Annotated in this window: 63 protein-coding genes, 1 pseudogene and 1 riboswitch (2 of these 65 only partly in view); of the genes and pseudogenes, 39 read left to right on the top strand and 25 right to left on the bottom strand. The window is 65.0% G+C overall.

Annotated features, from left to right (window positions below):
- From HZZ16_RS11470 to HZZ16_RS11460, 3 genes are all read right to left on the bottom strand, one after another.
- Positions 1-1,072 carry the 5' portion of an ABC transporter ATP-binding protein gene (locus HZZ16_RS11470; protein ID WP_197948558.1) on the bottom strand. 728 nt of this gene lie to the left of the window's left edge, so 1,072 of the gene's 1,800 nt are visible here — the first part of the coding sequence; the start codon lies at positions 1,070-1,072; the stop codon falls past the left edge of the window.
- Between the two features lie 347 nt (positions 1,073-1,419).
- On the bottom strand, positions 1,420-3,006 hold the full coding sequence (locus tag HZZ16_RS11465) for a DHA2 family efflux MFS transporter permease subunit (RefSeq protein WP_197948557.1): 1,587 nt from the start codon (positions 3,004-3,006) through the stop codon (positions 1,420-1,422).
- A 207-nt stretch (positions 3,007-3,213) separates the two neighbouring features.
- The gene (locus HZZ16_RS11460; RefSeq protein ID WP_197948556.1) at positions 3,214-4,512 is read right to left on the bottom strand and encodes an HlyD family secretion protein; all 1,299 of its coding nucleotides are present in this window, start codon (positions 4,510-4,512) and stop codon (positions 3,214-3,216) included.
- Between the two features lie 192 nt (positions 4,513-4,704).
- Between HZZ16_RS11460 and HZZ16_RS11455 the strand changes: the two genes are divergently transcribed.
- Both HZZ16_RS11455 and HZZ16_RS11450 read left to right on the top strand, forming a co-directional pair.
- Positions 4,705-5,340: a TetR/AcrR family transcriptional regulator gene (locus HZZ16_RS11455; RefSeq protein WP_197948555.1), complete on the top strand. Its 636-nt coding sequence runs from the start codon at positions 4,705-4,707 to the stop codon at positions 5,338-5,340.
- Between the two features lie 41 nt (positions 5,341-5,381).
- Complete coding sequence (locus HZZ16_RS11450) at positions 5,382-5,711, top strand: DUF6665 family protein (protein ID WP_197948554.1); 330 nt, start codon at positions 5,382-5,384, stop codon at positions 5,709-5,711.
- A gap of 79 nt (positions 5,712-5,790) precedes the next feature.
- Here the strand turns inward: HZZ16_RS11450 and HZZ16_RS11445 are convergent, their stop codons facing one another.
- Entirely contained in the window at positions 5,791-7,008 is a 1,218-nt protein-coding gene (locus HZZ16_RS11445; RefSeq protein ID WP_197948553.1) for an extensin family protein, read from the bottom strand.
- A 95-nt stretch (positions 7,009-7,103) separates the two neighbouring features.
- Between HZZ16_RS11445 and HZZ16_RS11440 the strand changes: the two genes are divergently transcribed.
- Positions 7,104-7,271, top strand: coding sequence for a hypothetical protein (locus HZZ16_RS11440; RefSeq protein WP_197948552.1), 168 nt, complete (start codon positions 7,104-7,106; stop codon positions 7,269-7,271).
- Between the two features lie 198 nt (positions 7,272-7,469).
- Here the strand turns inward: HZZ16_RS11440 and HZZ16_RS11435 are convergent, their stop codons facing one another.
- A complete protein-coding gene (locus tag HZZ16_RS11435) occupies positions 7,470-8,357 on the bottom strand; it encodes a DUF2147 domain-containing protein (protein ID WP_197948551.1) in 888 nt (295 codons plus the stop codon).
- A 196-nt stretch (positions 8,358-8,553) separates the two neighbouring features.
- Between HZZ16_RS11435 and HZZ16_RS11430 the strand changes: the two genes are divergently transcribed.
- Together HZZ16_RS11430 and HZZ16_RS11425 are read left to right on the top strand one after the other, a co-directional pair.
- Positions 8,554-9,327, top strand: coding sequence for a DUF2147 domain-containing protein (locus tag HZZ16_RS11430; RefSeq protein ID WP_197948550.1), 774 nt, complete (start codon positions 8,554-8,556; stop codon positions 9,325-9,327).
- A 205-nt stretch (positions 9,328-9,532) separates the two neighbouring features.
- The gene (locus tag HZZ16_RS11425; RefSeq protein ID WP_197948580.1) at positions 9,533-10,978 is read left to right on the top strand and encodes a FecR domain-containing protein; all 1,446 of its coding nucleotides are present in this window, start codon (positions 9,533-9,535) and stop codon (positions 10,976-10,978) included.
- Between the two features lie 249 nt (positions 10,979-11,227).
- On the opposite strand, the gene HZZ16_RS11420 is transcribed toward HZZ16_RS11425, so the two are convergent.
- A complete protein-coding gene (locus tag HZZ16_RS11420; RefSeq protein WP_197948549.1) occupies positions 11,228-11,815 on the bottom strand; it encodes an NUDIX hydrolase in 588 nt (195 codons plus the stop codon).
- 68 nt (positions 11,816-11,883) lie between these two features.
- On the bottom strand, positions 11,884-12,747 hold the full coding sequence (asd, locus tag HZZ16_RS11415) for an archaetidylserine decarboxylase (RefSeq protein WP_197948548.1): 864 nt from the start codon (positions 12,745-12,747) through the stop codon (positions 11,884-11,886).
- Between the two features lie 35 nt (positions 12,748-12,782).
- Here asd and HZZ16_RS11410 point away from each other — a divergent pair, with 35 nt between their 5' ends.
- Positions 12,783-14,447, top strand: coding sequence for an aminotransferase class III-fold pyridoxal phosphate-dependent enzyme (locus tag HZZ16_RS11410; protein WP_197948547.1), 1,665 nt, complete (start codon positions 12,783-12,785; stop codon positions 14,445-14,447).
- Between the two features lie 303 nt (positions 14,448-14,750).
- On the opposite strand, the gene HZZ16_RS11405 is transcribed toward HZZ16_RS11410, so the two are convergent.
- From HZZ16_RS11405 to HZZ16_RS11395, 3 genes are all read right to left on the bottom strand, one after another.
- Complete coding sequence (locus HZZ16_RS11405) at positions 14,751-15,410, bottom strand: hypothetical protein (protein WP_197948546.1); 660 nt, start codon at positions 15,408-15,410, stop codon at positions 14,751-14,753.
- A 125-nt stretch (positions 15,411-15,535) separates the two neighbouring features.
- Positions 15,536-16,225: a class I SAM-dependent methyltransferase gene (locus tag HZZ16_RS11400; RefSeq protein ID WP_036038402.1), complete on the bottom strand. Its 690-nt coding sequence runs from the start codon at positions 16,223-16,225 to the stop codon at positions 15,536-15,538.
- Between the two features lie 33 nt (positions 16,226-16,258).
- A complete protein-coding gene (locus tag HZZ16_RS11395) occupies positions 16,259-17,311 on the bottom strand; it encodes a glycosyltransferase family 4 protein (RefSeq protein ID WP_197948545.1) in 1,053 nt (350 codons plus the stop codon).
- Positions 17,312-17,584: 273 nt separating this feature from the next.
- Here HZZ16_RS11395 and HZZ16_RS11390 point away from each other — a divergent pair, with 273 nt between their 5' ends.
- From HZZ16_RS11390 to HZZ16_RS11380, 3 genes are all read left to right on the top strand, one after another.
- Positions 17,585-18,292 carry a L,D-transpeptidase gene (locus HZZ16_RS11390; RefSeq protein WP_197948544.1) on the top strand — a complete coding sequence of 236 codons (708 nt, stop codon included), beginning with the start codon at positions 17,585-17,587 and terminating at the stop codon, positions 18,290-18,292.
- Between the two features lie 99 nt (positions 18,293-18,391).
- Positions 18,392-18,826, top strand: a complete 435-nt coding sequence (locus HZZ16_RS11385) for a c-type cytochrome (RefSeq protein WP_197948543.1) — start codon at positions 18,392-18,394, stop codon at positions 18,824-18,826.
- Positions 18,827-18,889: 63 nt separating this feature from the next.
- Positions 18,890-19,618, top strand: a complete 729-nt coding sequence (locus HZZ16_RS11380) for a dienelactone hydrolase family protein (protein WP_197948542.1) — start codon at positions 18,890-18,892, stop codon at positions 19,616-19,618.
- Position 19,619: 1 nt separating this feature from the next.
- Here the strand turns inward: HZZ16_RS11380 and HZZ16_RS11375 are convergent, their stop codons facing one another.
- Positions 19,620-19,895 carry a hypothetical protein gene (locus HZZ16_RS11375; protein ID WP_197948541.1) on the bottom strand — a complete coding sequence of 92 codons (276 nt, stop codon included), beginning with the start codon at positions 19,893-19,895 and terminating at the stop codon, positions 19,620-19,622.
- Positions 19,892-20,686: a DUF899 domain-containing protein gene (locus HZZ16_RS11370; RefSeq protein WP_197948540.1), complete on the bottom strand. Its 795-nt coding sequence runs from the start codon at positions 20,684-20,686 to the stop codon at positions 19,892-19,894. The genes HZZ16_RS11375 and HZZ16_RS11370 overlap by 4 nt, the downstream gene beginning before the upstream one ends.
- A gap of 150 nt (positions 20,687-20,836) precedes the next feature.
- Here HZZ16_RS11370 and HZZ16_RS11365 point away from each other — a divergent pair, with 150 nt between their 5' ends.
- The 7 genes from HZZ16_RS11365 to HZZ16_RS11335 all read left to right on the top strand — a co-directional run bounded on the left by HZZ16_RS11365 (position 20,837) and on the right by HZZ16_RS11335 (position 28,854).
- A complete protein-coding gene (locus HZZ16_RS11365; protein ID WP_197948539.1) occupies positions 20,837-22,057 on the top strand; it encodes a helix-turn-helix domain-containing protein in 1,221 nt (406 codons plus the stop codon).
- Positions 22,058-22,086: 29 nt separating this feature from the next.
- Entirely contained in the window at positions 22,087-22,725 is a 639-nt protein-coding gene (locus HZZ16_RS11360; RefSeq protein ID WP_197948538.1) for a Vgb family protein, read from the top strand.
- A 133-nt stretch (positions 22,726-22,858) separates the two neighbouring features.
- The gene (locus HZZ16_RS11355) at positions 22,859-24,427 is read left to right on the top strand and encodes a DUF4403 family protein (protein WP_197948537.1); all 1,569 of its coding nucleotides are present in this window, start codon (positions 22,859-22,861) and stop codon (positions 24,425-24,427) included.
- Positions 24,428-24,538: 111 nt separating this feature from the next.
- On the top strand, positions 24,539-25,648 hold the full coding sequence (locus HZZ16_RS11350; RefSeq protein ID WP_197948536.1) for an ABC transporter ATP-binding protein: 1,110 nt from the start codon (positions 24,539-24,541) through the stop codon (positions 25,646-25,648).
- 60 nt (positions 25,649-25,708) lie between these two features.
- The gene (locus tag HZZ16_RS11345; RefSeq protein ID WP_197948535.1) at positions 25,709-26,758 is read left to right on the top strand and encodes an ABC transporter substrate-binding protein; all 1,050 of its coding nucleotides are present in this window, start codon (positions 25,709-25,711) and stop codon (positions 26,756-26,758) included.
- 6 nt (positions 26,759-26,764) lie between these two features.
- Positions 26,765-28,027 (top strand): ABC transporter permease, encoded by a 1,263-nt coding sequence (locus tag HZZ16_RS11340; protein ID WP_197948534.1) that lies wholly within the window; start codon positions 26,765-26,767, stop codon positions 28,025-28,027.
- Positions 28,024-28,854, top strand: a complete 831-nt coding sequence (locus tag HZZ16_RS11335; protein ID WP_197948533.1) for an ABC transporter permease — start codon at positions 28,024-28,026, stop codon at positions 28,852-28,854. The genes HZZ16_RS11340 and HZZ16_RS11335 overlap by 4 nt, the downstream gene beginning before the upstream one ends.
- An 80-nt stretch (positions 28,855-28,934) precedes the next feature.
- Here HZZ16_RS11335 and HZZ16_RS11330 read toward each other — a convergent pair whose 3' ends face one another.
- Both HZZ16_RS11330 and HZZ16_RS11325 read right to left on the bottom strand, forming a co-directional pair.
- Entirely contained in the window at positions 28,935-29,462 is a 528-nt protein-coding gene (locus tag HZZ16_RS11330) for a PRC-barrel domain-containing protein (RefSeq protein WP_197948532.1), read from the bottom strand.
- A 153-nt stretch (positions 29,463-29,615) separates the two neighbouring features.
- The gene (locus HZZ16_RS11325; protein ID WP_197948531.1) at positions 29,616-29,816 is read right to left on the bottom strand and encodes a hypothetical protein; all 201 of its coding nucleotides are present in this window, start codon (positions 29,814-29,816) and stop codon (positions 29,616-29,618) included.
- A 231-nt stretch (positions 29,817-30,047) separates the two neighbouring features.
- On the opposite strand from HZZ16_RS11325, the gene HZZ16_RS11320 reads away from it, so the two are divergent.
- The 11 genes and pseudogenes from HZZ16_RS11320 to HZZ16_RS11275 all read left to right on the top strand — a co-directional run bounded on the left by HZZ16_RS11320 (position 30,048) and on the right by HZZ16_RS11275 (position 38,403).
- The gene (locus HZZ16_RS11320; RefSeq protein ID WP_197948530.1) at positions 30,048-30,593 is read left to right on the top strand and encodes a lytic transglycosylase domain-containing protein; all 546 of its coding nucleotides are present in this window, start codon (positions 30,048-30,050) and stop codon (positions 30,591-30,593) included.
- A 193-nt stretch (positions 30,594-30,786) separates the two neighbouring features.
- Positions 30,787-30,928: riboswitch (TPP riboswitch) on the top strand.
- On the top strand, positions 30,916-31,926 hold the full coding sequence (locus HZZ16_RS11315) for an FAD-dependent oxidoreductase (protein ID WP_197948529.1): 1,011 nt from the start codon (positions 30,916-30,918) through the stop codon (positions 31,924-31,926). Its footprint overlaps the riboswitch before it by 13 nt.
- Positions 31,917-32,114, top strand: a complete 198-nt coding sequence (gene thiS / locus HZZ16_RS11310) for a sulfur carrier protein ThiS (RefSeq protein WP_197948528.1) — start codon at positions 31,917-31,919, stop codon at positions 32,112-32,114. Before HZZ16_RS11315 ends, thiS begins: the two co-directional genes overlap by 10 nt.
- A 166-nt stretch (positions 32,115-32,280) precedes the next feature.
- Positions 32,281-33,063: a thiazole synthase gene (locus HZZ16_RS11305; RefSeq protein WP_197948527.1), complete on the top strand. Its 783-nt coding sequence runs from the start codon at positions 32,281-32,283 to the stop codon at positions 33,061-33,063.
- A complete protein-coding gene (locus tag HZZ16_RS11300; RefSeq protein ID WP_197948526.1) occupies positions 33,050-33,658 on the top strand; it encodes a thiamine phosphate synthase in 609 nt (202 codons plus the stop codon). Before HZZ16_RS11305 ends, HZZ16_RS11300 begins: the two co-directional genes overlap by 14 nt.
- Before the next feature lie 263 nt (positions 33,659-33,921).
- Entirely contained in the window at positions 33,922-35,820 is a 1,899-nt protein-coding gene (thiC, locus tag HZZ16_RS11295) for a phosphomethylpyrimidine synthase ThiC (protein ID WP_197948525.1), read from the top strand.
- 253 nt (positions 35,821-36,073) lie between these two features.
- Complete coding sequence (locus HZZ16_RS11290; protein ID WP_197948524.1) at positions 36,074-36,844, top strand: zinc metalloprotease; 771 nt, start codon at positions 36,074-36,076, stop codon at positions 36,842-36,844.
- A gap of 103 nt (positions 36,845-36,947) precedes the next feature.
- Positions 36,948-37,219 (top strand): annotated as a pseudogene (locus HZZ16_RS37145) (uracil-DNA glycosylase family protein); the annotation flags it as partial.
- A 35-nt stretch (positions 37,220-37,254) separates the two neighbouring features.
- Positions 37,255-37,542 (top strand): hypothetical protein, encoded by a 288-nt coding sequence (locus HZZ16_RS11285; RefSeq protein WP_197948523.1) that lies wholly within the window; start codon positions 37,255-37,257, stop codon positions 37,540-37,542.
- On the top strand, positions 37,539-37,856 hold the full coding sequence (locus HZZ16_RS11280; RefSeq protein ID WP_246510073.1) for a type II toxin-antitoxin system RelE/ParE family toxin: 318 nt from the start codon (positions 37,539-37,541) through the stop codon (positions 37,854-37,856). The genes HZZ16_RS11285 and HZZ16_RS11280 overlap by 4 nt, the downstream gene beginning before the upstream one ends.
- Position 37,857: 1 nt before the next feature.
- Positions 37,858-38,403, top strand: coding sequence for a mismatch-specific DNA-glycosylase (locus tag HZZ16_RS11275; protein ID WP_197948522.1), 546 nt, complete (start codon positions 37,858-37,860; stop codon positions 38,401-38,403).
- Between the two features lie 3 nt (positions 38,404-38,406).
- Here HZZ16_RS11275 and HZZ16_RS11270 read toward each other — a convergent pair whose 3' ends face one another.
- Positions 38,407-38,796 (bottom strand): hypothetical protein, encoded by a 390-nt coding sequence (locus HZZ16_RS11270; RefSeq protein ID WP_197948521.1) that lies wholly within the window; start codon positions 38,794-38,796, stop codon positions 38,407-38,409.
- A gap of 172 nt (positions 38,797-38,968) precedes the next feature.
- Positions 38,969-39,403, bottom strand: coding sequence for a hypothetical protein (locus tag HZZ16_RS11265; protein ID WP_197948520.1), 435 nt, complete (start codon positions 39,401-39,403; stop codon positions 38,969-38,971).
- A gap of 481 nt (positions 39,404-39,884) precedes the next feature.
- On the opposite strand from HZZ16_RS11265, the gene HZZ16_RS11260 reads away from it, so the two are divergent.
- From HZZ16_RS11260 to HZZ16_RS11250, 3 genes are all read left to right on the top strand, one after another.
- Positions 39,885-40,268 (top strand): RidA family protein, encoded by a 384-nt coding sequence (locus HZZ16_RS11260; protein ID WP_197948519.1) that lies wholly within the window; start codon positions 39,885-39,887, stop codon positions 40,266-40,268.
- A gap of 179 nt (positions 40,269-40,447) precedes the next feature.
- Positions 40,448-40,708, top strand: a complete 261-nt coding sequence (locus HZZ16_RS11255) for a hypothetical protein (protein ID WP_197948518.1) — start codon at positions 40,448-40,450, stop codon at positions 40,706-40,708.
- A gap of 239 nt (positions 40,709-40,947) precedes the next feature.
- On the top strand, positions 40,948-41,199 hold the full coding sequence (locus HZZ16_RS11250; RefSeq protein WP_197948517.1) for a hypothetical protein: 252 nt from the start codon (positions 40,948-40,950) through the stop codon (positions 41,197-41,199).
- Between the two features lie 89 nt (positions 41,200-41,288).
- Here the strand turns inward: HZZ16_RS11250 and HZZ16_RS11245 are convergent, their stop codons facing one another.
- A complete protein-coding gene (locus tag HZZ16_RS11245) occupies positions 41,289-41,774 on the bottom strand; it encodes a J domain-containing protein (RefSeq protein WP_197948516.1) in 486 nt (161 codons plus the stop codon).
- Between the two features lie 111 nt (positions 41,775-41,885).
- Between HZZ16_RS11245 and HZZ16_RS11240 the strand changes: the two genes are divergently transcribed.
- Both HZZ16_RS11240 and HZZ16_RS11235 read left to right on the top strand, forming a co-directional pair.
- Positions 41,886-42,653, top strand: coding sequence for an SDR family NAD(P)-dependent oxidoreductase (locus HZZ16_RS11240; RefSeq protein ID WP_197948515.1), 768 nt, complete (start codon positions 41,886-41,888; stop codon positions 42,651-42,653).
- A 180-nt stretch (positions 42,654-42,833) separates the two neighbouring features.
- Positions 42,834-43,082 carry a helix-turn-helix domain-containing protein gene (locus HZZ16_RS11235; RefSeq protein WP_197948514.1) on the top strand — a complete coding sequence of 83 codons (249 nt, stop codon included), beginning with the start codon at positions 42,834-42,836 and terminating at the stop codon, positions 43,080-43,082.
- Here the strand turns inward: HZZ16_RS11235 and HZZ16_RS11230 are convergent.
- Positions 43,079-43,321 (bottom strand): hypothetical protein, encoded by a 243-nt coding sequence (locus HZZ16_RS11230; RefSeq protein WP_197948513.1) that lies wholly within the window; start codon positions 43,319-43,321, stop codon positions 43,079-43,081. The genes HZZ16_RS11235 and HZZ16_RS11230 overlap by 4 nt on opposite strands.
- Positions 43,322-43,478: 157 nt before the next feature.
- Between HZZ16_RS11230 and HZZ16_RS11225 the strand changes: the two genes are divergently transcribed.
- A complete protein-coding gene (locus HZZ16_RS11225; protein WP_197948512.1) occupies positions 43,479-43,997 on the top strand; it encodes a collagen-like domain-containing protein in 519 nt (172 codons plus the stop codon).
- 9 nt (positions 43,998-44,006) lie between these two features.
- On the opposite strand, the gene HZZ16_RS11220 is transcribed toward HZZ16_RS11225, so the two are convergent.
- Together HZZ16_RS11220 and HZZ16_RS11215 are read right to left on the bottom strand one after the other, a co-directional pair.
- The gene (locus HZZ16_RS11220; protein ID WP_197948511.1) at positions 44,007-44,222 is read right to left on the bottom strand and encodes a hypothetical protein; all 216 of its coding nucleotides are present in this window, start codon (positions 44,220-44,222) and stop codon (positions 44,007-44,009) included.
- A gap of 93 nt (positions 44,223-44,315) precedes the next feature.
- Positions 44,316-44,585, bottom strand: a complete 270-nt coding sequence (locus HZZ16_RS11215; protein ID WP_197948510.1) for a DUF2277 domain-containing protein — start codon at positions 44,583-44,585, stop codon at positions 44,316-44,318.
- A 323-nt stretch (positions 44,586-44,908) separates the two neighbouring features.
- Here HZZ16_RS11215 and HZZ16_RS11210 point away from each other — a divergent pair, with 323 nt between their 5' ends.
- Positions 44,909-45,262, top strand: coding sequence for a hypothetical protein (locus HZZ16_RS11210; protein WP_197948509.1), 354 nt, complete (start codon positions 44,909-44,911; stop codon positions 45,260-45,262).
- A 76-nt stretch (positions 45,263-45,338) separates the two neighbouring features.
- Positions 45,339-45,941 (top strand): MSMEG_1061 family FMN-dependent PPOX-type flavoprotein, encoded by a 603-nt coding sequence (locus tag HZZ16_RS11205; protein ID WP_197948508.1) that lies wholly within the window; start codon positions 45,339-45,341, stop codon positions 45,939-45,941.
- Between the two features lie 158 nt (positions 45,942-46,099).
- Here the strand turns inward: HZZ16_RS11205 and bfr are convergent, their stop codons facing one another.
- The 3 genes from bfr to HZZ16_RS11190 all read right to left on the bottom strand — a co-directional run bounded on the left by bfr (position 46,100) and on the right by HZZ16_RS11190 (position 47,468).
- On the bottom strand, positions 46,100-46,588 hold the full coding sequence (bfr, locus tag HZZ16_RS11200) for a bacterioferritin (RefSeq protein WP_197948507.1): 489 nt from the start codon (positions 46,586-46,588) through the stop codon (positions 46,100-46,102).
- A gap of 134 nt (positions 46,589-46,722) precedes the next feature.
- Entirely contained in the window at positions 46,723-46,995 is a 273-nt protein-coding gene (locus HZZ16_RS11195) for a (2Fe-2S)-binding protein (protein WP_197948506.1), read from the bottom strand.
- Positions 46,996-47,156: 161 nt separating this feature from the next.
- A complete protein-coding gene (locus HZZ16_RS11190) occupies positions 47,157-47,468 on the bottom strand; it encodes a hypothetical protein (RefSeq protein WP_197948505.1) in 312 nt (103 codons plus the stop codon).
- Between the two features lie 126 nt (positions 47,469-47,594).
- Here HZZ16_RS11190 and HZZ16_RS11185 point away from each other — a divergent pair, with 126 nt between their 5' ends.
- Together HZZ16_RS11185 and HZZ16_RS11180 are read left to right on the top strand one after the other, a co-directional pair.
- Positions 47,595-47,915 (top strand): hypothetical protein, encoded by a 321-nt coding sequence (locus tag HZZ16_RS11185; protein ID WP_197948504.1) that lies wholly within the window; start codon positions 47,595-47,597, stop codon positions 47,913-47,915.
- A gap of 211 nt (positions 47,916-48,126) precedes the next feature.
- Positions 48,127-48,408 (top strand): hypothetical protein, encoded by a 282-nt coding sequence (locus tag HZZ16_RS11180; protein WP_036013199.1) that lies wholly within the window; start codon positions 48,127-48,129, stop codon positions 48,406-48,408.
- Positions 48,409-48,594: 186 nt separating this feature from the next.
- On the opposite strand, the gene HZZ16_RS11175 is transcribed toward HZZ16_RS11180, so the two are convergent.
- The gene (locus HZZ16_RS11175) at positions 48,595-49,821 is read right to left on the bottom strand and encodes a lytic murein transglycosylase (protein ID WP_197948503.1); all 1,227 of its coding nucleotides are present in this window, start codon (positions 49,819-49,821) and stop codon (positions 48,595-48,597) included.
- A gap of 7 nt (positions 49,822-49,828) precedes the next feature.
- On the bottom strand, positions 49,829-51,478 hold the full coding sequence (gene ettA, locus HZZ16_RS11170) for an energy-dependent translational throttle protein EttA (protein ID WP_197948502.1): 1,650 nt from the start codon (positions 51,476-51,478) through the stop codon (positions 49,829-49,831).
- Between the two features lie 235 nt (positions 51,479-51,713).
- Here ettA and HZZ16_RS11165 point away from each other — a divergent pair, with 235 nt between their 5' ends.
- Together HZZ16_RS11165 and HZZ16_RS11160 are read left to right on the top strand one after the other, a co-directional pair.
- Positions 51,714-51,929, top strand: a complete 216-nt coding sequence (locus HZZ16_RS11165; RefSeq protein ID WP_197948501.1) for a hypothetical protein — start codon at positions 51,714-51,716, stop codon at positions 51,927-51,929.
- A gap of 130 nt (positions 51,930-52,059) precedes the next feature.
- Positions 52,060-52,756, top strand: partial view of a D-2-hydroxyacid dehydrogenase family protein gene (locus tag HZZ16_RS11160; protein WP_197948500.1) — the 5' portion only. Its footprint extends 266 nt past the window's final position; only the first 697 of its 963 coding nucleotides appear in the window; the start codon lies at positions 52,060-52,062; the stop codon falls past the right edge of the window.

Genomic DNA, 52,756 nt, shown 5'->3' with positions numbered 1-52,756 from the left:
ACGTGACGTCGTCGAACACGATCTCGCCGCCTGCGATCGCGATCGGCCGCGCGTTGGCCGCATCGGCAATGCCGATCGGCTCGTCGTGGATCGCCACCAGCTCCTCCATGTCGTTGACCGAGCGCTGCAGGTTGTTGATGTGCATGCCGACGTCGCGCAAATAGGCGTGGATCACGTAATAGCTCGTCAGCACATACGTCACGTCGCCGGGCGAGGCGTAGCCGGAGACCCACAGCAACACGGAGCCGCCGATCACCGAGGCGCGCAAGGCCAGCAGCAGCGTGAGCTGCGCCATGGCGGTGTAGTTGTAGCGAAACCAGGTCCGCCGCACCCGCACGCCCCAGCGCTTGATGACGCGGGCGAGCCGCGCATCCTCGCGCAGCTCCGCGCCGAAGGATTTCACCACGGCGTTGCAGGTCAGCGCATCCGCCAGCGTGCCGCCGATCTTGGTGTCCCATGCGTTGGAGACGCGCGCGGCCGGCGCGATGTAGCGGGTCGAGAACAGCACCGTCATCGCGACATAGGCCAGCGCACCGAGCGCGATCACCGCGCCGAGCGAGGCCCAGTGCACGCCGAGCAGGATCATCGAGCCGATCAGAACGACGAAAGACGGCAACAGCGCGAGCAGCAGCGTGTCATTGAGCAGGTCGAGCGCCCACATGCCGCGGGTGATCTTGCGGACCGTGGAGCCGGCAAAGGAGTTCGCGTGCCAGTCGGTCGAGAAGCGCTGCACGCGCGTGAACGCCTCCTGCGCGACCTCGGACATGATCTGCAGCGTGAACGGCACGATCGCCTGCAGCCCTGCGAGCCGCAGCACCATCGAGGCCGCACCCAGCGCCACGATGGCGCCGAACGCGACCAGGGCCGCGTGCCGCGCATCGGGGTCGGACGGACCGCGGGTCAGCGCGTCGATCAGGTGTCCGGAGAAGACCGGCATGAACAAATCCGCGGCGGTTGCGCCCAAAAGGCCGCCGGCCACGACGAGGCCGCGCCCGGGCTGCTTCAGCCAGTGCTTGAACACGAAGGGAAGCACGAGGCGAATCGCCGTGGGCTTCTTGGACAGAGCGGTCATGGCATCATCCGGCCGCTTCGCGCGCCGGCTCCATCGATGGACGCAAGTCGGCCCGAAGGCCGCAACGGCGTCACGTAAGACTGATTTTGACTTGGGAAACGAAGCGACCGGGACGCTTGGCCAAGACCTTGGCCCGATCGAAGCTGGCGGGAGAGGCCTCTAGCAGGCCGCGTACATACCGAGCCAGAACGTGATCGAGGTCATCATCGAGCGCGGGCGTACGATCTGCGATTGCGACGAAATCATGCAAATCTCTCCCCGGTTCGAATGAATGAGGTGCGCTTTATAGATGTGTCGCCAGCCGATTGCAACGGGGCGCGTGCGAGATCACGCACGAGTGTTGCAATTTAGTGCGCGTCGCCGCCGGCGCCGAACGGCGACGGCGGCCGCTTCAGCAACACCACCAGGAAGCTGAGGGCGAGATAGAACAACGTCAGCATGAAGAAGGCATCGCCAAAGCTCATCACCACGGCCTGGCGATGAACGATCTGGCTGAGCTGCTTCATGGCCATCAGCGTGGAATCGCCAAGTCCCTGAAATTTCTGCATGAACATGCTCAGGGTTTCGGTCGCGGTCGCGTTGCCCCAGGTCACGCGCTCCTGCAGACGGGTGATATGCAGATCAGTGCGGTCGTTGAGCACGGTGTTGATGACGGCAAGGCCGAGCGCGCCGCCGAGATTGCGCATCAGGTTGAACACACCGCTCGCGTTCTTCACCTTGTCAGGTGCCAGCGTGCCGAGTGCGACGTTGTTGGTCGGCACCATCGCGAACATCATGCCGATGCCGCGCAGGATCTGCGGCACCAGCAGTTCATAGAAATCATAATCGCGGGTGATCCAGGTCATCTGGTACGAGCCGATCGCGAACACGACGAGGCCGAACGCGATCATGTAGCGCATGTCGAGCTTGGCCATGAGCCGGCCGACCAGGGGCGCCACCAGGAACATGGTGATGCCGGAGACGAACATGGTGTCGCCGATCATCAGCGCGCTGTAACCGCGCACTTCGGCGAGATAGCGCGGATAGATGTAGGTCAGGCCGTAGAGTCCGATGCCGATGCAGAATTGCAGCGTGCATCCCACGGCAAAATTGCGGTCGGAGAAGGTGCGCAGATTGACGATCGGCTCGGCCGCCGTGAACACGCGCCAGAAGAACGCGATGGCCGAGATCGCGCAGATCCAGGCGCAGATCGCGACCGAGGTGTCCTGCATCCATTGATATTGCGGGCCTTCCTCCAGCACATATTCCAGCGTGCCGAGGAAGCTGGCCATGAACAGCAGGCCCCACCAGTCGAAGCGGTCGAGCAGCTCGAAATGCGGCTCGTCGAAATCGACCAGCGCCAGCACGCCCAATGTAATGCCGATGCCGGGCACGACGTTGATGAAGAACAGCCAGTTCCACGACATCGCGTCGGTGATGTAGCCACCGACCGTTGGCCCGATGGTCGGGGCCAGCGTCGCGACGAGGCCGATGATGGGACCGACGATGTGGAATTTCGTGCGCGGGAAGACGGTGTAGGCCGAAGCGAACACGGTCGGGATCATGCCGGCGCCGAGGAAGCCCTGCAGCGCGCGCCAGAGGATCATCTCCTCGATCGTCGTGGCGAAGCCGCAGAGCAGGCTCGAGAAGGTGAAGCCGGCGGCCGAGATCGCGAACAACAGCCGCGTACCGAAGGCGCGCGACAGGAAACCCGACAGCGGGATCGCGATCACCTCGGCGATCAAATAGGCGGTCTGAACCCAGGAGACCTCGCTGGAGCTCGCCGACAGTCCGGCCTGGATTTCGCTCAAGGAGGCCGAGACGATCTGGATGTCCAGGATCGACATGAACATCCCGAACACCATGATGATGAACGCGAACAGCCGCTTCGGCGCAATGCGCTCCGATGCGGGATCCGCCATCATGGCAGGTGAAGCGGTGGTGGCGGTGGCCATGTGTCAGCTCTGACTGGAGCGGCGGGCTCTTACCTCTCCCGCTTGCGGGAGAGGTCGACGCGCTCGAAGAGCGCGGCGGGTGAGGGCTTTCTCCTCTTGGGGAGTCTCCCTGGAGGAGACACCCTCTCCCCAGCCCTCTCCCGCAAGCGGGAGAGGGAGCGCACTTGCACTCGCAGCCAGGGTGTTGCGTCTCATGCCTGGTCCACCCTACTTCGGATGGACTGCGGTGGGATCGTCGAGGTCGACCTCGCTGTCGGCGTCGGCGGCGCCCTTGTTGGTGTCGACGGTGGCGTAGACCGACATGCCGGCGCGGAGCAGGTTCTGCTTCGCCACCGATTTGGGCACGCGGATGCGGACCGGCACGCGCTGCACGATCTTGGTGAAGTTGCCGGTGGCGTTGTCGGGCGGCAGCAGCGTGAACACCGAGCCCGCGCCCGCCGCGATGCTGTCGACCACGCCGGAAAACTTGCGCATGCCGTAGGCATCGACCTTGATCGTCACCGGCTGTCCCGGACGGATGCGCTTGAGCTGCGTCTCCTTGAAATTCGCGTCGATATAGACGTCGTCCAGCGGCACAATATTGCCGAGCCGCTGGCCGACCGCGACGAAGTCGCCTGTGTTGACCAGGCGGTTCGAGAACGTGCCGGTGACGGGCGCGCGCACCGCGGTGAAGCCGAGGTCGCGCTCGGCCTTGGCCAGCGTCGTCTTGAGCTCGGCAAGCTGAGCCTGCGCTTCGGCCTGCTGCGCTCTGGCCACGTCGACATTGCTGACGGCAACCTCGTAGGCGGCCTTTGCAGCCTTGACCGCGGCGGCGCCCTGGTCGCGCCCGGCTTCCGAGCTTTCGAAGGTGGCGCGCGAGGCAAAGCCCTTGCTGCTCAGCGCCTGCTGGCGCTCATAATCGAGGTCGGCGCGCTTGAGGCCCGCTTCCGCGGAGACGAGCTGCGCCTTGGCCTGGGCGACCTGGCTGTCGAGGGCGGCGACCTGGCGGCCGATGCGATCGATGGTGGCCTGCTGGGTCGCGATCTTGGTCGCGGCGGCTTCGACCGCGATTTTGTAATCGCCGTCGTCGATGCGGAAGATGATGTCGCCGGCCTGGACGGGCGTGTTGTCGCCGGCGAGGATCGAGGAGATGTGGCCGGCAACGCGCGCGCCGAGCATGGTGTTGTTGGCCCGGACATAGGCATCGTCGGTCGAGATGTAGAAGCGGCCGACCAGCGTGTAATAGCCGGCATAGCCCGCAACGGCGAGCGCGAGCGCGAGGCCGACGCCGCTCAGGACGAATTTGCGCTTGCCGGATTTGGGCGCAGCGGCGGGTGCCTCCGGCGGCTTGTCGGTCACCGGGTTCTCGGGCGCCTCGCGGGTCGGACGCTTCGTTTCCTCGGCGACATGAACGCGCCGCTGCTCGGCGGCGGGGGCGGATGTCTCGGAGACAACATCACCGCCCACCTGGTCCTCCACCACTTCCTGGCGAAGGACGCGAGCCGTCTGGTCTCTCGATATGGCCATCAAGGCCTCCCCATAAAACGCAACCGAGGGCGGCCGCTATTGCAGGCGGTTTCCTCACAGGATTTCAAATACCATTGACCGAACGGTTCGGTCAATATACAGATTGTCTCCTGCAGACTTTACTGCCGCGTATCCTTCGTTGGCGTTCATGGGCCCTGATCCGATCCAAATTCCTTCCGAGACCCTAAACCAATGGTTGTAGCTGCCGGCGAACAATTGCACATCGTCCCGGACGAGGACAATTCCAAGCGCCGCCAGATTCTGGACGGTGCCCGCAAGGTGTTCATGGATCTTGGCTTCGACGGCGCCAGCATGGGCGAGATCGCCCGCGCCGCGCAGGTCTCCAAGGGCACGCTCTACGTCTACTTCGCCGACAAATGCGCGCTGTTCGAAGCCATCGTCGAACAGGAGGCGCTCCAGCATGGTCAGGTCGTGTTCAGTTTCGATCCCGACCGCGAGGCCGAGACCACGCTGAAGGAGTTCGGGCTCGCCTATCTTCACCTGGTCTGCCGCCCCGGTGGCGGATCGGCGATCCGCACCGTGATGGCGATCGCCGAACGCATGCCGGATGTCGGCCGCCGCTACTACGCGCGGGTGCTGGACAAGAGCATCAACCGCCTCTCCGCTTATCTCAGGGCCCGCGTCGCATCGGGCGATCTTGCGATCGACGATTGCGATCTTGCGGCGTCGCAGTTCATGGAACTGTGCAAGGCCTCGCTGTTCCTGCCCTTCGTGTTCCAGGCGGAGCCCGCGCCGTCGGAGCAGCGCATGACCGCGGTGGTCGAGAGCGCAACGCGGATGTTTCTGGCGGCGTATAAGGCGAGGTAGCGGCGCGTTGCGCCTGTGAGCCGGGCGGCTATATTGCCGCCATGTCTCGTGATCTTCGCCCGCCGGTCGACATCCTCCACTACGAGATCGTCCAGGAACAGGCCTCGGCGCTTGGACGGATGGGCCGCGCCCTCGAACAGAGCCTGTCGCGTTTGCGCGAGTTCGACGCCGCCCACGCAGCGACCGAACTGCCGCAAGCGATGCAATCGGCGAGGCGCAAGCTGGTGCTGGAAGCCGGCCAGGCGCTTTGGATGTTCGTGGTGCAACGCGAGGCGTCCGGCCTGCGCGACAGCCGCCACATCATGCGCACCTACAACGTCCCGGGTGAGGTGCAGCTCTGCATGGGACTGGCACCATCGAAGCTGCCGTAGCCCGCATGGAGCGAAGCGGAATGCGGGGACACTATTCCCGGATTGCCCTTCGCTCCATCCGGGCCACTGGCAAATCCAGCTAATCGTCGGCGTACTCGTCTTCTTCCCGCTTGCGCATCGTGCTCTTGCGCGAACCGAGCGAACCGGTCACCGACGGCTCGCGCGCACTCGCATAGGGTCTGCGCGATTGCGCGCGAGCGGCGACCTCTTCGCCGGACACCGCGGCGGGCTGGCAGATCAGGCGGCGGCTGGCGCGGCGCATCAGATCGACGTGGATGTGATCGTAGTGGTAGACGTTCGAGCCCGGCGCCAGCACGGTGGTGAAATGCGCGCAAGCCCCTGCCTGCACGTCGCGCAGGAAGCCCTGCTCTTCCGGCATGCCCCGCCAGCCGTCCTTGATCGTGACACGGCGGCCGTCGGCGAGCACGAAGGCCGAAATGTCGAGCGCATTGCCGAAGGCGTGCTCGGAGATGTGGGAGTGCGGATTGCCGTTCATGCCGCGGCAGGAATAGGCGGAGATCTGTTTGATCTCGGCGACGCGCACGCCGAACCAGCGCATCGCCGAAGGCTGCACCGTGTCGGCGAGCCAGCGATCGAGCTCGGACACGATCGGACAGGCGAGCGTCGCGGTCGGCTTGATCGCGACCGGACCGACGGTCGTGACGGGATTGCCCTGCGCAGGACCAAGACGCGGCAGCGGCTGCTGTGCCGGCGCCTGCGAGTAAGGCGCAGGACGAGCCGGATAGCTCGGTGCGTTCATATAGCGCGCCGCACCCGCGGCATCGGTGCCCTCCGGCGGCAGATCGATCTCGTCCTCCTGCGCGGCCACGCCGGGTGCGTTCAGCGACATCGGCCCGGACGAGGTGCCGTAGCCGGCGGGCTGGCGCACCGCGCTCTCGGGATAGTTCGAGCGCTGCGGATAGGACGATGCCGGATAGGACGATGCCGGATAGCTCTGGCTCTGCGGATAATTCGACTGCGGCTGCACCGGCCAACGCGGCTGGTTGCCGATGCTCCCGGGCGGACGCAGCGCCTCGTCGGCAAAGCCATAGGTGCCGGAGGCTTCGCCGATGGCGGCGACCTTGAGCGGAAACTCGGCGCCGCAGCTGCCAGGCCCGGAGATCGGGTCGATGCGGACGATGTCCGCGCTTTCCTTGACCGCGCCCGATTTCAGGCATGCGGCTTCCGCCTCGGCCCGCCATGGTTCGCGTTCGGCCTGGAAGAAGCCGCGACCGCAACCCGCTAGCGAAACAAGGACGATGGAGCCGACGAGATACAAACGAACTCCGCGCGTCATGCACGCACGTTCGATGAATTTACTTAAAGACTCTTCAACGTGTTGATTTCAGTATCCTTTAACCATACCGAGCGCGGCGGCACCGGTTGCTGTCGATGACGCGCGACAGCGAGCCTGACTTTTTCGAAAAGAGACTTTCTGTTAACCATAAGGCCAGCGCGCACGGAGGAAGCGACCTCATGACGTTCGCCGGCAGACTGAGCGTTATCACCGCCTATCTCGCCATGGCCTTCGTCGGCGCCATCGTGCTCGGGATGATCTAGACTCAAAGCACACGGTGATTCTCTTCCCTTCTCCCCTTGTGGGAGAAGGTGGCGCGCGAAGCGCGACGGATGAGGGGTTCTATCCTCGCGGCCTGGTGCTTGTGGAGACAAACCCCTCACCCAAGTGAGCCCGCGTTAACCAGCGGAGCTGCCCTCTCCCACAAGGGGCGAGGGCACAACAATGCGCATCGCAGCGAGCTACGACCGCGCGCTCCATTGAGGTGACGTCGTGATCAGCTGCTCGCGCGGCGCCTCGACCCGCGTCCAATCGTTGCCGGAGCACCAGAGGCGGCCGAGCGCGCAGGCTTCGACGTGAAGCTTGCCGGAGCTCTTCAGAGTCATCGTCGCATAATAGGTGTTGCCGCTGGATCGGCTGTAGATGCTGCCGGTCCAGACACCGTGCTTCTTCGGCTTCATGTTGACGAGCACGCTCTCGCCGCGGCTCGTCGCTTCACTGAGCGCGTAACCGCACAATGCAGATCCACAGCGCTCGATGCGGACCGTGCCCTTGGCGCCTAGGCTCTCCCATTCGCCGAGCGGCGCATGGCTGTCGTCATCGCCGGTCTGCGCCACAGTTACGGTGTGATTGATCTCGGCGCTCGGGACGATGACCGGCGGCTCGATGCGCGGGGGTTCGAGCGCGGCGGTCTTCGGCTGATCGACGCGCTCCAGATCAACCCGCGGCGGACCGGGGCTCAGCGTCTCCATTCTCGAAATCTCCAAGCTTGGCGCCGGCGGCGGTGCAACGGGCTGCGACGTCGCCGCAGCAAGAACGGGAGGTGCCGGTGGCGGCACGACCACAGCCGCTTGTGGCGGCTTGACCGGTACCGTCGAACAAGCCGGCTGCGGTGCCTGGACCACCGGCGCAGGCGCCGGCTGCGAGGCCGGTGCCGTGCCGATATCGTCCGTCGTCCTGAGGCTGCGCTTGGAGGCCACCGTGATACAGGACGCGGATCGGCAATTGCGCGGCGCCTCGACAAGGAACCGGTTGCCTCCGATCGAGAACGTGTAGGAGCCAGCCTGCGCCGTCGGCGCGATCGCCAGCAGCGCGATCGATGTGGCAAGGCAAGTGGCAAGCCGCTGCATCTGCGTCTCCCTCCGTGTGGCGACGACGTTACGCAGCGCCGGCTCGGCTTGAGTGTGCGCTGCATCACCCAGGCGGCGTTCGCTCGTTGTGACGCCCATCACAGAACAGCCGACCGCCCCGGCTTAGAGTCGAACCACGCTTCATCCACCAGCGACTTCAGTCCATCTCGGGACCACGCTATTTTCGGAGGTTGTCATGAACAAGCTCTCCATCGCCGCCACCGCCCTCTTCCTGGCTTCGAGCGCCGCCGCACATGCCGGCAACTCGATCTCGTTCCAGATCGAGGGCCAGCACATCCGCATCGAGACGCCGCGCAACTGCGCTTCGCTCAATTGCGTGACCATCGTCGCGCCGGGCCTGTCGGACAAGCCGATCAAGCTGAACAACATCAACCTCAAGGGCCTTGGCGGCTCCAAGGACGATGACGACGACACCACGCCGGCTCCGGCGCCCACGACGGCGCAGCCCACGCCGGCTCCCGTGCAGCAGCAGCCCGTGCCGCAAGCGACTGCGCCGGCAGCGCCAGCCGCGACCCCACCGGCTGCCCCAGCCGCGACCGTTGCCGCTCCTTCTGTCGGCTTCGACAGCTCGCAGCCTGCTCCTGTTGCTGCGCCTGCCGCCGCCCCCGCTCCCGTCGCCGCGGCTCCCGCGCCGGCTCCGGTGGCCACCGCGCCCGTGCCCGCAGCGAACTCGCCGATCGGCGTCTGGGCGACCGAAGAGAACAAGGGCAATGTCCGCGTCGAGCAGTGCGGCGCCAATCTCTGCGGCTATGCCGAGAAGACCAATGAGCGCATCCTGATCAACATGAAGCCGGAGGGATCGAAGTGGAGCGGCCGCATTCGTGATCCCAACTCCGGCCGCAATTACGACTCCACGATCTCGATGAAAGGTCCGAACGCGATGCGCGTGCAGGGCTGCGCCTTCGGCGGTATGTTCTGCGGCGGCCAGACCTGGAAGCGGGTGAGCTGATAGCGAAGGCGTCATCGCGAAGCATACGACGTCGTCATGCCCGGGCTTGTCCCGGGCATCCACGTTCTTCGTACCGAGCAGCAAGACGTGGATGGCCGGGTCAAGCCCGGTCCATGCGACAGACGTTCATCCACCATTCAGCCATCCCCCGTTGAAATCGCCCGATCTCGCCTCACGTTCTCACCGGGACTTCCTCGTGACATCAATGCTGGCTTGGCGCCGCTTCGTGTTCGCGCTCGTGCTGCCGGCATTGCCGCTGGCAGGCAGCAGCGCGGCGCGTGCATTCGAGACGATCGAAGTCGCACAGGCGCAGCCGCAAGCCGAGCCAACGCCCGCGCCTTCGCCGACGCCTTCCGCCACCCCGGCACCGTCTGCAGACGCACAGCCCGCCGCCGTCGAGCCGATCGGCAACGTCGCGACCGTGACGGGGATCGCGACCGTGATCCGCGACAAGAATTCCTATCCGCTGCGCGTGCGCGACGACATCTATCTCAACGACATCGTGCAGACCTCGTCGAACTCCTCGCTCGGCATCACCTTCACCGACGCTACCACGTTCAAGCTCACGGCCAGCGCGAAGATCACCATCGACAATTACGTCTATGACGAGGGCGGCAAGCAGAATTCGGCGATCTTCGACGTCGGCAAGGGCACGGTTGCCTTCGTGGCGGCCGCGGTGGCGAAGACGGGCGACATGAAGATCACGACGCCGACGGCAACGCTTGGCATCCGCGGCACCACCGGGGTCGTCGACGTCCCGGCAGGCGCGGCTGCGAACAGGGCGAGCACCGTCAACGTAAAACTCTATCCCGACGCCGACGGCCGCGTCGGCCACATCGAGGTCGACGACCGCTCCAGCGGCGCGCGGCTCGGCGCGCTGACGCAAGCCGCGAGCGGCTTTGCGATCCGCCCGGGTGCAGCCCCGGCCGGCGGCATGCGCTTTGCTGCCGTGCCGATCACGATTCCCGCGCAGCAGATCGCGCGCGACCGCGGCTTCGTCAGCCAGGTGCATCTGGCGCAGACGGCGGGCCGGCAGATCGTCATCGAGCAGCGCGACTTCCGTCGCGCCAATCCGACTGCGCTCAGCCGCATTCCGCGGCCGGCACAACCGCCGCAGCAGCAACAATTGCGGCCGACGACGGCCCCAGGGCAATTGCCGCAACGGCCGAACGGTCAGCCGCGTCAGGACAACCGTCCGGGTCAGCAGCAGCCGGGCACGCCGGGCCGGCAGGGACAAGGCGCGCAGCCCCCGCAGCGGCAGGGACAACAAGGCGGCACCGGCCAGCCTGGCGCGCCGCGTGCCGGGCAGCAGCAACAGGTGCAACCGCAGCCCGGCCAGCCGCGAGGTGCCGGCCGTCCACGCGCACCGCGCGCCGGACAAGGCACGGCGCCCAACAGCGCACCGCAGACCCTGCCCCAGCGTGGTGGACAGATTCAGCCCGGAGGAATCGTGCCGCCGCAACCGGGCGGCACACAGCAAGCAGGACCGCAGCAGCCATTGCCGCGCACAGGATTGCAACCGGGCCAGCCTGCGGCTCAACAACCAGGCATGCAGCACCCCGGCGGCTTCCAGCCGCGCCTCCCCGCCGCGCAACGTCCCGCAGCGCCGCGCAGACCAGCGCCCGCTCCGAAGGAGAAAGAGCGGCGGTGACGCGCCACTTTCTCCCGTTGCGGGCGGAGGTGCATCGTCAAACGCAGTGGTGGCTTCCGAGGAAATAGTGCGAACGAGGCGCGCTCCGCCTTCTCCCGTCATTGCGAGGAGCCCTTGCGACGAAGCAATCCAGAGTCTTTCCGCGGAGGAATTCTGGATTGCTTCGCTACGCTCGCAATGACGGCTTGGTGGGAAGGAGACCCGCCCAACCGCATGAACCCTCAGGCGCAGGCACGATACGACCCGACCTCACGCCTCGCCGCGCAGCCAGGCCTTCACTTTTTGCAACAGGCCGTGCCGCAACTCGTCGATGGAAGCTGCTTCCACGGGTGTCAGCGCCTGCAATGATGCATCGATGTCGTCTTTCGCCAATGGCGATACGGGCTCGGAAACCTGCTTCGCCTCCGGCGCAACCGCAGGAGCCAGCCCCGCTGCCGCGAGCGCGATCGGTCCGATCTGAGTCAGGAACGCGCGCTCATATTCGCGCGACAGACGGGCGATCGCATCGTCCAGCGTCAGCCAGTCGACCGCCTTGATGTCGTTCATCAGCTTGCGGACCGGCCCGCCGTCGGCTTCCATCCGCCAGAAATGCACGACCTTGGAGCGCCCGCCGGACTGATAGACGAGCGTGCCCAGAAATTCGTGCACGGCGACGTCGTGGCCGGTCTCCTCCAGCACCTCGCGGTGCGCGGCTTCCTTCGGCGTCTCGCCGTCGTCGAGCTTGCCCTTGGGCAGGACCCATTCGTTGCGCTTGCGCTGGCGCACGACTGCAACCAGCGGCACCGGCCCGCGCCGCAACACAATACCACCCGCCGCCATGACCGGCGCCCGCGCCATCGTCAGATCCGTATCGATCGAATCGTCCCCGCCCGACGATATAGGCGGCGGGGACGGCGGATTGAAGGCTACTTTCTTCTGAGCAGCGCTTGACCGGCGCGAATGCGCGTGCCCTCGGCAATGCCGTCGCAGAAGGAGAAATCGCCGGGCGCGAGGATGATGATGGTCGAGCCATGCTCGAACCAGCCGAGCTCCTCGCCTTTGCTCACGTTGACGTCGCAGGGAAAATTGACCGGGCAGCGCGTCTGCGCGTTCAGCACCATGTCGAGGAAGTGCAGGCGGATGCTCGCAACCAGGATCGCCGCCACCGGGACCAGCGTCACCGCTTCGCCGGTCGATAAATGCGTGCGGATCACCGCGCGCTCGTTCTTGCAGAACAGACGCTCGACGCGCTTGAGCGCGATCGGGTTGACGTTCCAGACGTCGCCGTGGATCAGCGTGACCCGCTCGATATGCGCGTCATAAGGCGCATGGAAGCGGTGATACATGCTCGAGGTCAGCCGCAGCGTGACGAAGGAGCCGTTGCGGTGCTGCTCGACCAGCGCGGAATCGCCGACGAGATCGAGCAGCGAATAAGGCGCGCCCTTGACCTGGAACAGCTCGGTGTCCGCGATTTTGCCGTGAGCGCCGACGATGCCGTCCGACGGGCTCGCCACCACCGCAGCATCAGGATCGAACGGCCGCAGGCCCGGCTTCAGCTCCCGGGTGAAGCAGTCGTGCAGACTCCTGAAATGCGTCTTGCGCGCCTCCGACAGGTCGAGGTCGGAGAACAGCTTCCACAGCGCGATCGAGAAGTCCCGCACCAGGGGATTCTCGATCTTGGAGAACCAGCCCATGAAGCGGGTGAGGGCCGCGCGCGGGATGCGGTTGGTCAACAGGAAGTTGAGGTCTTCCTGCTGGGTGAACGAGGCGATGAGGGCTTTGACTGTCATGAATCTGTCAGCTCACAGGTTTAGCGCTTGTTGTCATGGAAACGACACTCCCGATTCTCTCGATGTCCGTGGCCGCCGCAGCATCCGCTGCCGCCGTCCTCCCGAAGATCAAGGCGCGGGTCGAACTGTCCCGCGCCAAGCACCGCTCGCTCGCCGGGCACTCCAAGATGTCGCGCCGGGTGGCGCGGCTGCTGCCGTTCTACGAGTTCGACGGTGATCGATACTTTGCCTGCGACGGCGCGCCGGCGAACATCGCAGCGCAGCGCAAGGACGCCTTCTTCCGCCTCGCCAGGCTCTACGCCGAGCGCTACCCCAAAGGTCGCGCGATGACCAAGGAGGCGGCCGAGAAGATCTCCGATCTCAACTTCACCGAAAGCTACCGCGTGCCGTTCCAGTTCTCGCGTCTCGTCCGCGAGCATCTGGGCACCTCGACTTTCATGGAATCGTCCAGCGGCGTCACCGTCACCGATGTCGACGGCAACAGCTTCTACGATCTCACGGGCTCCTACGGAGTCAACATCTTCGGCAACGACTTCTACAAGGAGTGCATCGAGGGCGCCGAAAAGCGCGCGCATGCGCTCGGCCCTGTGCTCGGCCCCTACCATCCCGTCATCCTCGAGAATGTGCAGCGGCTTTGCCAAATCTCCGGCCTCGACGAGGTCTCGTTCCACATGTCCGGCACCGAAGCCGTGATGCAGGCGGTGCGGCTGGCGCGCTACCACACCAAGCGCACGCACCTGGTTCGTTTCGCCGGCGCCTATCACGGCTGGTGGGGCGACGTGCAGCCCGGTGTCGGCAATCCCATCCCTGCGCACGAGACCTACACCCTCGCCGAAATGTCGGAGAAGACGCTGCATGTCCTGCGGACGCGCAAGGACATCGCCTGCGTGCTGGTCAATCCGCTGCAGGGCCTGCATCCCAACGCCAACGCGCCCGGCGATTCCTCGCTGGTCGATTCCTCGCGCGGCGGCAATTTCGATCGGGCGGCCTACACTGAATGGCTGAAGCAGCTGCGCGCGGTCTGCGACCAGCGCGGCATCGTCCTGATCTTCGACGAAGTCTTCGTCGGCTTCCGCCTCGCCGCCGGCGGTGCACAGGAATATTTCGGCGTGCGCGCCGACATGGTGACCTACGGCAAGAGCCTCGCCGGCGGCCTGCCGGTCGGCGTGGTCTGCGGCAAGCGCGAATTGATGCGCCGCTTCCGCGACGACCGTCCCGCTGACATCTGCTTCGCCCGCGGCACCTTTAACTCGCACCCCTACGTCATGACGGCGATGGACGAGTTCCTGAGCCGTCTCGCCAGCCCGAACTTCCGCGCCGTCTATGACGGGCTGGAGGAGACCTGGAACGGGCGCGTGAAGAAGCTCAACCAGATGATGCAGGATGCCGACCTGCCGGTGCGCTTCGCCAACTTCTCCTCGATCTGGACGGTGAAATACACCACGCCGTCCCGCTACAATTGGATGCTGCAATATTACCTGCGCGCCGAAGGCCTGGCGTTGAGCTGGGTCGGCACCGGCCGGCTGATCTTCAGCCTCAACTACACCGACGCCGACTTCACCGAAGTCGCCGACCGCTTCGTCCGCGCCGCGCAGAAGATGAAGGCCGACGGCTTCTGGTGGCACGACGGCGTGCTCACCAACAAGCAGATCAAGCGGCAGATCCTGAAGGAGATGCTGGCCAAGCGCTTCGGGCGCTGAGGCTCGCTCTTCCACCACCACCGTCATTCCGGGACGAGATCCCTCCTCCCCCTCTCCCCGCCTGCGGGGAGAGGGTCGGGGTGAGGGGGACTCTCCGCGCGCGCGGTGAGAGTTAGTGGACACCCCGCCGGCAGCACCCCCGCGGAGACTCCCCCTCACCCGGATCGCATCTACGATGCGCTCCGGCCTCTCCCCGCACGCGGGGAGAGGCGAAGAAGCAGCCCCTAAGACGTGGATGCCCGGCACAAGGCCGGGCATGACGTAGCCATCGGACATCGCAGCGTGTCGCGTGCGCAACGCGCTTCAAGCGTGCTGCTCTTCGAGCACGGGCTCATCGATGAAGCCCAGCGTGTGCTCGGGGTTGAGGTGCAGGCCGGGATCCATCAGCTCGCCGCGCATCAGGGCGAGCGGGGCCTTGTGATAGAGCATCAGATCATGGAAGGGATCGGTCAGGATCTTGGTCATCCAGACGAGGCCGGTCTCGACGTCGCGGATGAAGAACAGGTGCACGGTGCGGAACAAGAGGCCGCCGCCGCCGACCACGAGCCAGATCTTCGCCACCTGCCGCATGAAGTCGGTCGCGCTCTGCCAGGGCGTGAAGATGCCGAACAGGGTGGGATCGACGACCAGCACCAGCGGCGACAGCGCCCAGATCGCCATCAGGACCACCTTGCGATGCAAATTGTAGCCGACCTTGATCTCTTCCTTGTACTCGTGCGTCGCCTGGTTGATGTGGTCGTAGGTGTGCGGCTCGAAGAAGAAGTGGCCGGCCTGGCGCGAGGTCATCGACACCAGCCAGCCGACCAGCGCAGAGACCACGGGATCAATGAACAGCCAGACATAGGCGACGAGGAAGCTCAGCGCGCTGACGAAGTGCAGGCTCTGATTGATGCGGCTGTGATGATAGTAGCGATGGTCGTCCCAGCGCTGGATCCGCAGCTGCTCGAGATAATTCTTGATCATGCTCTTCCCCAAATGCTTTCGGGTTCAGGATTTACAGAGATTCGATGTAGGCCGTGTGACATCATCATTTTGTCATGTGACGATGTGCAGCGACGCGATGACGCACGCGACGCGTGGGCTTCAGATCAAGCCGCCTTGGCGACGTCGACCTTGCGGAAGCGCACCAGCGAGAAGTGTCCCAGCGGCGGAATCAGGCGGCGCTCGGCAAGCTCGATGCCGTGCGCGCCGGCGAGCCATTTGGCGTAGCGCGACCAGGCGAACTCGGCGGTGCGGAAGCCGAGCGGGCGCACCACCGGCTGCAGCTTCTGCTCGATGAAGCGGCGCATGCCGGTGTCGGCGCTGACGCGGGTGAGGATGATCAATTCGCCGCCCGGACGCAACACGCGGGCGAATTCGTCGAGCGCCTTCTCCGGGTTCGGCACGGCGGTGACGACGTATTGCGCCATCACGACGTCGAAGGAATTGTCGGGGAATTCGAGCTTCTCGGCGTCCATCACCGCGAGGCCCTCGACGTTCTTCAGCTTCTGCTCCTTCACGCGGCGGCGCGCCTTGTCCAGCATCGCTTCCGAAATATCGGTGCCGAAGATGCGCAGGTTCGGCGCGTAGAGCGGCAGCGAGATGCCGGTGCCGACGCCGACCTCGAGCACGCGGCCGCCGATCTTGTTGGTGGCCGCGATCGCGGCCTGCCGGCCCTTGGCGAACACGCCGCCGAACACGAGATCGTAGACCGGCGCCCAGCGGTCATAGGCCTGCTCGACCGTACCGCGGGTGAGGTCGAGCTGCTGGGTGCCGTCAAGGTTCATGATCTTAGCCATCGGTGATGTTCTCGCTGTGGTTCGAATGGACGATCAACCGCGCACCGGCCGCCGCGCCATGCGAGGCGAGGCACGGAGGACGCGGCTGGGTTGCAGTGAGGTGAGGTTGCCGACGAACTGGCGCGCGCTGTTCTCCCAGGAGCGCTCCAGCGCGAAATTGCGGCAGGTCTCGCGCGACATCGTGAGCGCGCGCAGGCACGCGGTGCGCAGATCGTGGTCGATCGCGCCGATCGGGTGATCGGCAATGACGTCCTTCGGTCCCGTGACCGGAAACGCCGCGACCGGCGTGCCGCAGGCGAGCGCCTCGAGCTGCACCACGCCGAACGTGTCGGTCAGGCTCGGAAACACGAACACGTCGGCTGCGGCGAGGTGCGCGGTGAGATCCGCGCCCTTCTTCTCGCCGAGGAAGACCGCGTCCGGATATTTCTTCTCCAGCGCTGCCTTCTGCGGGCCGTCGCCGACGACGACCCTGGTGCCCGGCAGGTCGAGCGAGAGGAATGCTTCGAGATTCTTCTCCACGGCCACGCGCCCCATCGTCATGAAGATCGGGCGCGGCAGGTCGAGCTCTGCGGGAGCATCGGGATGAAACAGCCCCGTGTCGACACCGCGCGTCCAGAAGCCGAGCCGCTTGAAGCCGCGCTCCGACAGCTCCTGCCGCAGCGAGGGCGTCGCCACCATGGTCATGGCGGCGGCATCGTGGAAGTGGCGCAGCACGGCATAGCCGACGCTCGCGGGGATGCCGGTCCGCACCGAGACGTATTCCGGAAAGCGCGTCGTATAGGAGGTGGTGAAGGCGAGCCGGTTGCGGCGGCAATAGGCGCGCGCCGCCCAGCCGATCGGCCCCTCGGTGGCGATATGCAGCGCGTCCGGCGCGCACCTCTCGATCCGCCGTGCGATCTCCTTCCCGCTCGGCAGCGCAAAGCGCAGGCCCGGATAGGTCGGCAGCGGCCAGGACGGAAAGCCGTCGGGGGTGAGGAAGTCGATCTCGACGTCGAGGGCCTTGGCCGCATTCGCCAGGGAGGTCAGGGTGCGCACCACACCGTTGACCTGCGGATGCCAGGCGTCCGTCGCGATTAATACCCGCATGGGAAGATCCCGAGAGTTTGATGATTCTCAGGCATCGACCATCAACGAAGGATATTTCAGGCGTGTGACGTCACAGAAGTGTCGGCGTGCTGTTTTGTTCGTTAACGAGCCGGCGGAGCCACGAAACTGTCATGAAACAATTCTTGCCGCCGTGAAACCGTTTTCGGTTTTCCCCGCAAATGTCCCGAAACGTTTTGCCGTTAGGACTTTAGGCAACGGAGCACCGCAACGGTGCCGCGGTGAGCAAAACACCGAGCAAACAGGGGCGATCACATGTTCAATCTGGACACGTTCAAGACGTTTTCGCGCGCCGTTGCGTTCGGCGCAGTCGCGGTCTCCGTAATCGCGGTCGCAGGGGCAGCCAAGGCCGCGCCGGTGCAGATCTTCCCGTTCTTCCAGCCGCTGCCGCCGATGACCGCGCCGCAGCCGCTGCAGCCCTATCAGGCGCCGACCTACCAGACCGAGCCGTCCGAGGATCAGGACGCGGTCGAACTGCCGGCCCGCTTCCGCCGCCAGACCGTCTCTTATCCGACGCGCGAAGCACCAGGCACGATCATCATCGATACGCCCAACACCTATCTCTATTACGTGCTCGGCAACGGCCAGGCGCTGCGCTACGGCATCGGCGTCGGCCGCGACGGTTTCACCTGGTCCGGCGTCCAGTCGGTGAGCCGCAAGGCCGAGTGGCCGGCCTGGACTCCGCCGCCGGAGATGATCGCCCGCCAGCCCTATCTGCCGCGCCACATGGCCGGCGGCCCCGGCAATCCGTTGGGGGCTCGTGCCATGTATCTCGGTGGCACCATCTACCGTATCCACGGCACCAACGCCCCCGAAACCATCGGCAAGCGCGTCTCCTCCGGCTGCATCCGCATGACCAACGAGGACGTCACCGACCTCTATTCCCGCGTCAACGTCGGCACCAAGGTGATCGTGCTGCCGATGAATGAGCGCCGTGCCGACCTCGGCGCCGCGAACCGCTAAAGCGACAGGACATCATGACGCGAACGGCCCCGGAACCCGCCGGGGCCGTTTTCGTTTGCCCTCGACATCCCCGTTGCGCCTGCTGCGGCGCGATCCCCGATGGAGGCGCAAATGCGACCACGAAGGCAACCCTCGCCAAGCCCATGGCTGCACGCCCTCGCCGGCGCCGCAGCACTGACGCTTCTCGTGTCCGCGCCGTCCTCGCTCGCGCAGCCATCCGCGAATGACGACGCCGGCCAGCAGGCCTTCAACAATGCATGCCGCACCTGCCACTCCATGAAGGAGGGCGACAATCGCCTTGGTCCCAACCTCAACAAGATCGTCGGACGCAAGGCCGGCTCGCTGCCGGACTACAATTACTCCTCGTCGATGAAGGACGCCGGCTTCGTCTGGGACCAGGACAAGCTCACACACTTCATGGTCAAGCCGGATGAGGTGGTGTCCGGCCACAAGATGCAGCCCTATGGCGGCATCTCGAAGGAAGAGGCGACCCGGGTGATCGCCTATCTGCAATCGGCGGCAGGGCAGCGCTAGACGCAGCACTTGCGCAGGCTTGCGATTGCTCGTTAGCCTGGCTTCAGCAGCCATGGCACGGGCATGACACAAACACCCCTTCCCTATCGCGATAGCACCGCCGATCTCCAGGGCATCCTGGTCACGGACGACGCAACATCAGGCCGGCGCCCCGGCATCGTGCTGTTTCCCGACGCCCGCGGAATCGGGACGCATGCGATCGCCTGCGCGGAGCGACTGGCCGGACTCGGCTTCGCCGTGCTGGTGGCGGATCTCTATGGCAGCGGCAGGACGGCGCCCGACGTCCCCGGCGCGATCAAGCTGATGAATGAGCTGCGAGCCGACGAAGAGCGCTGGCGCGGGCGGGCCCAGGCGGCGCACCTCGCCTTGTCAGGGCACGACGCGGTCGACGCCATGAGGCTTGCCGCCATCGGCTATTGCTTCGGCGGCACCACCGCACTCGAGCTGGCGCAAACCGGCGCGACGCTCGCCGCAGCCGTCTCCTTCCATGGCGGGCTCACGAGCCTGAAGCCGGATCGGGCTGCCCATATCAAGGCCAAGGTTCTGGTCTGCCACGGCGCCGCCGATACGCTGGTGACGATGGCCCAGCTTGCGAGCTTCGAGGAGCATATGAGCAGGACCGGCGTGGACTGGCAGGTCAACGTCTATGGCCGCGCGGCGCATGGCTTCACCAATCCGGAGCTCGTCGACGCCGCGTTGCCGAACCACGCCTACGATGCCGCCGCGGATCGGCGGTCATGGGCCGCGATGCTCGGCCTGTTCGAGGAAGTTTTTGGGCTGAAGCTGCGCTAATTTAGACGCCCGCGCCCCGCCACTCCGCGATCAATCTCAGCCATGCCGCGGCATGAAACGCGCTCATCAGGAGATACATCGGCACCATCCCGCCGAGCAGAGAGCCCTGCCCGGCGCCGCACAGCATCTCCGCGGGCCCACCCCCGGCCAAAGCGGTCAGCACGGCCATGATGGCGAAGGTCGGCGTGGCCGCCAGCGCCAGCCATCTGGCGAGGTGGCGCGCGGCCGCCACAATGTCCGGGCAGCCATTGGGGACCGCGCTGACCGGACCGTTCATTGCCGTTCCCCCGCGGCCTCCTCGCGGAAGGCTTTCTCGCCGGCGTCCGAGATCTCCACCCATCGCTTGTCGGGCGCCGCACCTTCCGAGTAGCTGTCGTGCCAATTCCACCATTTGTAGGTCGGGGTCTGAGGGTAACCTTCCGGCGAATCCTCCCACACCTCCTGGCGGCCGAGCGGGGTGATGTCGAGATAGTTCCAGGTCCCGCCCATCTGCTCGTCGCCGCGGCTCTTGACGAAATAGGTGCGGAAGATGCGGTTGCCGTCGCGGTAGAACACGTTGGTGCCGTGCCATTCGCCGACGCCGAAATCGGCATCGAAACTGTCGGTGATGGTGACCCAGGGCATGATCCAGCCCATCCGCTGCTTCAGCCTGATGATGTCGGCCTGGGGCGCGCGCGAGGCGAAGACGAGCGTCGTATCGCGGGCATTCAAATGCGAGACATGGGCGACCTGGTCGGCCACCATGGAGCAGCCGCGGCAGGCGTGATCGGGCCAGCCGAACACGCCGGGCTCGAAGAAGGCGCGATAGACGATCAGCTGCCGCCGGCCCTGGAACAGGTCGTGCAGACTGAGCTTGCCGCCGGGCCCCTCGAACGCATAGGTTTTGTCGACAGCCATCCACGGCATGCGGCGCCGCTCGGCGGCCAAGGCATCGCGGGCGCGGGTGTGCGCCTTCTCCTTCACGAGCAGCTGCAGACGGGCCGCCTCCCAGTCCTGCGGCGACACCACCGGCGGTGTCTGCATGGCGGTCTTTCCGTTCGTCTTTGCGTTTTCTGCTGAACTCATCATGGCTCTCCAAATCCCTTATTCGGCCGACCATGTCCCGCCCCGCTATGAAAGCCGCGGAACCGATCGCCCCTCGCCGCACATCGTCGGCCTTCCACGATTTCTGGCACCAAGCCGGCGCGCGGTGGGAGTAACAAGTGTGGCGGGATTGACATGGAATCGCTGATCACTGCCGCTGCGCGCGCGCTCGAAGCCGGCGATCCGCTCGGCGCCCTGAACCGGGTCGCGCTACGCAACGATGCGCCGTCGCTGGCGTTGCGCGGCATCGCGATGGCGCAGCTCGGCGATCTCGCCAAGGCCAAGTCGCTGCTGCGCACCGCCGCGCGCGCCTTCGGTCCGCGCGAGGCGGCGGCGCGCGCAAGGTGCCTGGTGGCCGAAGCCGAGATCGCACTGGTCTCGCGCGATCTGAACTGGCCGGTGAAGACGCTCGCGGCGGCACGCGCGACGCTTGAAAGCCACGGCGATCTCGTCAATGCCGCCCATGCGGGCCATATCGAGGCGCGCCGTCTGCTTCTGGTCGGGCGCCTCGACGAGGCCGAGCGCACGCTCGCCGAAGTCCGTCCCGCCATGCTCCCGCCCGCGTCCCAGGTCGTCCGCGAGCTCGTGCTCGCCGGCATCGCCATCAGGCGGCTCAAGACGAAAGACGCACGCACGGCGCTCAGCCGCGCAGCTCACGCAGCACGCCTTGCAGACATTCCGGCGCTCGTAGCCGAGGTCGACAGCGCGAACCTGATCCTCGACACGCCGGCAGCGCGCCTGATCGCACGCGGCAGCGAACATCCGTTGTTGCTGGGAGAAGTCGAACGGCTGGCGACCTCGACGGCGCTGGTCGTGGATACCTTCCATCACGTCGTGCGCAGGCAAGGCGTCGCGGTGTCGCTCGGAACGCGTCCCGTGCTGTTCGCGCTCGCGCGTCTCCTGGCGCAGGCATGGCCGACGGATGTCTCGCGCGAGACGCTGATATCGGGCGCCTTTCAAGCCAGGCACGTCGATGAATCGCACCGCGCGCGCTTGCGCGTCGAGATCGGACGGCTCCGCACCAAGCTCGAGCCCCTGGCCGATATCAGCGCGACGAAGCAAGGCTTCGTGCTGGCGCCGCAGAAGACACGCGACGTACTCGTGCTGGCGCGGCCCAATGAGGAGAAGCACGCCGCGGTCCTCGCCTTTCTCGCCGACGGCGAGCCATGGTCGAGCTCGGCGCTCGCACTTGCGCTTCGCATCAGTCCGCGCACTGTGCAGCGCGCGCTCGAAGAGCTGGCACGGTCGGGCAAGGTGCAGTCGTTCGGACACGGACGGGCGCGCCGCTGGATGACGCCACCCGTCCCCGGTTTCCCGACAGGCTTGTTACTCCCCACGCCGCTCCTGAAGACGTAGGATGCGCGTTGAGCACAGGGATCGAGCACATGAAACGTTCAGTCGCCGAGATCATCACGGAGTATGGGCCCTTTCCAGGCGTCGAGGCCGTGCATGGCGTCACCTATGACGGCAAGCATGTCTGGTTCGCCTCCGGCGACAAGTTGAACGCGGTCGATCCGGCCGACGGCAGGATCGCGCGCTCCATCGACGTCGCCGCGCACGCGGGAACGGCGTTCGACGGACGGCACCTTTTCCAGATCGCCGAGGACCGCATCCAGAAGATCGATGCGGCCTCGGGCAGGGTGCTCGGCACCATTCCGGCGCCCGGCGGCGGCGGCGATTCCGGCCTTGCCTGGGCCGAGGGTTCGCTCTGGGTCGGACAATATCGCGAGCGCAAGATCCATCAGATCGATCCCGAAACGGGGAAGATCCTCCGCACTATCGAGAGCAAGCGCTTCGTGACCGGCGTGACCTGGGTGGACGGCGAGCTCTGGCACGGCACTTGGGAGAACGAACAGAGCGATTTGCGTCGGATCGACCCCGAAACGGGAAAAGTGATCGAGCAGATCGACATGCCCGCCGGCACGATCGTGTCAGGCCTGGAGTCGGACGGCGGTGACCGCTTCTTCTGCGGCGGCGGCAATCGCGGCAACGTGAGAGCGGTCCGGCGCCCGCGGCAAAGCTAGTCCTGCATCCAAGGCACGCCGACGGCGCGTTCACAATCGGTAACCTGTTCGCCCCAATTCCACCCAACGGGTGCGCTCTAGCGCCCTCCTCGCCCGCCCTGTAGAATCCCCGCCCGGGCGGCTTGGGGGATTGATGCGTCTGACGTGGAATCTGAAGACTATCCTGATCGGCGTCGCGGTGCTCGCGGCGTCGTTCTTCATCAGCCTGAAGGCGATGGACTTGCTGGCGCCGCGCGCGACGAATTCGGCGCCGCCGGTCGCGCAGCTGCCGCCGCTGCCGCCGGCCTCGAAGAGCTCCATCGTGATCGCGCCGGTCGCCATCGCGCTGTCGGCGATCCGCGAGCAGGCCGAGAAGGCCGCGCCGCGCAATTTCGCGGGGAAGGCCGACAACCCGATCTCGCAGATTCTTGAGAATGCCGATATCGGCTGGTCCACAGTCCGGGGCCCGATGGCGGCAGCCGGCGACAAGGACGTGCTGACGATCTCGACGCCGCTCACCGGCAAGCTCAACGTGACGGGCTCGCTGTCCTCGAAGGCCACGGGCGCGCTTGGCGATGCGCTCGGCAGCGTGCTCGGCGGCGACGCCGCGAAGCGGATCGGCGCGGTCAACATCAAGAACCTGAATGCGAGCGCGGAGATCAAGGGCAACGTCATCGTCACCTCGCGCCCGAAGCTCGCCGCTGCGTGGTATCTGGAGCCCAATCTCGGCGCCCAGGTCAATCTCGGCGACACCAACCTCAACGTCGCCGGCGCCAAGGTCAACGTGCCTGCGCAGGTCAAGCCGCTGATCGACAAGACCGTCGGCGAGCAGATCAACACCGTCTCCGAGCGCATCCGCAACGATCCCAGTCTGCGCGACAATGCCAAAGCGCAATGGATCAAGGCCTGCCGCTCGATCCCGCTGCAAGGATCCAGCGCCTCGGCAGCGCTGCCGCCGCTCTGGCTCGAGATGAAGCCGGTGCGCGCGATCGCGGCGCAGCCGCGCGTCGATGCGCAGGCCGTGACCTTGCTGCTCGGCCTCGAAGCCGAGACACGCGTGACCTCGACGCCGACCAAGCCCGATTGTCCGTTCCCCGACAAGATCTCGATCGTGCCGCCGACCGGCACCGGTGTGAACATCGGCGTGCCGATCGACGTGCCCTTCACCGAGATCAACAAGCTGATCGCAGCGCAGATGGTCGGCCGCACCTATCCCGAGGACGGCTCCGGCCCGGTCGACGTCACCGTCAAGAGCGCCAACGTCGTCCCCTCGGGCGACCAACTGCTGATCTCGCTGCTGGTGCGCGCCAAGGAGAAGAAGAGCTGGTTCGGCCTCGGTGCCGAGGCGAATGTGCACATCTGGGGCCGGCCGGTGCTCGACCAGGCGCAGCAGACGCTGCGGCTCACCGACATCCAGCTCGCCGTGGAATCCGAGGCCGCGTTCGGCCTGTTGGGTGCCGCTGCGCGCGCGGTGGTGCCGCAGATGCAACAGGCGTTGCTGCAGAAGGCAAATCTCGATCTGAAGCCGATCGCCGCCAACGCCCGCGAGAAGATCGCCGCCGCGATCGCCGATTACCAGAAGAGCGAGGACGGCCTCAAGGTCGAGGCCAGGATCGACAGCCTGACCCTCGCGGACATTGCCTTCGATTCCAAGACCCTGCGCGTGGTCGCGGAAGCCGGCGGCTCGCTGAACGTATTCGTGACGAAGCTGTCGGGGATGTAGCGCGTCCGCACTCACCGGACCCGCACACGTCCTCGTCGCTTGCGCCGCTGGCATTCTCGCCGCAGGATGCTAATCTCCCAAACGCATTGTAGGGGACACCGCGAGGACAACATGGAAGCCGGCATGGTCATGCCTGCGCCGGCGCTGGTGCGTTTTTCCGGCATTCAGAAGACCTATGATGGCGAGCATCTCGTGGTGAAGAACCTCGATCTCGACATCAGGAAGGGCGAGTTCATCACCCTGCTCGGTCCCTCGGGATCGGGCAAGACGACGACGCTGATGATGCTCGCCGGCTTCGAGATGCCGACCCATGGCGAGATCTACCTTAGCGATCGGCCGATCAAGAACGTGCCGCCGCACAGGCGCGACATCGGCATGGTGTTCCAGAACTACGCGCTGTTTCCGCACCTGACGATCGCGGAAAACATCGCCTTCCCGCTATCGGTTCGCAAGTCGAGCAAGGCGGAAACGCAAGAGCGCGTCAGCGCGGCGCTGCGCATGATCAAGATGGAAAGCCTGGCCCACCGACGGCCGGGGCAGCTGTCCGGCGGTCAGCAGCAGCGGGTGGCGCTGGCTCGCGCGCTGGTGTTCAATCCGCAGCTCGTGCTGATGGATGAGCCGCTCGGCGCGCTGGACAAGCGGCTGCGCGAGCAGATGCAGCTGGAGATCAAGCAGCTGCACGAGACGATGGGCATCACGATCGTCTATGTCACCCACGACCAGAGCGAAGCGCTCACGATGTCGGACCGCATCGCCGTCTTCAACGACGGCATTGTGCAGCAGATCGACCGCCCCGACGCGCTTTATGAGCATCCCGTGAACAGCTTCGTCGCCCACTTCATCGGCGAGAACAACGTGCTCGCCGGCACCGTCGAAACCGTCGAAAGGGATTATTGCCGCGTCGCGCTGGCCGGAGGCGGCACCGTCGCCGCGCGGGCGGTCAACGTGTCAGGCGCGGGCGCATCGACCTCCCTGTCGGTGCGACCGGAGCGTGTCGCAATCGTCCCGAATGGCAGTTCGGGCGAGGGACCGAACCGGCTGCCGGCGAGGGTCCAGAACACCATCTATCTCGGCGACCACGCGCTTGCCGTGCTGGATGTGGCCGACAACGCCGAGTTCATGGTGAAGCTTCAGCCCGGGGCGCATCACAGCCTAAGACCTGGCGAAGGCGTGTTCATCACCTTCCGCCCGGAGGACTGCCTCGCCCTCGATCCCGTCTGATCGAACGGCAGCCGAAACAATCAATGTCTACGCAACTCACATGAAGAAGGAACGAACACCATGTTGAAGCGCAAGATTGCCCTGGGTTTCGCCGCGGCGCTGAGTGTCAGTGCTGCGCTGGCTACGATCGCAGAGGCGCGTGACCTCACCGTCGTCTCGTGGGGCGGCGCGTATCAGGAAGCCCAGAAGAAGGTCTATTTCGAACCCTTCAAGAAAGCGTCCGGCATCGCGATGAACGACGAATCCTGGGACGGCGGCGTCGGCGTGCTGCGCGCCAAGGTGCAGGGAGGCGCCGCCACCTGGGACGTCGTCCAGGTCGAGAGCGATGAGCTCGCGGTCGGCTGCGAAGAGGGCCTGTTCGAGAAGCTCGACTATTCCAAGATCGGCGGCGAGGCCGCCTATATCCCGCCGGCGGTCAATCCTTGCGGCGTCGGCGCCATCCTCTACGATTTCGTGCTCGGCTACGACAAGGACAAGCTGAAGGAGGCCCCGAATGGCTGGGCCGACTTCTTCGACACCAAGAAGATTCCGGGCAAGCGCGCCCTGCGTCAGGGTCCGAAGACCACGCTGGAGATCGCCCTCATGGCCGACGGCGTCGCACCGAAGGACGTCTACAAGGTGCTGGCGACCGAGGACGGCGTCGAGCGCGCCTTCAAGAAGCTCGACACCATCAAGGGCGACCTCGTCTGGTGGAAGGCCGGCGCGCAGCCGCCGCAATTGCTCGCCTCCGGCGAGGTGGCGATGACCTCGGTCTACAATGGCCGCATCGACACCGCGAACAAGAACGAGAAGAAGAACTTCGGCATGGTGTGGGACGGCGCGCTGTTCACCCTCGATAGCTGGGTCATCCTGAAGGGGAGCCCGAACAAGGATGCGGCCTACAAATACCTGGATTTCGTCGGCAAGGCGGAGAACCAGTCCAAGCTGTCGGAGAACATTGCTTACGGCACTTCGAACAAGGACGCTGCCGGCCGGCTCGCGCCCGCCGTCCTGAAGGACCTGCCGACGGCGCCTGACAACATCAAGAACGCGGTCGAGATCAACGTGGCCTTCTGGCTCGAGAACATCGACCGCCTGACCGAGCGCTTCAACAAATGGGCCGCGAAATAGCGATCAATGACGAACGCGCTTCCGACTGGCGCCACTGCGTCGACCGAGGTGCCGCTCAAACGCCGATTGAGGCGTGCGGAGCGGACACGCCAGGTCAAGGCATTGGCGCTGGTCCTGCCGCTTCTGCTGTTTCTGCTCTTCACCTTTGCAGGTCCCATCGCCGGCATGCTGTGGCGCTCGGTCGAGGACTGGGAGGTGCGCCAGGTCCTGCCGCAAACAATAGCTGCTCTCGCCAGCTGGGATGGCAAGGACCTGCCGGATGAAAAGGCCTATGCGGCACTTGCAAGCGACATCCTGGCGGCGCGCGCCGCCGGCACCATCGCGATTGCGGCCAAGCGGCTCAATTACGCGCTCAACGGCTTTCGCACGATCCTGACCAGCACGGCACGCAATCTGAAGGCGTTGCCTGAGCCCGGTACGGCGAAGGACACGCTGGGCAAGATCAACCCCGCCTGGCGCGAACGCGCCACCTGGACGACGATCAAGGACGCCGGCGGCCCGATCACCGGTTTCTACCTGCTCGCCGCGCTCGACCTGACGCGAAACGCGGACGGCGCGATCGTCGCCGCGCCACCGGATCAGGCCATCTACCGCGACATTTTCCTCCGCACCCTTCTCATCAGCCTCGGTGTCACGGCCCTCTGCCTGATCTTCGGTTTTCCGGTCGCCTACCTCCTGGCGACGCTGCCGCCGGGTAAGTCGAACCTCTTGATGATCTTCGTGCTGCTACCGTTCTGGACGTCGCTCCTGGTTCGCACCTGCGCCTGGATCGTCCTGCTGCAGAGCAAGGGCGTCGTCAACGACAGCCTGCTCTGGCTTGGCTTCATCGATACACCCTTGCGCCTGATCTACAACCGCTTCGGTGTCTGCGTCGCCATGACCCACGTTCTGCTGCCGTTCATGATCCTGCCGCTGTACAGCAGCATGAAGGCGATCTCGCCTGCCTACATGCGGGCCGCCGCCTCGCTCGGCGCGCCGCCCCTCACCGCCTTCCTGCGGATCTACCTGCCGCAGACCCTGCCCGGCATCGGCGCGGGAAGCCTGCTCGTCTTCATCCTGGCGCTCGGCTACTACATCACGCCGGCCCTGGTCGGCGGCGCCGCCGACCAGATGATCAGCTACTTCATCGCCCTCTACACGACCGAGACGGCGAATTGGGGCCTTGCGTCGGCGCTGGGTGCGGTGCTGCTGCTGGCCACCGTTCTGCTCGCTCTCGTTTACGGCAAGCTGGTGCAGAGCCAGCAGGTCACGGGAGGCATGAAGAATTGAGCGATCATTCCTCCTTGCGCACGCCCAGCCAGCGCATCGCGTGGACCGCGACCATTATTGTCTCCACGCTGGTGTTCATTTTCCTGATCGCGCCGATCCTAGCGATCATGCCGCTGTCCTTCAGTTCAAGCTCGTACCTCACCTATCCGCTGCCGGGCCTTTCCTTGCGCTGGTACGACGACTTCATCAATTCGCCGCGCTGGATGAACTCGCTCAAGAACAGCATGATCATCGGCGTCGCCTCGACGCTGCTGTCCATGGTGCTCGGCACGACGGCCGCGCTCGGGCTGGCGCAGTGGAAGAGCCGGTTCAAGCCGCTCGTGCTGGCCTTCGTGCTGTCGCCGGTGGTGGTGCCCGGCGTCATCACCGCGGTCGGCCTGTACTTCTTCTTCGCGCCGATCGGCCTTACCGGCAGCTATCTCGGCCTGATCCTGGCCCACACCGCGCTGGCGACACCCTTCGTGGTGATCACGGTCGGTGCGACGCTGCAGAGCTTCGACACCAATCTGGCCCGCGCCGCCGCCTCGCTCGGCGCCTCGCCGCTCCAAGCGTTCCGTCGCGTGATCCTGCCCCTGATCCTGCCGGGTCTGGCGTCAGGCGCGCTGTTCGCCTTCGCGACCAGCTTCGACGAGGTGGTGATCGTGCTGTTCATGGCAGGTCCCGAGCAGCGCACCCTGCCGCGCGAGATGTTCAGCGGCATCCGCGAGAACATCAGCCCGACCATCACGGCAGCGGCCGTGATTTTGACGACGGTCTCCGTCATCCTCCTTGCCACTCTTGAAGCCCTGCGCCGGCGCAACGAACGGCTCAAGGGCGGCGGGGGTTGAGGACGCGGGAGGGACGAAGACACGACAGCGCGCCCGGTGAAAACCAGGCGCGCTTCGTTCAGCCAGTTACGCGAGCCGCATTACTCCGAGTACTTGAACTCGGGCATGTTCTTCAGCTCGTCCTTGCTCGCGTTGAACACGGCGTGATCCGGGTACCATTTCGACGCGGTCGACGTCGCGGTCGCCGCAGGCCTGTCGGTGCCGGTCGCTGCGCCCGTCGTCGTGGTCGTGGCCGGCCGACCGGGCGGGTTGGTGGCCGCCGTGCCGCTATAGGCGACGGGCTCGTTGACGAACTTCAGCTTCTCGTAGGGCACCGCAACCAGATGCTCGCCCATGCCGAGGAAGCCGCCGACGCCGATCACGGCGATCTTGACGTTACCGCTCTTGTCCATCAAGAGGTCGTTGATCGAGCCGATGTTCTCGTTGGCCTCGTTATAGACCTTCACGCCCGACATTTTCGAGATGCGCCACTGATCGTGCGCGGTCGTGGTCGTTGCGGTGGCCGCAGGGGCCGCCTTGTCGGTGGTGGCGGGCGGCGTTTGCGCGAATGCGACGGTCGCAAGCAGCGCGGTACCGGCGAGGCCGGTGACGATCGATTTCATCAACATGGTTGTCCTCTCCTTCACAGAAAACTCGTGCGGAGAAAACCGCCTTGATCAAGCGCAGTTCCGTGCGTGCCGCAATTTCGTTGCGCCATGCGCGAATGTTCCTGCGTCACTCAGGAACATTTTGCAGCGCACCCCGTCGCTGCGTCAGCGCCCTTACGCCGCGAGCGGCGGGTGCTCGATGGCCTCTTGCGGGAAGATCGCCACCGCCTCGAAGCGGTAATTGCAGGCGTGGCAGGTCCAGAGATAGGAGACGCGCCCCTCGCCCGGCTCGATCCAGTCAGGGAACGGGATCGGTGTGCCACATTGTGCACAAGGGTTCTGCTTGGGAATGTCGTCGATGTCTGCAGGGGTCATGGACGTCCTCCCGAGTGCTGGTTTTGAGTAGCGATTTGTTGGGCGAATGCGCGAAATGGACAGGCCGCTGTCGCCTAAGGCGCTCCACCAGCTTCGAGCTTAACCCAGGTTTAAGTCGTAAAAGCGACGAGCCGGCAAAAATCGCCGCTGGTGACATTTCGCCACATCATCGCCGTGTTCCCACGGCCTAACGCGCTGGGGCGCGGGTCCGTTCTGCCGAGGAAAATTTCGATGAAAATCTTACGCGTTGTCGCGCTGCTCGCGGCTGGTTTGACGTTGCCGCAGGCCGCTTTCGCCGGCGAAGCCGAATACGCCGAGATGGTTGCCGCCCATGCCCGCGCCAACGGCGTGCCGGAAGCGCTGGTGCATCGCGTCATCATGCGCGAAAGCCGCTATCAGCCGCACCTGGTCGGCCGCGGCGGCACCATCGGGCTGATGCAGATCAAGCTCGCGACCGCCCGCGGGGTCGGCTACACCGGCGATGCCGCGGGCCTGCGCGATCCCAACACCAACCTCACCTACGCCGTGAAGTACCTCGCGGGCGCCTATCGCGCCGCAAATGGCGATCACGCGCGAGCCGTGCGTTATTTCGCGGGCGGCTATTACTACGCTGCAAAGCGCCAGCGGCAGGAGGCCATCCAGGTTGCCCATGCGGGCGAGACCATGGGCCAGCCATGGCTCGAGCCGAACGGCAATCCGCAGCCGATGTTCGGAGCGCCAACGCACAAGAAGCTCGCCCAGCGCGTCCGCAATGCGCGGGCGCAGGCGCTGAAGTAGCTCTCGTGTCCCGGACAAGACGCAACGCGCGAGCGTTGCGTCGTAGAGCCGGGACCCAGCATCTCCGCAACGATGGGCCCCGGCTCTGCGACGCATCACGCCGCCGAGAGGCGGCGCGCTGCATCGCGTCCGGGGCACGGTGGGGTTCCGGGCCAACACGCGTTGACCACCCCGTCCCACTAGCATACATTACCACCGTTCCGAGGGGTGCTCCGAGGAGGAGCTGAGATACCGCTAAATGGGCAATTCGGCCGAAACCGGCTGCCCAGGACCGCGGTGACCCTTTGAACCTGATCCGGGTCATGCCGGCGAAGGGACAGGGATGTTGCAGACCATCAAGCGACCGGATTCTCCGGTATCCATCATCGGCGCAGGCATCGCGGGCGCCTGGCAGGCGCTGCTGTTCGCACAGGCCGGCCACGCCGTCACCTTGCACGAGCGCGGTGACGAGGCGATGACGGATGCCGCCAGCCATTGGGCCGGCGGCATGCTCGCGCCCTATTGCGAGGCCGAAATCGCCGAACCCATCATCAGCCGCCTCGGCCTGCGCTCGCTCGATCTCTGGCGGCGCGAGCTGCCGGACACGCCGTTCAACGGCTCGCTGGTCGTGGCCCATCCGCGCGAGCGCAATGACTTCGAGCGCTTCGCGCGCATGACCGAGGATCACCGCCGGCTCGATGCCGCCGGCCTTGCCGCGCTCGAGCCGTCGCTGGAGGGCCGCTTCCGCGACGCGCTGTTCTTCCCGGCCGAGGGCCATGTCGAGCCGCGCCGCGTGCTGCCGAAGCTGCACGAGCGCATCAAGGCTGCCGGCGGCACCATCAGGTTTGGCAGCGACGTCATCGCGAGCGAGCTGGACGGCATCGTGATCGACTGCCGCGGCATCAGTGCCCGCGACGAGCAGAAGGAGCTTCGCGGCGTCAAGGGCGAGATGATCCTGATCGAGACGGACGAGGTGCAGCTGGCGCGTCCCGTGCGGCTGATCCATCCGCGCTGGCCGCTCTACGTGATCCCGCGCGAGAACGGGCTGTTCATGCTGGGCGCGACCTCGATCGAGGCGGAAGACACCGGCGTCAGCGTGCGCTCCGCGCTGGAGCTTTTGGGCGCCGCCTACACCGTTCATCCGGCATTCGGCGAAGCCCGCATCCTCGAGTTCGGCTCGGGGCTTCGGCCAGCTTATCCCGACAATTTGCCGCGCATCGGCATTCGCGATCGCAAGATCAGCGTCAACGGCCTCTACCGTCACGGCTTCCTGATCGCGCCTGCGCTCGCCGAGCTGACGCTCGCCTATGTCGAGCGCGGCCAGATCGACAACGAGGTGATGCAATGCGCCTGATCGTCAACGGCGAGCCGCGCGAGGTCAGCGCCGCCAGCATCGACGCGCTGCTCGCCGAGCTCGACTACGAAGGCAGCCATTTCGCCATCGCACTCAATTACGACGTCGTGCCGAAAAGCCGCTGGGCCGAGACCAGCCTAAAGGCCGGCGACGAGATCGAGATCATCACGCCGCGGCAGGGAGGGTGAGGATGGCACACTCTATCCCCACGTCGTCCCCGCGAAGGCGGGGACCCATAACCACAGGGAGCGGTTATGGCGGTCGGTCTCTCCCCGCGTGCCCCAAGAAAAATCACGCGGTATGGATCCCCGCCTTCGCGGGGATGACAGCTGAACTCGAGGAGACACCTCCCACATGGTGACCTTCTACAACAAATCCTTCGCCTCCCGCCTTTTGATCGGCAGCGCGCTCTATCCTTCGCCCGCGATCATGCAGGACGCAATCCGCGCCTCCGGCGCCAACATCGTCACGGTGTCGCTGCGGCGCGAATCCGCCGGCGGCAAGACTGGCGATGCGTTCTGGAAGCTGATCCGCGAGCTCGACGTGACAGTGCTGCCGAACACCGCCGGCTGCCGCAGCGTGCGCGAGGCGGTGACGACGGCAAAGCTCGCGCGCGAATTGTTCGGCACGTCCTGGATCAAGCTCGAGGTCATCGCCGACAACGACACGCTGCAGCCCGATGTCGTCGGCCTGGTCGAAGCCGCCGGCATCCTGATCAAGGACGGTTTTGAAGTCTTCCCCTATTGCACCGAGGATCTCTCCGTCGCCAATCGCCTCGTCGATGCCGGCTGCAGGGTGGTGATGCCGTGGGCAGCTCCGATCGGCAGCGCCAAGGGCATTACCAACCGCGATGCGCTAAAACTGCTGCGCGAGCGGCTGCCCGACATCACGCTGGTCGTCGACGCCGGCCTCGGCGCCCCCTCCCACGCCGCGCAGGCGTTCGAGCTCGGCTATGACGCCGTGCTACTCAACACCGCCATCGCCAAAGCCGCCGATCCCGTCGCGATGGCGAACGCCTTCCGCCTCGGCTGTGAGGCCGGCCGCACCGCTTACGAGGCCGGGCTGATGAACGCCCGCGACTTTGCCTCGCCCTCCACCCCTGTCGTTGGGACCCCGTTCTGGCATGCCGTATCCTGACCGCTTCTATCCCGTCGTCGACAGCTTGGCTTGGGTCGAACGCCTGACCAAGCTCGGCGTCGGCACCATCCAGCTGCGCGCGAAGGAGCTCGACGACTCGCAGGCGCTGCAGATCGTCACCGACGCGCTGACGATCACTGAAGGCACGCAGGCCAAGCTGGTGGTGAACGATTATTGGCGCGCGGCGATCGTTGCGGGTGCGAAATACCTGCATCTCGGCCAGGAAGATCTCGCCGACGCCGACCTCGGCGCGATCCGCGAAGCCGGCCTCAAGCTCGGCATCTCCACCCATGACGACGCCGAGCTGGAGACGGCGCTGGCGGCCAAACCCGATTACGTCGCGCTCGGCCCGATCTTCTTCACGACCCTGAAATCGATGCGCTTCGAGCCGCAAGGCATTCCAAAGATCACCGAATGGAAGCAGCGCATCGGCACCATCCCGCTGGTCGCCATCGGCGGCATCAAGTTCGAGCACGCCGCGGAGATCCTTGGCGCAGGCGCGGATTCCATCGCGGTCGTGTCCGACGTCACCCAGAACCCCGACCCCGATGCCCGCGTGCGCCAATGGCTCGGCCTACCTGCGGAGGCGGCGTGATGCCCCCACTCTCTCCACCCGTCATTGCGAGGAGCACTTGCGACGAAGCAATCCAGACTGCTTCCACGGACGCATTTCTGGATTGCTTCGCTGCGCTCGCAATGACGGAGCCACACTCTTCATCCCGTCACCCTGAGGTGGCCGCTTCTTCAGGGGCCCTCGAAGGGCGACGGCCCGGCTCGTTCATCCTTCGAGGCTCGCTCCGCGAGCACCTCAGGATGACGAGATCGAACACCGCACACCAGAATTAACCGGAGGATCCCATGAACATCCGCTCCAACCCCGACAAAACCGTCCCCGCCGTCACCACCGGCCCCTTGGCCTCCTCGCGAAAGATCTTCGCAACCCCCGACGCCGCGCCGGATATCCGCGTGCCCTTGCGCGAAATCATCCTGTCCGAGGGCGCGGGCGAGCCAAACCTGCCGGTCTACGACACCTCGGGTCCCTACACCGATCCGAGCGTGACTATCGACGTCAATGCCGGCCTTCCCCGCAACCGCAAGCAATGGGTGCTGGAGCGCGGCGGCGTCGAGGAATATGAGGGCCGGCAGATCAAGCCGGAGGACAATGGCAGCGTCTCGACCGACAAGGCCGCGCGCGCCTTCTCGGCCTATCACAAGCCCTTGCGCGGCCTCGACGGCCACAAGGTGACCCAGCTCGAATTCGCCCGTGCCGGCATCATCACCAAGGAAATGATCTACGTCGCGGAGCGCGAGAACCTCGGCCGCAAGCAACAGCTCGAACGCGCCGAAGCCGCGCTCGCCGACGGCGAGAGTTTTGGCGCCTCGGTGCCCGCCTTCATCACGCCGGAGTTCGTGCGCTCGGAGATCGCGCGCGGCCGCGCCATCATCCCCTGCAACATCAACCATAGCGAACTCGAGCCGATGATCATCGGCCGCAACTTCCTCACCAAGATCAACGCCAATATCGGCAACTCGGCGGTGACCTCGTCGGTCGAGGAGGAGGTCGAGAAGATGGTGTGGGCGATCCGCTGGGGCGCCGACACCGTGATGGACCTCTCGACGGGCCGCAACATTCACACCACGCGTGAGTGGATTTTGCGCAACTCGCCGGTGCCGATCGGCACCGTTCCCATTTATCAGGCGCTGGAGAAGTGCAACGGCGATCCCGTCAAGCTGACCTGGGAGCTCTACAAGGACACCCTGATCGAGCAGTGCGAGCAGGGCGTCGACTATTTCACCATCCACGCCGGCGTGCGCCTGCAATACATCCACCTCACCGCGAGCCGCGTCACCGGCATCGTCTCCCGCGGCGGCTCGATCATGGCGAAGTGGTGCCTGGCGCATCACAAGGAGAGCTTCCTCTATACGCATTTCGACGAGATCTGCGACCTCATGCGCAAGTATGACGTCTCGTTCTCGCTCGGCGACGGATTGCGCCCGGGCTCGATCGCGGACGCCAACGACCGCGCGCAGTTCGCCGAGCTGGAGACGCTCGGCGAGCTGACGAAGATCGCGTGGGACAAGGGCTGCCAGGTCATGATCGAAGGCCCCGGCCACGTGCCGATGCACAAGATCAAGATCAACATGGACAAGCAGCTCAAGGAGTGCGGCGAGGCGCCGTTCTACACCCTTGGACCGCTGACCACCGACATCGCGCCGGGCTACGACCACATCACCTCAGGGATTGGCGCTGCCATGATCGGCTGGTTCGGCTGCGCCATGCTCTGCTACGTCACGCCGAAGGAGCATCTCGGCCTGCCCGACCGCAACGACGTCAAGACCGGCGTCATCACCTACAAGATCGCCGCCCACGCCGCCGACCTCGCCAAGGGCCACCCCGCAGCCCAACTGCGCGACGACGCCCTCTCCCGCGCGCGGTTCGAATTCCGCTGGACCGACCAGTTCAACCTCGGCCTCGATCCCGATACCGCGAAGAACTTCCACGACGAAACCCTGCCGAAGGAAGCCCACAAGGTCGCCCATTTCTGCTCGATGTGCGGCCCGAAATTCTGCTCGATGAAGATCACGCAGGACGTGCGCGACTACGCGGCGACGCTGAACGATCCGAACAGCGTGGGGATGTCGATGCAGGGCACCGCCGAGGACGGCATGGCGAGGATGAGCGCGAAGTTCAAGGAGATGGGGAGCAGCGTTTATCTGGATGCGGAGAAGGTGAAGGAGAGTAATCGGGTGTTGTGAGACTGTAGCACGCACCCGCCAAACGACAGGCCGGGCGCTCAAGCGCCCGGTCTTTTTTTGTTTGCGGCAATCGGCAGTAGTTTGATGAGCGAGCGCGAAATGGTCATTCGCTTGCTTCTTTTGCATGGTGGTTGCACTTCACTAACCAACCTATGAAGCCTCCGCACCTTTTGGTTTCCTGTTTATTTGATGTCGATATAGGGTAGAAAACAAGACATCTAAGGCGAGCGGTATCGCACCTTTGAAGTACAGATTGCACGATCTGATATTTTCCTTCCTGCTCGCTGGGACGTCGGGCGCGCTGGCGCAGGAGCAGCCTCGCGAGGTTGCCCGGCCGATCGCACCTGCGGAAGTCGTGCTCTACATCCAGTCAGACTTGAAACGCACGGAGTTCGTCCAACCCCTGGTTTGTGCGCTTCGGCGCGTGCTCACCGCCCCCGTCTCTGTGCAAGCTCTAGACCTTCCGCTCGGATCCGAATTGCTCGCAACGCCCACCCAATTCGAGGCCACCAAGGTGGCGGACCGGTTCATCCAGCGAACAGCGGACGAAGGAAATGCGCCTTCGTTCAAGTATCTTCTTGTTCCGTTCGATCTGAAGGTCGAGGCCTGGAATTGGCGCTATGCGTTTTCCGCGAGCTTTGGCGACGAAACGACGTCCTACCACGTCGGCGTCGTCTCCACCGCGCGGATCGTCGCTGGCAATTGGTGGCTACAATCGCCGTGGGATCACGAGATCACGGCGGCCCGCGCTTACAAGCTGATTCTCAAATCAATCGCGTACCGCACAGGCCATCGCGGCACGGGTGCCTGCATTCTCTCAACTCCACTTAGCCTCGAGGAGTTGGATCGAAAATCATCCGAGTTTTGTCCGGATGACCGTGCCGCGTTTGTTGCGGCTGGCGTCCTCAAGGAAAAAGAACAGCAGAGCGACCCTGGCTGCATGAACGTTAAACGGCGATCGCTCCCGGCGCTGGTCGTGACAGCACGTAGGGCGCTGGACGATTGGTGGGGTACGCTTCGCTAACCACCTAAGCAACCCCTAACTCATCGTGATCGCCAGTAAGCGTAGCCTGAATGAGCGTAGCGATATCGGGGATCGACAGCTGAGCCGCATGTCACTGACGCTCATGCGGGCTGCAACTCTGCGGATAGATGATTTTCCCACCTCCACCCTCCACGGCCTCCCCGACCAACTCGGCCCCCACCTCCGCCTCGTCTTCGTCGGCACCGCCGCTTCGACGCGCTCGGCCGAGCCCGGGCACGACTACGCTCATCCGGCAACCGCTTCTGGCGCGCGCTCCATGAGGCTGGGGTCACGCGGCGGCGGTATCAGCCGGGACGAGTTCGCAGCGCTGATCGAGGTCGGGATCGGCTTACCGATCTCTCCAAGACGGGCGCCTCGACAAATTCCCCCTCCGCGCCTATCCTGATGGCATGAACATCATTCGCCGCACGCTGGACATCGACGCCGACACCGACGCGCGTTTGCGCGAGATGGCCGACGAGCGCGGGCAGGATGTCGCCGCCGTGCTCGCTGAGGCGGTGGCGCTGCTCGATTCCGTGGTCGATATTGCCGGCCCCGACATTGCCGAGGATCGCCGGCGGCTGGATGATTTCCGCGAGACCGGCGCCGCCGTGCCGCTCAATGAGGTGAAGGACTGGGTCGCGAGCTGGGGGTCGGCGAAGGAGCTGCCGCGACCGCTGGCGCGCAAGATCGGATGATCCTGCTTTCGCCCGACGCTGTCGAGGACGTCGAGCGATTGCGCCTTTTTCTCGATCAACACAGCCCGACCGCCGCGCAACGCGCGCTCGCGCCGATCTGGCGCGCCATCGAGCGGCTGGAGGAGTTTCCCAATCTGGGCATGCAGACCGAAAATCCCGAGCTTCGCCAGATCGTGGTTCGCTTTGGTTGGCGCGTCCGGCTACATCGTGCGGTATGCCGTCCTGGCGGAAGCGCAAGACATCCTGATCACGCGCATATGGCACGGCCGCGAAGCCCGGAAGACGAACGAGTGATCGTAGCTACGGACGATTGACTTGGATGCAACTCACCGCCTCCCCGACCAGCTCCGTCCCGACCTCCGCCTCGTCTTCGTCGGCACCGCCGCCTCGGCGCGCTCGGCAGAAGTCGGCCACTACTACGCCCATCCCGGCAACCGCTTCTGGCGCGCGATCCATGAGGCCGGGATCACGCCGCGGCGCTATCAGCCGGGCGAGTTCGCGGAGTTGATCGAACTCGGAATCGGCTTCACTGATCTCTGCAAGACCGGCGCCGGGATGGATCACCAGATCGCGGCGGAGACGATCGACGTGCCGGGCTTCAGGGCGAAGATGGACAAGTACCGGCCGCGGACGGTTGCGTTCACGGGCAAGAAGGCGGCGAGCCTGTTTTACGGCAAGCCGTCGGCTGCGATTGCGCTGGGGCGGCAGGTGCGCGATGCAAGCCTGCCGGAGGTCTTCGTGCTGCCGTCGCCCTCGGGTGCGGCGTCCGGACATTGGACGATCGAGCCGTGGCGCGAGCTGGCGGCATGGATCAATTCGTGCGTAAACGAAGTGCAGCGCAACCGACCTCATGATTTTTGATCATCAAGCCTTTACTGAAATTCGAAGCCCGCTCAACCATTGAGTGATCCAATCGGAAGCGGCACTCCTCCCGCCGCAGGTTGGCGCCTCCGCTCGAATGAGATAGGACTCCTGAGGGTAGCTGACGAAGAATATTTCACGGCGGAGAGTCACCGCCTTGTCTTTGCCGTTAGTGCAGAACTGATCGAGGGAATTGCTTATTTCAACGTTGCTGAAGGTCAGCTCGGCGTCAACGTACATGACATTGAACTGCTTTTGGGCCGAGTTTATTCCGAACGAGATATTCGAACTGAGTGCGCTCGTTTGCAGCATCTTGGACAATGCGTCGACAAATACATACCCCGCGACATCACTGTCGAACATCTGCTCAAATTTCCCCTTGAGATAGCTCATTCGAGGCGCAACTGGCGGTGTTCACCGCGGCATTTCGTTCGTAGTTTGTAGGGGTGGCCACAGCGACTTGTCCGCCGTAGTCGAAGAGCGAAGGCGGAAGCGTGCCCGCCAACTGTTCGGATTGTGCCGATACCAATGGTGGGCACACGGCGCTTGTGCGCCTTTGCCCACCTTACCGCATCGTGATCGCAAGCCCGCTGAGATCCGCATTCGCCATCAGGCCGACCTGCGTGCCGGTCAGCTCCAGCACCGCGCCCTTCTGGTTGGTCAGCACGATGGCGCGGGCGCCGGATCCGACGGCGAGGCCGGCGCCGGCGGCGCCATAGACCCCGGCAACGTCGGAGGGGCGGTTGATGTTGGAGACGCGGCCGCGGAGCACGGTCTTGGAGCCGCCGAACACGAGGCCGTAGTCGAGGCCGCCGGTGGAGAGGGCGTAAGTGCGGCCGCGGAAGTTGAGCACGCCCGAGCCGCCGGAGCCGCCGATGATCCAGCCCGCCTTGTAGATCGTCAGCGTCACGAAGCCGCTGTCGGCGCGCGCGGTCGTCGAGAGGCCAGCCAGGGCGGCAATGACGACGCACGCGGCGCGGAGGGTGGATGCGAGCTTCATGGGGGTCTCCGGGGGCTGTTCTGTTGGGGGGATTCGAATCAGACGGAGCGAATCTACCTGATCGATCGGGGCGGCAACATGATGGGGTGGAGGGCTCGAGGCGAAGCGGCAGGATTCCCCGCAAGCACGGTGCGCTCCCTCGCCCCGTTCTTACGGGGAGAGGGTTGGGGTGAGGGGCCGCCTCCGCACATGCGCTGGCAGTCGGACTCGCGGAGACTCCCCCTCACCCGGAATTTGCTCCGCAAATTCCGGCCTCTCCCCGCACGCGGGGAGAGGCGAAGACCACCGTCGCCAGCATGCCATTCTGCCCCTGTTTTGCCCGACGGAGCAAGCGGAGGCTTCGCCTTTAGCGAATTCTGAAAAACGTCAATGTTTTGCGTGCGGCGCCTACTGTGCATGGGGTTGTTTTCGCACTTTCGTTTTGCGAGGCTCTCTGCGGCCGCTACGCTCACCCCTCCCCGATAGTCCACGAGGTGACCCCATGCCGATCCAGCATTTCGCGCCCCCGCCGCACGTCAAGGCGCCGCCGCTGTCCTTTGCGACGCGCATCGGTGACCTCCTGTTCGTCTCCGGCATTCCCGGCTTCGATGCGGGCGGCGCGCTGCCCGAGGGCTTCGAGGCGCAGTTCGCCAATGTCGTCGTCAACATCAAGCGCGTGCTGGGCGAGGCCGGCGCCGGCATGCACGATCTCGTCAAGGTCAACGTGCTCCTGACCCGCGCCTCGGACGTCGCCGCCATGAACGCGCTCTATGCCGGCGCCTTCGGCCCGCCGCCTTACCCGGCGCGCACCACGTGCGTGGTGCAGGCGCTGCCCGATCCGAAGATGCTGATCGAGATCGAGGCGGTCGCTTCGCTGGCCAAGTAAGCGCCAAGGAAGCACCAAGTGCGAGCCAAGCAAGCTGCGTGTGGCCCATCGGGCACGCAGCCCAAGGAAATGCTTGGAGCACGGCTGACATGTCCGTGAATGGCGGCTCACCGGCTTGCAAAGGACCTGCTTTTACCGCACGAATTTTTTCGGTCCCATGTCCCACAAGGAGATACTTCATGCGTCGCCTTCTCGCGCTCTGTGCCGTTGCCGGCATCGCCTCTTCCGTGTTCGCCGTGCCCGCCTCCGCGAAGGTCGGCTATTACGTGATCCGCTGGGACAACACCGGCATCTGCCAGGTCTGGAACGAGGACCTGCAGTATAAGCCGTTCCAGTTCGGTGTCTCGACCTACAAGGTCGTCAGCAAGCCGCTCCCGACCTTCCAGCAGGCCTCCGACCTGCAGATCAAGATGCGCGCCGAGCGGAAGTGCACCCTCTGAGCCGGACGCGAGAGCAGCGTTTGAAGGGCGGATCGCGCGGGCGATCCGCCCTTTTGCTTTGCGCTGACCTGAAGCGTTTCCCGGCCGAAATCGCGCATGTCCCCGCGCACATTTTTTGAACCTCGGCGGCGGGTGGAACTACTCACATCTTGTCCGGGGCGCATGCCAAGCGCGTCCCGCACCACCCCTCCCCGTCATTGTCGGGAGGCGCATCACATCATTCATTTGAGGAGCTGATCATGCGTCGTATTTCCATGCTGTGCGCTGCCGCCGGTCTTGCCGTCACCGCGTTCGTCGCCGCGAGCCCGGCCGAAGCCAGCTATCATCTGATCCGCTGGCAGGACACCGGCTTCTGCCAGATCTGGGACGAGAGCATCCCGACCACGCCGTGGCCGGCCGGCTATCACCGCGCCAGCGCCAGCGTGCCGACCTTCCTCGACGCACTCGCGATGAAGGATGCCGCGCTCAAGAGCGGTAGCTGCACCTGGTAACAATTCGATCGGCGGACGAAGAGCCGGGCAAGGACGCCAGCGTCCTTGCCCGGTTTTTTTGTGCTGCGTGAACGCGCGCCGTGGCGCGCTCACGCGTCCTTGTGCGCGCCGGGATGGATCAGGATGTCGCGCGCGGCGGCGAGGTCGATGAAGGCTTCGGCGCTGCCGCCCTGGTCGGGATGCAGGCCCTTGGCGGCGCGGCGATAGGCCTGGTTGATGTCTTCGCAGGTGAGCTGCACCGCGAGCGGCAGGCCGAGCATCTTGCGGGCCCGGTCCTCGCTGGAGAGCTGCTTCGGCGCGGCGTTGCGGCGGCCGAAGCGCGGCGCGGTCAGATCGTGCACGACCTCGAGCACCACGCCGAGACGGCGCTGGGCCGCCAGCGTCACGCTGTGATCGTCATTGTCGACGGCCTGGCGCAGCACCGGCAGGGCCTGCTCGGCGGCCTGGCGCAGTGTGACGTCGCTGCTCATCCGCGCGATCTCGGCCACCAGCCGGCCGGCCTCGGCCCAATCCGGCGATTGTGCCGACCGCAGGCGCTCCAGAGCGAGTTTCCAGGTTTCGAGCCGTTCCATCATGCGCGCAACGTTTAGCAATCAGGATCAGTATGCCAAGGCCGCCGTTTCCGACCCCTTAATTTCGCGTTAGCGTTTCGTGAAACTTCGAAACGAAAACGGGAGGAAACTGCCATGGCGCTGCTCGCAAACCACATCGCCGTCATCACCGGCGCCGGTTCCGGAATCGGCCGGGCGATCGCCGCCGGCTATGCGCGCGAGGGCGCGCAAGTCGTGCTGCTCGACGTCAACGCCGAGATGGTGGCGGAGGCGGCGCAGGAGATCCGGACAGCGGGCGGCAAGGCCGAGAGCTTTGCGCTCGACGTTGTCAGGCGCGAGGATTGCTTCGCGCTCGCCAGGCAGGTCGCGGACAAGATCGGGCAGGTCTCGATCCTGGTCAACAATGCCGGCATCACCCGCCGAAACGCCTTCACCGCGGAGACCGAGACGGTGGCGAAGGACTGGAACGACATCATCTCGCTCAACCTCACCGGCGTCTTCAACGTGACGCAGGCGTTCCTCGCGCCCTTGCGCGCGAGCAAAGGCCGCATCGTCAATATCGGCTCGATCCAGTCCTTCGTGCATCTGCGCACGCCGAGCTCGGCGGCCTACACCACCTCGAAGCACGGCGTGCTCGGCTTCACCAAGGCGCTCGCGGTCGAGCTCGGCAAGGAAGGCGTGCGCGTCAACGCGATCGGCCCCGGCTTCATCGAGACCAACCTCAACGCCAATGTGCGCGCGACCAATCCGGCGCTGGTGCAGGCCTTCATCGATCACACGCCGCTGGCGCGCACCGGCAAGCCCGAGGACATCGTCGGCCCCGCGGTGTTCCTCGCCTCCGATCTGTCGGCCTATGTCACCGGAACCATCGTGATGGTGGACGGCGGCTATCGCACGGTGTGAGGCGCGAGGCTCCCGCCAATCGCGGCGGCATCTGGGCATTCTCAAGATCAATCTGGTGCAGCACGCCCCAGTTAACCCTTCATTAACCAAACCGGACCACCGTAGATTCACGGCTTGGGGGTCGTTTGTTCTCGATCCGCTTCCGACGAGGGAAGCGGGCGTTGATCGGGGAGTGTATCGATGACCACTGTTCACGTGGCTGCGTCCGAACCGGCCGCACAATTTCTTGCTCCAAACCAGATCGTTCCGCTTCTCATAGGTGCCACCGTCGACGAGGTCGAGCGTGAGCTCGTGCTCCAGACGCTGGCGCGCTGCGACGGCAACCGCACGCGCGCCTCGCGCGTGCTCGGCCTTTCGGTGCGCACGCTGCGCAACAAGATCAGGCTCTATGCCGCCTCCGGCATCGAGGTGCCTGCCTGTCAGGACTAGCGCGCGAAGACACGCCGCTGGATCAGTCCGCCGACGATGACCGCAAGCGCGATCGTCGCGACCGAGCCGGCAATCAGCTCGATCGCACGGAGGAAGAAGGCCGTCATGACGGCCCATGACGGTTGCGGCTCCTCGGCGAATGCGACCGGAACGACGTCGGGCACCAGCAGGTGATCGAGGCCGAGCGAGGCGACGAGAATGACGGCGAACAGGCAGAAGATCGTCCACGCTGCGCGCATCGCTCGCTCCTCGCAAGGACTATGGCCGCGCGCGATCGATGACACGGCCGCTCACGCGCCGATTGATGTTGATCAAGCCCGGCACGATGCGCGGGCAGAATTGCTGCTGTCGTCAAACGCCGCTAAGTAGCTTGCTCCAGGTGAAAGGAGCGGTGGCGTGGCAGACGACCAGGGACGACGGCCGGGGCCTCAGGGTCCCCGTGGACGGCAAGGCGAGCCGGGACGGCCGGGGCCACAAGGTCATCCGGGCCGGCGCGGCCCCGATGGCGCACGCGGCAAGCCGGGGCCGCAGGGCAAGCCGGGCCCGGTCGGAAAGGCTGGACCGCCCGGCAAACCCGGTCCGCAAGGCAAGCAGGGCGAAACCGGTCCGCGTGGGCTAGCCGGCGCGCCGGGACCTGCCGGACCCCAGGGGCCGGCAGGGCCGCAAGGCCCGCGCGGCGAGCCGGGTCCGCCTGGCCAATTGCCGTCGATCGAGCAGGTGCTGCCGTGGCTCGACCAGCTCTTCGACGCCTGGGACGAACGCCGTCGCCAGCGCGAGCGCGAAGCCGCTGAGCGCGAAGCGCTCGAAGCCGCCGTCCAGGAGACCGACGAGGCAATCGTCGACCACGAGAGCGATGACGGCGATGATCACAAGAAGAAAAAGAAAAAGAAAAAGAAGAAGCAAGGCAAGGATTAGCCGACGAGTCTAGTCGGGCCGATCCTCGCGCCGCTGCAGCATGCCCATGCGCTCGAATTGCCAGCGCATGGCGCGATACCAGAGATAGCCGACCGCCGCGCCGCACAGGGCGAGGATGATCACATTCGCGCTGGAGAACGATCCGCTCCACCACATCATCCACGCGGTCCACAGCAGCGTGAAAACGATGGCACCTGCTTTCAAGGGAAGAAGGGGGCGGCTCATGTCGTGCTCCGGGCGATCAAAACCCCGGCCGCCACCATCGCAAGGCGAGACAGCAGATACCGTGAGCCAGATCACGGAGCACGCTGCCTGAGCTCACGTACCGAAGCGCAGCCGCGAACGCTCTTTCGCCTTTTCCGCCTCAACCTCGCGGTCGCGCGCCGGCGCGTTCGTCTGCAGCGAGGTCAGGAGCTTTCGCGCGGCCTCGGAGACCTCAGCCACCGCACGCTCGAACGCCGCCTCGTTAGCCTGCGACGGCTTGTTGAAACCCGACAGCTTTCGCACGAATTGCAGCGCGCCGGCATGGATCTCATCCTCCGTCGCCGGCGGCTCGAAGTTGAACAGCGTCTTGATGTTGCGGCACATGCAGTCTCTCCGGGTGTTTCCTCTAGGACGGTTGGCGGAGGCGAAATCCTACATCCTTCCCCGCACCGCTGTTAAGCCGGCGACAACCCTGAATGGACTCGATGTGGAAGGTCCTGCAGCCAGCAGATCCGAAACCGCGTAACGGAAACAGGAACGCCAAGCGCGTGCATTGATATCGCAGCGCATCATATGCGAAGCGGCCGGCCGCATATTATTTGAGCATGCATTGCGCTGACAGCTCGGGCTTAATCGCGCCAACGATTGCGAATCGACGCGCAAGACAATCGCGCGCCAATGGCACCATACGCTACGAGGAGGATCGCATGCACAGGCTGGCACTGTGCGTTTGGCTAATTGCGATGACGGCGCTGACGAGCGCCGCTTTCGCATTCGACAATGGGCAATATGATCACGTCCCGCCCGACATCCGCGCCTGGTTCAAGAGCGTGATCGCGCCGAACGGCGTGCCCTGCTGCGACATCTCCGACGGCCATCGCACCGAATACGACGTGCGCAATGGGGCCTATTGGGTGCCGATCGAGGGACAATGGATGGAGGTGCCCGAACGCGCCATCATCCGCGACCAGGGCAATCCGATCGGCCAGGCCGTGGTGTGGTACGTCCACCACCGCGGCGCCATCATCATCAGCTGCTTCGTGCCGGCGGATGCAGTGTAGCGCCTCTTGATAATTCTATTGGCTGGCGGCGGCCCGATCGGGTAGCGTGAAGCCAAGCTGAAGCGGAGGCACGCCGTTGACCGATCTTAGCGCCGAAGACCTCGCCACCATCTATGCCAAGCCGAGCCCGCGCGTGATCGCGAAAGCGCGGCCCGCGATCGATGCGCATGCCAAGAAATTCATCGAGATGTCGCCGTTCTGCGTGCTCGCGACATCGGGAGCGGACGGCAGCGTCGACGCTTCGCCCCGCGGCGGCAGCATCGGCTTCGTCCACGTTGCCGGTCCCAACCAGCTGTTAATGCCCGATCGCTCCGGCAACAACCGGATCGACAGTTTTCGCAACGTCGTCGAGGGCTCAGGCTTCGTGCATCTGTTGTTTTTCGTACCGGGGATCGACGAGACGCTGCGCGTCGGCGGACGCGGCACGCTGTCGGCCGATCCGGATCTGCTCGCCTCGATGGTCGAATTCGGCAAGCCGCCGCGCGCGGTGCTGAACGTCGCCGTCAGCGAAGTCTACTTCCACTGCGGCAAGGCGCTGATGCGCTCGAAGCTGTGGTCAGCGGACAAGATGCAGCGCTCGGTGATGCCGAGCATCGTCACGGTCATTCACGAGCAGACCGGCCTCGGCGAACCAGCGAGCCAAGAGGCCGTGGAAGAGCTCTACAAGACGCAGCTGTAGCTGGGCGCTGTTCCGAAAACGAACCGCGATGCCCGACCCGCCTGCGCAGCCGCTTCGGCGAGGCGAAGGCCCGTGCCATGCCTTCGTCGTGCGGCAAACACGTGGATGGCCGGGGTCAAGCCCGGCCAAGACGAATGGAGAGAGCGGAACCTTAAGGCTTAGTGCCCGTCGCCCTCGAGCCCGCCGACATGCTTCTGGGTGTAGAGCTCGAGGCCGATGCGGCCGATCAGATCGAGCTGGGTCTCGAGGAAGTCGATGTGGTGCTCCTCGTCGCTCATCAGCTTCTCGAACAGGTCGCGTGTGACATAGTCCTTGGCGCTGTGACAGTAGGTCGCCGCTTCCTGATAGAGCGCCCGCGCGCTCATCTCGGCGGCGAGGTCGCACTCGATGATCTCCTTGACGTTCTGGCCGATGCGCAGGGGATCGAGTACCTGCATGTTCGGGAAGCCGTCGAGGAACAGGATCCGCGCGGTCAGCTTGTCGGCATGCTCCATCTCCTCGATGGACTCCTTGCGCCAGACCTTGGCCATGTCCAGCAGGCCCCAATTGTCGAGAAAGCGGTAATGCAGCCAGTACTGATTGATCGCAGTCAGTTCGTGACGCAGCGCCTTGTTGAGATAGTCGATGACTTTTGGGTCGGCCTGCATGGTTCACTCCAGCTCTTGCAATCCAAATCGGCCCCGAAACCGAGTTTAGAACGTTTCTAAATCACTTTGCGAGCGAGAGCAACCGGCGACGGGAACGTAGCCGGGGAAAAGCTCAGGCGGGGTCGCGGAAGTTTTCAGCAGGCCGCGAGGGCGAACTCGGCGGGCTCGGCGGTCTCGTCGTTGGCGGCCACGCTGTGGCTATGCGGGCAGCCGGCGCAGCATGACTGCGCACAGGGACCAAGCGCTTCGTCGATGATGGTCTTGATCGTCCGCGCGCAGCGCCCGCATTCGGCGCTACAGCCGAGACACCCATAAACCTGTTTGGCATGGCGCACGGCATCGTCGGACTCGGCGACGGCGGCGCGGATGTCGTCATCGCTCAGCACGTTACAGGAACAAACGATCATGGAAGCGGCAGGCCCTTCGGTGATGCGCCATCATCGATATTTAACAGGCCGGCCGGATGCAAAAGGAAAAACCGGTATTTGAAGCTATTCCAAACTGGCCTGATCAAAGCCTAGAACGGCTCTAAATCAAGCTGTTGCGCTGGATCAAGATTGTAGCCGGACTAGTCGCCGCCACCGCCGCCTCCTCCGCCGTCGCCACCGCCTCCGCAGTCGCCGCTGCTGCTGCCGCTATCGCTGCTCGAACAGTTGCCGCCGTCGCTAGAGCTCCCCGAACTGCCGCCGGAGAACCAGCTTCCCAGCGAGAAGCCGTCACTCGTCCCGGAATAGCTGTCCCCGCCGCCACTCCGTCCGTCGCTGTCGGCGGTGGCGCGGGAGCGCCGTGCGCGGTTCTGGAGATGTGCGATCCAGCCGTAGCCGATCGCGAAAACGATGCCGGCCGCAATCAAAGCATTGACCATCGCGTTGCCCATCATCGTCTCCCAGTGGGACCCATACCAATTGGTCGTCTCCGGCAAAGCTGCCGTTCATTGATCATTCAAGCGGAATATGGAACCTTGCGGCCCAAAGGGTTCCCGCGTGTTCGTCTGAAAGGTCAAGCAATGAAGAAGTCGCTCCTGGCGGTCGCTGCCGTCGCCACCCTGGCCCTGACGGTCGCACCGCCGGCCCATGCCCAGCGCGGTGTCGCGGCAGGCGTGGCGGCCGGGATCATCGGCGGCGCCATTGTCGGTGGCGCGCTGGCTTCTCCGTATTATTACGGACCCGGCTATGGCTACTATGAGCCCGGCTACTACCCGCCGCGCTACTACGCCCCAGGTCCAGGTTACGTTGCTGACGACTATTACGGCGGCTGCGTCTGGCAGAAGCAGCGCTTCTGGGATGGCTATGCCTGGCGCGTCCGTCGCGTCCGAGTCTGCGGCTGAGGCGCGCCAAACCGGTCGACTACGGATGTGCCGTTCACCTCAGGGCCTGAAAAAGACCGCTTTTTCTCGTCACAGCTCCGTGTGCGTTTACCCTGGATTGACCATTTGCGCGCTTCCTAGCTGCAAGGCCAATTCCATCAGAGTGTGCGTGAACCTTTGAAACCCGGGCGCCTCTAACAGGAGGAACCCATCTCCCAGGAGAGCCAAGAGCATGAACAAGACTTTAGTTGCCGCCCTCACGGTCGCGACGGTCGCCGGTTCGCTGGTGACCGCCGCTCCGTCCGCGAAGGCCCATGACGGCGTCGGTGCCGGTATCGCAGCCGGCCTGATCGGTGGCGCCATCGTCGGCGGCGCCATCGCCTCCAGCCGTCCCGCCTATGGCGGCCCCGTTTACATCGCCGAGCCCCCGCCGCCCGCGCCCTGCTACTGGCGCCGCGAGCGCTATTGGGACGGCTACGGCTGGGTCAGCCGCCCGGTTCGCGTCTGCTACTGATCTGATCGCTGCGCGCGCATCCCGCGCCACGATCGAAGCCCGGCCGAGCACCTCGGCTGGGCTTTTTCTTTGGTCGCACGCTAGTCTAAAGCGCGATGAGATTTGGACGAATCGTCATCGCGCTTTAGGTCTTTGTTTGAGCATGATCTTTTCGGAAAACCGCTTCACACTTTTCCGGATCATGCTCTAGCGCACAGCCTGGATCGCGCGCAGCACCTCTTCACTCGGCCAGCAATCCACCTTGAGCCCTGCTGACTTCTGATAGGCGCCGAGCGCGGCGCGCGTCTGCATGCCGGCCTTGCCGTCGATCTTGTCCTTGTAGAGTCCGATCCGCGTCAAGCCGCGCTGCATGGTCTCGACGTCCTTCGTGCGCAATTGCTTCGAAGCCGACCAGGGCGTTGCAAACGGCAGCGGGCTCGTCATGCGATCGCTGAGGTGGCCGACGAACAGCACGTAGAGATCGGAGAAATTGTATTCCTTGATGACAAAGTAGTTCTTCGTGGTCAGGAACGACGGGCCGTAGATGCCTTCGGGCTGGAGCAGCGAGGCCGGCTGCGCCTGCTCGGCGGCGCTGAGCTTTTGGCCGCGTACCGGGACGAAACCCTCGCGCAGCCATTGGCCGATCGGCTTCGTCACCTCCGGCACGCCCGTCGTGCAATCGACCTTCGCCGGCGCCTGCACCTCGTAAGCCCAGCGCACGCCGCTCTGCCAGCCCTTGTTGACGAGCTGCTGCGCGGCCGAGGCCAGCGCATCCGGCACGGAGTGCCAGATGTCGATGCGGCCATCGCCGTCGAAATCGACGCCATGCTTGTAATATTCGGACGGCAGGAATTGCGTGAGCCCGGTGGCACCCGCCCAGGACGAGCGCATGTCCTTGCGCGTTACCACGCCTTCGCCGAGGATCTTCAGCGCGAGGATGAACTCGTTGCGATACTGATCCTTGCGCCGCCCGACATAGGCCTGCGTCGCCAGCACACGAACCAGATCATAGGGGAGCGTGTAGCGGCCGTAATCGGTTTCGCGGCCCCAGATCGCAAGCATCATTGTTGCCGGCACGCCGGAGCTCTTCTCGATCTCGGTCAGCGCCGTGCGATATTTCTGCAGCAGCCGCTGTCCCTCGCCGGCAAGCCGCGCGATCGAAGCTTCCTTGACGTAATCGGCCGGCACCTGCACGAACTCGGCCTGCGACGGCGCGCCGGTCGCCGGCCGCCCGGGCAAGAGCAGATCGGGCAGCTTGTAATCGGGCTCGAGCCCACGCGTTTGCGCATCGAACGTTGGACGCGAGACGCCGGCCTGTTGGGCTTCCGGCCAGAGCGAGGCGATGAACTGCGTGAAGGCGGCGTCAGCAGCGAGGGCGGGCGACCAGCCGCAGGCGATGACGATCCCCGCAGCGATCAGCGCCCGTCGCATCATGCCGCCATCACCGCGTCAGCTTCTTGTACTTCACGCGGTGCGGAATGATGCTGTCCTGGCCGAGCCGGCGCATCTTGTCCTTCTCGTAATCCTGGAAATTGCCTTCGAACCATTCGACGTGGCTCTCGCCCTCGAAGGCCAGGATGTGGGTCGCGATGCGGTCGAGGAACCAGCGATCGTGGCTGATGATGACGGCGCAACCGGCGAAATCCTCCAGCGCCTCTTCGAGCGCGCGTAGCGTGTCGACATCGAGGTCGTTGGTCGGCTCGTCGAGCAGCAGGACGTTTGCACCGGACTTCAGCATTTTTGCCAGATGCACGCGGTTGCGTTCACCGCCCGAGAGCGCGCCGACCTTCTTCTGCTGGTCCGCGCCCTTGAAGTTGAACGCCGAGCAATAGCCGCGCGAATTCACTTCCTTCTTGCCGAGCAGGATCAATTCGTTGCCGCCGGAGATTTCCTCCCACACGGTCTTCTTGCCGTCGAGCGCGTCGCGCGACTGGTCGACATAGCCGAGATGCACGGTCTCGCCGACCGTGATCGTGCCGGAGTCCGGCTTCTCCTGGCCGGTGATCATCCGAAACAGCGTGGTCTTGCCGGCGCCGTTGGGGCCGATCACGCCGACGATGCCGCCGGGCGGCAGCTTGAAGGTGAGATTGTCGATCAACAGACGATCGCCAAAGCCTTTGCTGAGCCCCTCGAAATCGACCACGTTGGCGCCGAGCCGCTCGGCCACCGGGATGATGATCTGCGCGGTCTGGGTCTGCTTCTCGCTTGCCTTCTTGAGCAGCTCCTCATAGCGCTGGTAGCGCGCTTTCGACTTGGCCTGGCGAGCCTTGGGCGAGGACGCGACCCATTCCTGCTCGCGCGCGAGCGTCTTCTGGTGCGCGGCATCCTCGCGGCCCTCCTGCTCCAGACGCTTCTGCTTCTGCACCAGCCAGGACGAGTAATTGCCCTCGTACGGGATGCCGCGGCCGCGATCGAGCTCGAGGATCCAGCCCGTGACGTTGTCGAGGAAGTAGCGGTCGTGGGTGACGATCAGGATCGCACCGGGATAGTTGCGCAGGTGACCTTCCAGCCACGACACGGATTCCGCGTCGAGATGGTTTGTCGGTTCGTCCAACAGCAAGAGCTCGGGCTGATCGAGCAGCAGGCGACACAGCGCGACGCGGCGGCGCTCACCGCCCGAGAGCTTGGTCACGTCGGCATCGTCAGGCGGACAGCGCAGCGCGTCCATGGCCTGGTCGACCTTGCTGTCGAGATCCCACAGCCCCTGGGCCTCGATCTCGTCTTGCAGCTTGGTCATTTCGTCGGCAGTCTCGTCCGAATAGTTGACCGCGAGCTCGTTGTAACGGTCGAGGATCGCCTTCTGCTTGGCGACGCCCTGCATCACGTTCTCGCGCACGGTCAGCTTGGGATCGAGCTGCGGCTCCTGCTCGAGATAGCCGACGCGGGCACCCTCGGCGACCCAGGCCTCGCCGGTATATTCCTTGTCGAGGCCTGCCATGATCTTGAGCAGCGTCGACTTGCCCGAGCCGTTGACGCCGAGCACGCCGATCTTGGCATCCGGGTAGAAGCTCAGATGGATGTTGTCGAGCACCTTCCGGGTCGGATAGCTCTTGGTCAGGCCCTGCATGAAATAGATGAACTGGCGCGCCATCGGTCCCGTGAAACCTTCGATTTGAGGAAATTTGCTTCGCCAGCGATGTAACGATCCCGCCCCCAAAGGGCAACGTTTTCCGTCCGTTCACCACGGATGAATACGGGACGGACACCATCCGGCCACCGATCCGGACAATTGAAACCATTTTTTAATAAAGCAGGCCAAAGCTCGGTTTCGCGCGGAAACAGCGCCACCCGCTCAGAACGAACGGGGAGCACAGCGAGGCCGCATCATGGCTCTGATCGAGACCAATTCTCTTCCCGTTCCGGCAGGAGCCGGGCGCGTCTCCGGGTTCGCCTCGGAGATCAAGGCCTTCTGGAAGCGCTTCTTCGCCACCGCCTTCAACCCCTATCGGCCCGAGCTGCATTACATGCGCGGCCCCGGCCCCGCCTGGCGCGCCAAGCACGGCATGGACGCGCCGTTCCGCTTGAGGCCCCGCGACGTCTGAGCGACGATCTCCTACCGGACTTTTGAAGACGCAGGCTGCTTGCGCGCTGGCGCGATTGCGCGCAACCATGGCCAGGTTCCGACGACGGCGCCCGCCCGGCGCCTTCATCTTTTGCCATGGATGAACGCTGATGAGCCGGCTGCGCTGCGCAATCCTCGACGACTATTTCAATCTCGCCCTCGACGTCGCCGACTGGCCGAAACTGTCGGACCGCGTCGACGTCACCGTGTTCAGCCATCCCTTCGCCTCCGAGCAGGCCGCAGCGAGTGCGCTCGCCGACTTCGAGATCATCTGCGCGATGCGCGAGCGGACGGCCTTTCCCAAGAGCCTGTTCGATCGCCTGCCGAAGCTGAAGCTGCTGCTGACATCGGGCATGCGTAACGCTGCCATCGACATCGAGGCCGCGAAAGCGCGCGGCATCGCCCTCGGCGGCACGCAATATTCCCGTGATCCGACCGCGCCGCTCGCCATGGGCCTGATCCTGGAGTTGACCCGCGGCATCGGCCGCGAGAACGCGCGGATGCATGCGGGCGAATCCTGGCAGACCTATGCCGGCGTCGAGATCGAGGGGCTAACGCTCGGCATCATCGGGCTCGGCAAGCTCGGCAGCAAGATGGCTGGGATCGCGAAAGCGTTCGGCATGAACGTGATCGCCTGGAGCCCGAACCTGACGCCGGAGAAGTGCGCTTCTGTTGGCGTCGGCTACGCCACCAAGGAGGAGCTGTTCGCCAAGGCCGACATCGTCACCATCCACGTGGTCTTGAGCGAGCGCTCGCGTGGCCTGGTGAGCCGCGCGGATCTTGCGCGGATGAAGCCGACGGCCTTTC

The organism is Bradyrhizobium glycinis, assembly GCF_016031655.1.
In the GTDB taxonomy this organism is placed as follows: Bacteria; Pseudomonadota; Alphaproteobacteria; order Rhizobiales; family Xanthobacteraceae; genus Bradyrhizobium; species Bradyrhizobium glycinis.
Note: the sequence above shows the minus strand (reverse complement) of the source record. Positions and strands in the feature narration are given on the sequence as shown.

What these genes read in the sequence shown, in the direction of transcription:
- HZZ16_RS11395 (WP_197948545.1), bottom strand. Translation starts at nt 17,311, where the DNA reads ATGCGGGTATTAATCGCGACGGACGCCTGGCATCCGCAGGTCAACGGT.
- HZZ16_RS11300 (WP_197948526.1), top strand. Translation starts at nt 33,050, where the DNA reads ATGCCGTATCCTGACCGCTTCTATCCCGTCGTCGACAGCTTGGCTTGG.
- HZZ16_RS11245 (WP_197948516.1), bottom strand. Translation starts at nt 41,774, where the DNA reads ATGATGGAACGGCTCGAAACCTGGAAACTCGCTCTGGAGCGCCTGCGG.
- ettA (WP_197948502.1), bottom strand. Translation starts at nt 51,478, where the DNA reads ATGGCGCGCCAGTTCATCTATTTCATGCAGGGCCTGACCAAGAGCTAT.
- HZZ16_RS11165 (WP_197948501.1), top strand. Translation starts at nt 51,714, where the DNA reads ATGGCTCTGATCGAGACCAATTCTCTTCCCGTTCCGGCAGGAGCCGGG.
- HZZ16_RS11190 (WP_197948505.1), bottom strand. Translation starts at nt 47,468, where the DNA reads ATGATGGGCAACGCGATGGTCAATGCTTTGATTGCGGCCGGCATCGTT.
- HZZ16_RS11400 (WP_036038402.1), bottom strand. Translation starts at nt 16,225, where the DNA reads ATGGCTAAGATCATGAACCTTGACGGCACCCAGCAGCTCGACCTCACC.
- HZZ16_RS11450 (WP_197948554.1), top strand. Translation starts at nt 5,382, where the DNA reads ATGTCTCGTGATCTTCGCCCGCCGGTCGACATCCTCCACTACGAGATC.
- HZZ16_RS11355 (WP_197948537.1), top strand. Translation starts at nt 22,859, where the DNA reads ATGCGTCTGACGTGGAATCTGAAGACTATCCTGATCGGCGTCGCGGTG.
- thiC (WP_197948525.1), top strand. Translation starts at nt 33,922, where the DNA reads ATGAACATCCGCTCCAACCCCGACAAAACCGTCCCCGCCGTCACCACC.
- HZZ16_RS11270 (WP_197948521.1), bottom strand. Translation starts at nt 38,796, where the DNA reads ATGAGCTATCTCAAGGGGAAATTTGAGCAGATGTTCGACAGTGATGTC.
- HZZ16_RS11375 (WP_197948541.1), bottom strand. Translation starts at nt 19,895, where the DNA reads ATGAACGGTCCGGTCAGCGCGGTCCCCAATGGCTGCCCGGACATTGTG.
- HZZ16_RS11370 (WP_197948540.1), bottom strand. Translation starts at nt 20,686, where the DNA reads ATGATGAGTTCAGCAGAAAACGCAAAGACGAACGGAAAGACCGCCATG.
- HZZ16_RS11405 (WP_197948546.1), bottom strand. Translation starts at nt 15,410, where the DNA reads ATGATCAAGAATTATCTCGAGCAGCTGCGGATCCAGCGCTGGGACGAC.
- HZZ16_RS11215 (WP_197948510.1), bottom strand. Translation starts at nt 44,585, where the DNA reads ATGTGCCGCAACATCAAGACGCTGTTCAACTTCGAGCCGCCGGCGACG.
- HZZ16_RS11280 (WP_246510073.1), top strand. Translation starts at nt 37,539, where the DNA reads ATGATCCTGCTTTCGCCCGACGCTGTCGAGGACGTCGAGCGATTGCGC.
- bfr (WP_197948507.1), bottom strand. Translation starts at nt 46,588, where the DNA reads ATGCAGGCCGACCCAAAAGTCATCGACTATCTCAACAAGGCGCTGCGT.
- HZZ16_RS11340 (WP_197948534.1), top strand. Translation starts at nt 26,765, where the DNA reads ATGACGAACGCGCTTCCGACTGGCGCCACTGCGTCGACCGAGGTGCCG.
- HZZ16_RS11440 (WP_197948552.1), top strand. Translation starts at nt 7,104, where the DNA reads ATGACGCGCGACAGCGAGCCTGACTTTTTCGAAAAGAGACTTTCTGTT.
- HZZ16_RS11445 (WP_197948553.1), bottom strand. Translation starts at nt 7,008, where the DNA reads ATGACGCGCGGAGTTCGTTTGTATCTCGTCGGCTCCATCGTCCTTGTT.
- HZZ16_RS11305 (WP_197948527.1), top strand. Translation starts at nt 32,281, where the DNA reads ATGGTGACCTTCTACAACAAATCCTTCGCCTCCCGCCTTTTGATCGGC.
- HZZ16_RS11240 (WP_197948515.1), top strand. Translation starts at nt 41,886, where the DNA reads ATGGCGCTGCTCGCAAACCACATCGCCGTCATCACCGGCGCCGGTTCC.
- HZZ16_RS11175 (WP_197948503.1), bottom strand. Translation starts at nt 49,821, where the DNA reads ATGATGCGACGGGCGCTGATCGCTGCGGGGATCGTCATCGCCTGCGGC.
- HZZ16_RS11460 (WP_197948556.1), bottom strand. Translation starts at nt 4,512, where the DNA reads ATGGCCATATCGAGAGACCAGACGGCTCGCGTCCTTCGCCAGGAAGTG.
- HZZ16_RS11210 (WP_197948509.1), top strand. Translation starts at nt 44,909, where the DNA reads ATGCACAGGCTGGCACTGTGCGTTTGGCTAATTGCGATGACGGCGCTG.
- HZZ16_RS11195 (WP_197948506.1), bottom strand. Translation starts at nt 46,995, where the DNA reads ATGATCGTTTGTTCCTGTAACGTGCTGAGCGATGACGACATCCGCGCC.
- HZZ16_RS11185 (WP_197948504.1), top strand. Translation starts at nt 47,595, where the DNA reads ATGAAGAAGTCGCTCCTGGCGGTCGCTGCCGTCGCCACCCTGGCCCTG.
- HZZ16_RS11420 (WP_197948549.1), bottom strand. Translation starts at nt 11,815, where the DNA reads ATGGCGCGGGCGCCGGTCATGGCGGCGGGTGGTATTGTGTTGCGGCGC.
- HZZ16_RS11320 (WP_197948530.1), top strand. Translation starts at nt 30,048, where the DNA reads ATGAAAATCTTACGCGTTGTCGCGCTGCTCGCGGCTGGTTTGACGTTG.
- HZZ16_RS11465 (WP_197948557.1), bottom strand. Translation starts at nt 3,006, where the DNA reads ATGGCCACCGCCACCACCGCTTCACCTGCCATGATGGCGGATCCCGCA.
- thiS (WP_197948528.1), top strand. Translation starts at nt 31,917, where the DNA reads ATGCGCCTGATCGTCAACGGCGAGCCGCGCGAGGTCAGCGCCGCCAGC.
- HZZ16_RS11260 (WP_197948519.1), top strand. Translation starts at nt 39,885, where the DNA reads ATGCCGATCCAGCATTTCGCGCCCCCGCCGCACGTCAAGGCGCCGCCG.
- HZZ16_RS11350 (WP_197948536.1), top strand. Translation starts at nt 24,539, where the DNA reads ATGGAAGCCGGCATGGTCATGCCTGCGCCGGCGCTGGTGCGTTTTTCC.
- asd (WP_197948548.1), bottom strand. Translation starts at nt 12,747, where the DNA reads ATGACAGTCAAAGCCCTCATCGCCTCGTTCACCCAGCAGGAAGACCTC.
- HZZ16_RS11330 (WP_197948532.1), bottom strand. Translation starts at nt 29,462, where the DNA reads ATGTTGATGAAATCGATCGTCACCGGCCTCGCCGGTACCGCGCTGCTT.
- HZZ16_RS11410 (WP_197948547.1), top strand. Translation starts at nt 12,783, where the DNA reads ATGGAAACGACACTCCCGATTCTCTCGATGTCCGTGGCCGCCGCAGCA.
- HZZ16_RS11435 (WP_197948551.1), bottom strand. Translation starts at nt 8,357, where the DNA reads ATGCAGCGGCTTGCCACTTGCCTTGCCACATCGATCGCGCTGCTGGCG.
- HZZ16_RS11180 (WP_036013199.1), top strand. Translation starts at nt 48,127, where the DNA reads ATGAACAAGACTTTAGTTGCCGCCCTCACGGTCGCGACGGTCGCCGGT.
- HZZ16_RS11425 (WP_197948580.1), top strand. Translation starts at nt 9,533, where the DNA reads ATGCTGGCTTGGCGCCGCTTCGTGTTCGCGCTCGTGCTGCCGGCATTG.
- HZZ16_RS11390 (WP_197948544.1), top strand. Translation starts at nt 17,585, where the DNA reads ATGTTCAATCTGGACACGTTCAAGACGTTTTCGCGCGCCGTTGCGTTC.
- HZZ16_RS11250 (WP_197948517.1), top strand. Translation starts at nt 40,948, where the DNA reads ATGCGTCGTATTTCCATGCTGTGCGCTGCCGCCGGTCTTGCCGTCACC.
- HZZ16_RS11285 (WP_197948523.1), top strand. Translation starts at nt 37,255, where the DNA reads ATGAACATCATTCGCCGCACGCTGGACATCGACGCCGACACCGACGCG.
- HZZ16_RS11430 (WP_197948550.1), top strand. Translation starts at nt 8,554, where the DNA reads ATGAACAAGCTCTCCATCGCCGCCACCGCCCTCTTCCTGGCTTCGAGC.
- HZZ16_RS11255 (WP_197948518.1), top strand. Translation starts at nt 40,448, where the DNA reads ATGCGTCGCCTTCTCGCGCTCTGTGCCGTTGCCGGCATCGCCTCTTCC.
- HZZ16_RS11380 (WP_197948542.1), top strand. Translation starts at nt 18,890, where the DNA reads ATGACACAAACACCCCTTCCCTATCGCGATAGCACCGCCGATCTCCAG.
- HZZ16_RS11360 (WP_197948538.1), top strand. Translation starts at nt 22,087, where the DNA reads ATGAAACGTTCAGTCGCCGAGATCATCACGGAGTATGGGCCCTTTCCA.
- HZZ16_RS11345 (WP_197948535.1), top strand. Translation starts at nt 25,709, where the DNA reads ATGTTGAAGCGCAAGATTGCCCTGGGTTTCGCCGCGGCGCTGAGTGTC.
- HZZ16_RS11315 (WP_197948529.1), top strand. Translation starts at nt 30,916, where the DNA reads ATGTTGCAGACCATCAAGCGACCGGATTCTCCGGTATCCATCATCGGC.
- HZZ16_RS11265 (WP_197948520.1), bottom strand. Translation starts at nt 39,403, where the DNA reads ATGAAGCTCGCATCCACCCTCCGCGCCGCGTGCGTCGTCATTGCCGCC.
- HZZ16_RS11230 (WP_197948513.1), bottom strand. Translation starts at nt 43,321, where the DNA reads ATGCGCGCAGCGTGGACGATCTTCTGCCTGTTCGCCGTCATTCTCGTC.
- HZZ16_RS11235 (WP_197948514.1), top strand. Translation starts at nt 42,834, where the DNA reads ATGACCACTGTTCACGTGGCTGCGTCCGAACCGGCCGCACAATTTCTT.
- HZZ16_RS11325 (WP_197948531.1), bottom strand. Translation starts at nt 29,816, where the DNA reads ATGACCCCTGCAGACATCGACGACATTCCCAAGCAGAACCCTTGTGCA.
- HZZ16_RS11220 (WP_197948511.1), bottom strand. Translation starts at nt 44,222, where the DNA reads ATGAGCCGCCCCCTTCTTCCCTTGAAAGCAGGTGCCATCGTTTTCACG.
- HZZ16_RS11385 (WP_197948543.1), top strand. Translation starts at nt 18,392, where the DNA reads ATGGAGGCGCAAATGCGACCACGAAGGCAACCCTCGCCAAGCCCATGG.
- HZZ16_RS11365 (WP_197948539.1), top strand. Translation starts at nt 20,837, where the DNA reads ATGGAATCGCTGATCACTGCCGCTGCGCGCGCGCTCGAAGCCGGCGAT.
- HZZ16_RS11455 (WP_197948555.1), top strand. Translation starts at nt 4,705, where the DNA reads ATGGTTGTAGCTGCCGGCGAACAATTGCACATCGTCCCGGACGAGGAC.